The organism is Ideonella sp. (assembly GCF_035254525.1).
Lineage (GTDB): Bacteria > Pseudomonadota > Gammaproteobacteria > Burkholderiales > Burkholderiaceae_C > Ideonella.
This window is the reverse complement of the sequence record NZ_DATFAN010000158.1, coordinates 1-56,103: the sequence shown is the minus strand read 5'-3', so window position 1 is coordinate 56,103 and position 56,103 is coordinate 1. Positions and strand designations below refer to the sequence as shown.

The 56,103-nt window shown below is 70.7% G+C and carries 55 protein-coding genes (1 of these 55 only partly in view); 31 read left to right on the top strand and 24 right to left on the bottom strand.

Going from position 1 to position 56,103, the window contains the following annotated elements:
• From VJ693_RS16185 to VJ693_RS16155, 7 genes are all read left to right on the top strand, one after another.
• On the top strand, positions 1-238 hold the 3' end of the coding sequence (locus VJ693_RS16185) for a metal-dependent hydrolase (RefSeq protein ID WP_324155754.1). Its footprint begins 590 nt before the window's first position; 238 of the gene's 828 nt are visible here — the last part of the coding sequence; its start codon lies beyond the left edge, outside the window; it ends in the stop codon at positions 236-238.
• Positions 239-270: 32 nt separating this feature from the next.
• Positions 271-1,347, top strand: coding sequence for a porin (locus tag VJ693_RS16180; protein WP_324155753.1), 1,077 nt, complete (start codon positions 271-273; stop codon positions 1,345-1,347).
• Positions 1,348-1,448: 101 nt separating this feature from the next.
• Positions 1,449-2,462 carry a tripartite tricarboxylate transporter substrate binding protein gene (locus VJ693_RS16175; RefSeq protein ID WP_324155751.1) on the top strand — a complete coding sequence of 338 codons (1,014 nt, stop codon included), beginning with the start codon at positions 1,449-1,451 and terminating at the stop codon, positions 2,460-2,462.
• Positions 2,463-2,505: 43 nt separating this feature from the next.
• The gene (locus VJ693_RS16170) at positions 2,506-3,135 is read left to right on the top strand and encodes a tripartite tricarboxylate transporter substrate-binding protein (protein ID WP_324155749.1); all 630 of its coding nucleotides are present in this window, start codon (positions 2,506-2,508) and stop codon (positions 3,133-3,135) included.
• Between the two features lie 54 nt (positions 3,136-3,189).
• Positions 3,190-3,780: an RNA polymerase sigma factor gene (locus VJ693_RS16165; protein ID WP_324155747.1), complete on the top strand. Its 591-nt coding sequence runs from the start codon at positions 3,190-3,192 to the stop codon at positions 3,778-3,780.
• Complete coding sequence (locus tag VJ693_RS16160; protein WP_324155746.1) at positions 3,777-4,448, top strand: anti-sigma factor family protein; 672 nt, start codon at positions 3,777-3,779, stop codon at positions 4,446-4,448. The genes VJ693_RS16165 and VJ693_RS16160 overlap by 4 nt, the downstream gene beginning before the upstream one ends.
• Entirely contained in the window at positions 4,445-5,836 is a 1,392-nt protein-coding gene (locus tag VJ693_RS16155; protein ID WP_324155744.1) for a S8 family serine peptidase, read from the top strand. The genes VJ693_RS16160 and VJ693_RS16155 overlap by 4 nt, the downstream gene beginning before the upstream one ends.
• 9 nt (positions 5,837-5,845) lie before the next feature.
• Here the strand turns inward: VJ693_RS16155 and VJ693_RS16150 are convergent, their stop codons facing one another.
• The 10 genes from VJ693_RS16150 to VJ693_RS16105 form a co-directional block, all read right to left on the bottom strand.
• A complete protein-coding gene (locus VJ693_RS16150) occupies positions 5,846-6,217 on the bottom strand; it encodes a hypothetical protein (RefSeq protein ID WP_324155743.1) in 372 nt (123 codons plus the stop codon).
• 91 nt (positions 6,218-6,308) lie between these two features.
• A complete protein-coding gene (locus tag VJ693_RS16145; protein WP_324155741.1) occupies positions 6,309-7,151 on the bottom strand; it encodes an alpha/beta hydrolase in 843 nt (280 codons plus the stop codon).
• Between the two features lie 21 nt (positions 7,152-7,172).
• The gene (locus VJ693_RS16140; protein ID WP_324155740.1) at positions 7,173-9,314 is read right to left on the bottom strand and encodes a D-(-)-3-hydroxybutyrate oligomer hydrolase; all 2,142 of its coding nucleotides are present in this window, start codon (positions 9,312-9,314) and stop codon (positions 7,173-7,175) included.
• 12 nt (positions 9,315-9,326) lie between these two features.
• Positions 9,327-10,424, bottom strand: coding sequence for a branched-chain amino acid ABC transporter permease (locus VJ693_RS16135; protein ID WP_324155738.1), 1,098 nt, complete (start codon positions 10,422-10,424; stop codon positions 9,327-9,329).
• 5 nt (positions 10,425-10,429) lie between these two features.
• Positions 10,430-11,422, bottom strand: coding sequence for a branched-chain amino acid ABC transporter permease (locus VJ693_RS16130; RefSeq protein WP_324155737.1), 993 nt, complete (start codon positions 11,420-11,422; stop codon positions 10,430-10,432).
• A gap of 73 nt (positions 11,423-11,495) precedes the next feature.
• On the bottom strand, positions 11,496-12,242 hold the full coding sequence (locus VJ693_RS16125; RefSeq protein ID WP_324155735.1) for an ABC transporter ATP-binding protein: 747 nt from the start codon (positions 12,240-12,242) through the stop codon (positions 11,496-11,498).
• 70 nt (positions 12,243-12,312) lie between these two features.
• On the bottom strand, positions 12,313-13,071 hold the full coding sequence (locus tag VJ693_RS16120) for an ABC transporter ATP-binding protein (RefSeq protein ID WP_324155733.1): 759 nt from the start codon (positions 13,069-13,071) through the stop codon (positions 12,313-12,315).
• A gap of 5 nt (positions 13,072-13,076) precedes the next feature.
• Complete coding sequence (locus VJ693_RS16115; protein ID WP_324155732.1) at positions 13,077-14,588, bottom strand: PHB depolymerase family esterase; 1,512 nt, start codon at positions 14,586-14,588, stop codon at positions 13,077-13,079.
• Positions 14,589-14,640: 52 nt separating this feature from the next.
• A complete protein-coding gene (locus VJ693_RS16110) occupies positions 14,641-15,843 on the bottom strand; it encodes a substrate-binding domain-containing protein (protein WP_324155730.1) in 1,203 nt (400 codons plus the stop codon).
• Between the two features lie 241 nt (positions 15,844-16,084).
• Positions 16,085-17,593: a sigma-54 interaction domain-containing protein gene (locus VJ693_RS16105; protein WP_324155728.1), complete on the bottom strand. Its 1,509-nt coding sequence runs from the start codon at positions 17,591-17,593 to the stop codon at positions 16,085-16,087.
• Between the two features lie 228 nt (positions 17,594-17,821).
• Here VJ693_RS16105 and lepB point away from each other — a divergent pair, with 228 nt between their 5' ends.
• The 11 genes from lepB to VJ693_RS16050 all read left to right on the top strand — a co-directional run bounded on the left by lepB (position 17,822) and on the right by VJ693_RS16050 (position 29,778).
• A complete protein-coding gene (lepB, locus tag VJ693_RS16100) occupies positions 17,822-18,490 on the top strand; it encodes a signal peptidase I (RefSeq protein WP_324155727.1) in 669 nt (222 codons plus the stop codon).
• 103 nt (positions 18,491-18,593) lie between these two features.
• Complete coding sequence (locus VJ693_RS16095; protein ID WP_324155726.1) at positions 18,594-19,925, top strand: dicarboxylate/amino acid:cation symporter; 1,332 nt, start codon at positions 18,594-18,596, stop codon at positions 19,923-19,925.
• A gap of 207 nt (positions 19,926-20,132) precedes the next feature.
• Positions 20,133-20,750 carry a hypothetical protein gene (locus tag VJ693_RS16090; protein ID WP_324155724.1) on the top strand — a complete coding sequence of 206 codons (618 nt, stop codon included), beginning with the start codon at positions 20,133-20,135 and terminating at the stop codon, positions 20,748-20,750.
• Positions 20,751-20,898: 148 nt separating this feature from the next.
• Positions 20,899-21,585: an aquaporin Z gene (gene aqpZ / locus VJ693_RS16085; RefSeq protein WP_324155722.1), complete on the top strand. Its 687-nt coding sequence runs from the start codon at positions 20,899-20,901 to the stop codon at positions 21,583-21,585.
• Between the two features lie 106 nt (positions 21,586-21,691).
• Entirely contained in the window at positions 21,692-22,411 is a 720-nt protein-coding gene (locus VJ693_RS16080; protein WP_324155720.1) for a GntR family transcriptional regulator, read from the top strand.
• Positions 22,411-23,751, top strand: coding sequence for a malonyl-CoA decarboxylase domain-containing protein (locus tag VJ693_RS16075; RefSeq protein ID WP_324155718.1), 1,341 nt, complete (start codon positions 22,411-22,413; stop codon positions 23,749-23,751). The genes VJ693_RS16080 and VJ693_RS16075 overlap by 1 nt, the downstream gene beginning before the upstream one ends.
• Before the next feature lie 35 nt (positions 23,752-23,786).
• On the top strand, positions 23,787-24,779 hold the full coding sequence (locus VJ693_RS16070) for a tripartite tricarboxylate transporter substrate binding protein (RefSeq protein ID WP_324155716.1): 993 nt from the start codon (positions 23,787-23,789) through the stop codon (positions 24,777-24,779).
• 14 nt (positions 24,780-24,793) lie between these two features.
• On the top strand, positions 24,794-25,618 hold the full coding sequence (locus VJ693_RS16065; RefSeq protein ID WP_324155714.1) for an enoyl-CoA hydratase/isomerase family protein: 825 nt from the start codon (positions 24,794-24,796) through the stop codon (positions 25,616-25,618).
• Positions 25,615-27,147, top strand: coding sequence for a malonyl-CoA synthase (locus VJ693_RS16060; RefSeq protein ID WP_324155712.1), 1,533 nt, complete (start codon positions 25,615-25,617; stop codon positions 27,145-27,147). Before VJ693_RS16065 ends, VJ693_RS16060 begins: the two co-directional genes overlap by 4 nt.
• Positions 27,148-27,277: 130 nt before the next feature.
• On the top strand, positions 27,278-29,056 hold the full coding sequence (locus tag VJ693_RS16055; RefSeq protein WP_324155710.1) for a M14 family metallopeptidase: 1,779 nt from the start codon (positions 27,278-27,280) through the stop codon (positions 29,054-29,056).
• A 32-nt stretch (positions 29,057-29,088) separates the two neighbouring features.
• Positions 29,089-29,778 (top strand): hypothetical protein, encoded by a 690-nt coding sequence (locus tag VJ693_RS16050; RefSeq protein ID WP_324155707.1) that lies wholly within the window; start codon positions 29,089-29,091, stop codon positions 29,776-29,778.
• 6 nt (positions 29,779-29,784) lie between these two features.
• On the opposite strand, the gene VJ693_RS16045 is transcribed toward VJ693_RS16050, so the two are convergent.
• Positions 29,785-30,393, bottom strand: coding sequence for a hypothetical protein (locus VJ693_RS16045; RefSeq protein ID WP_324155705.1), 609 nt, complete (start codon positions 30,391-30,393; stop codon positions 29,785-29,787).
• Positions 30,394-30,454: 61 nt separating this feature from the next.
• Here VJ693_RS16045 and gspG point away from each other — a divergent pair, with 61 nt between their 5' ends.
• From gspG to VJ693_RS15980, 13 genes are all read left to right on the top strand, one after another.
• A complete protein-coding gene (gene gspG / locus VJ693_RS16040) occupies positions 30,455-30,901 on the top strand; it encodes a type II secretion system major pseudopilin GspG (protein ID WP_324155703.1) in 447 nt (148 codons plus the stop codon).
• The gene (locus VJ693_RS16035; RefSeq protein ID WP_324155702.1) at positions 30,892-31,347 is read left to right on the top strand and encodes a prepilin-type N-terminal cleavage/methylation domain-containing protein; all 456 of its coding nucleotides are present in this window, start codon (positions 30,892-30,894) and stop codon (positions 31,345-31,347) included. The genes gspG and VJ693_RS16035 overlap by 10 nt, the downstream gene beginning before the upstream one ends.
• Complete coding sequence (gene gspI / locus VJ693_RS16030; protein ID WP_324155700.1) at positions 31,344-31,706, top strand: type II secretion system minor pseudopilin GspI; 363 nt, start codon at positions 31,344-31,346, stop codon at positions 31,704-31,706. The genes VJ693_RS16035 and gspI overlap by 4 nt, the downstream gene beginning before the upstream one ends.
• The gene (locus tag VJ693_RS16025) at positions 31,706-32,356 is read left to right on the top strand and encodes a prepilin-type N-terminal cleavage/methylation domain-containing protein (protein WP_324155699.1); all 651 of its coding nucleotides are present in this window, start codon (positions 31,706-31,708) and stop codon (positions 32,354-32,356) included. The genes gspI and VJ693_RS16025 overlap by 1 nt, the downstream gene beginning before the upstream one ends.
• A 122-nt stretch (positions 32,357-32,478) precedes the next feature.
• A complete protein-coding gene (gspK, locus tag VJ693_RS16020) occupies positions 32,479-33,411 on the top strand; it encodes a type II secretion system minor pseudopilin GspK (RefSeq protein WP_414652301.1) in 933 nt (310 codons plus the stop codon).
• A gap of 75 nt (positions 33,412-33,486) precedes the next feature.
• The gene (gene gspL, locus VJ693_RS16015; protein ID WP_324155695.1) at positions 33,487-35,022 is read left to right on the top strand and encodes a type II secretion system protein GspL; all 1,536 of its coding nucleotides are present in this window, start codon (positions 33,487-33,489) and stop codon (positions 35,020-35,022) included.
• Positions 35,023-35,032: 10 nt separating this feature from the next.
• Positions 35,033-35,515, top strand: a complete 483-nt coding sequence (gene gspM, locus VJ693_RS16010; RefSeq protein ID WP_324155693.1) for a type II secretion system protein GspM — start codon at positions 35,033-35,035, stop codon at positions 35,513-35,515.
• A 35-nt stretch (positions 35,516-35,550) separates the two neighbouring features.
• Complete coding sequence (gene gspN / locus VJ693_RS16005; protein ID WP_324155691.1) at positions 35,551-36,462, top strand: type II secretion system protein N; 912 nt, start codon at positions 35,551-35,553, stop codon at positions 36,460-36,462.
• A gap of 2 nt (positions 36,463-36,464) precedes the next feature.
• Positions 36,465-38,726, top strand: a complete 2,262-nt coding sequence (gene gspD, locus VJ693_RS16000) for a type II secretion system secretin GspD (RefSeq protein WP_324155689.1) — start codon at positions 36,465-36,467, stop codon at positions 38,724-38,726.
• Between the two features lie 28 nt (positions 38,727-38,754).
• Entirely contained in the window at positions 38,755-40,176 is a 1,422-nt protein-coding gene (gspE, locus tag VJ693_RS15995; protein ID WP_324155687.1) for a type II secretion system ATPase GspE, read from the top strand.
• Positions 40,177-40,180: 4 nt separating this feature from the next.
• A complete protein-coding gene (locus VJ693_RS15990; protein ID WP_324155685.1) occupies positions 40,181-41,170 on the top strand; it encodes a cyanophycinase in 990 nt (329 codons plus the stop codon).
• A gap of 16 nt (positions 41,171-41,186) precedes the next feature.
• A complete protein-coding gene (gspF, locus tag VJ693_RS15985; protein ID WP_324155683.1) occupies positions 41,187-42,416 on the top strand; it encodes a type II secretion system inner membrane protein GspF in 1,230 nt (409 codons plus the stop codon).
• Between the two features lie 163 nt (positions 42,417-42,579).
• On the top strand, positions 42,580-43,368 hold the full coding sequence (locus tag VJ693_RS15980; protein WP_324155681.1) for a DUF2007 domain-containing protein: 789 nt from the start codon (positions 42,580-42,582) through the stop codon (positions 43,366-43,368).
• A 150-nt stretch (positions 43,369-43,518) separates the two neighbouring features.
• Here the strand turns inward: VJ693_RS15980 and VJ693_RS15975 are convergent, their stop codons facing one another.
• The 13 genes from VJ693_RS15975 to VJ693_RS15915 all read right to left on the bottom strand — a co-directional run bounded on the left by VJ693_RS15975 (position 43,519) and on the right by VJ693_RS15915 (position 56,003).
• Positions 43,519-44,610 carry a TonB family protein gene (locus VJ693_RS15975; protein ID WP_324155679.1) on the bottom strand — a complete coding sequence of 364 codons (1,092 nt, stop codon included), beginning with the start codon at positions 44,608-44,610 and terminating at the stop codon, positions 43,519-43,521.
• Between the two features lie 37 nt (positions 44,611-44,647).
• A complete protein-coding gene (locus tag VJ693_RS15970) occupies positions 44,648-45,142 on the bottom strand; it encodes a biopolymer transporter ExbD (RefSeq protein ID WP_324155677.1) in 495 nt (164 codons plus the stop codon).
• A 13-nt stretch (positions 45,143-45,155) separates the two neighbouring features.
• Entirely contained in the window at positions 45,156-45,653 is a 498-nt protein-coding gene (locus VJ693_RS15965; protein ID WP_324155676.1) for a biopolymer transporter ExbD, read from the bottom strand.
• 11 nt (positions 45,654-45,664) lie between these two features.
• On the bottom strand, positions 45,665-46,318 hold the full coding sequence (locus VJ693_RS15960) for a MotA/TolQ/ExbB proton channel family protein (RefSeq protein ID WP_324155674.1): 654 nt from the start codon (positions 46,316-46,318) through the stop codon (positions 45,665-45,667).
• Positions 46,319-46,351: 33 nt separating this feature from the next.
• Entirely contained in the window at positions 46,352-46,651 is a 300-nt protein-coding gene (locus VJ693_RS15955) for a hypothetical protein (protein WP_324155672.1), read from the bottom strand.
• Positions 46,648-49,902: a tetratricopeptide repeat protein gene (locus tag VJ693_RS15950; protein WP_324155671.1), complete on the bottom strand. Its 3,255-nt coding sequence runs from the start codon at positions 49,900-49,902 to the stop codon at positions 46,648-46,650. Before VJ693_RS15950 ends, VJ693_RS15955 begins: the two co-directional genes overlap by 4 nt.
• Entirely contained in the window at positions 49,889-51,877 is a 1,989-nt protein-coding gene (locus VJ693_RS15945) for a hypothetical protein (RefSeq protein ID WP_324155670.1), read from the bottom strand. The genes VJ693_RS15950 and VJ693_RS15945 overlap by 14 nt, the downstream gene beginning before the upstream one ends.
• Positions 51,878-52,002: 125 nt before the next feature.
• Positions 52,003-52,605, bottom strand: coding sequence for an AraC family transcriptional regulator (locus VJ693_RS15940; protein WP_324155669.1), 603 nt, complete (start codon positions 52,603-52,605; stop codon positions 52,003-52,005).
• 11 nt (positions 52,606-52,616) lie between these two features.
• Entirely contained in the window at positions 52,617-53,705 is a 1,089-nt protein-coding gene (locus tag VJ693_RS15935; RefSeq protein ID WP_324155667.1) for a DUF3570 domain-containing protein, read from the bottom strand.
• A gap of 43 nt (positions 53,706-53,748) precedes the next feature.
• Complete coding sequence (locus VJ693_RS15930; protein ID WP_324155666.1) at positions 53,749-53,985, bottom strand: DUF4266 domain-containing protein; 237 nt, start codon at positions 53,983-53,985, stop codon at positions 53,749-53,751.
• A 5-nt stretch (positions 53,986-53,990) separates the two neighbouring features.
• Positions 53,991-54,521, bottom strand: a complete 531-nt coding sequence (locus VJ693_RS15925) for a TlpA disulfide reductase family protein (RefSeq protein WP_324155664.1) — start codon at positions 54,519-54,521, stop codon at positions 53,991-53,993.
• A 4-nt stretch (positions 54,522-54,525) separates the two neighbouring features.
• The gene (locus tag VJ693_RS15920) at positions 54,526-55,158 is read right to left on the bottom strand and encodes an outer membrane beta-barrel domain-containing protein (protein WP_324155663.1); all 633 of its coding nucleotides are present in this window, start codon (positions 55,156-55,158) and stop codon (positions 54,526-54,528) included.
• A 20-nt stretch (positions 55,159-55,178) separates the two neighbouring features.
• A complete protein-coding gene (locus VJ693_RS15915) occupies positions 55,179-56,003 on the bottom strand; it encodes an SH3 domain-containing protein (protein ID WP_324155661.1) in 825 nt (274 codons plus the stop codon).
• Positions 56,004-56,103: the final 100 nt, after the last annotated feature.

Below are 56,103 nucleotides of genomic sequence, written 5' to 3'. Positions count from 1 at the left end.
GATCGGCGAACGCTTCAAGCCCGACCTCGCGCTCGTGCCGATTGGCGGCCACTTCACGATGGACCCGGCCGAGGCGGCCTGGGCCGTCAAGGAGTTGATCCGCCCGAAAGCGGTGATTCCGATGCACTACGGCGCCAACCCGCTCGCGCGCGGCACCGCGCAGCAGTTCATCGACGCCATGGGCACCGGCGCGATAAAGGTCATCGTCGCGGTGCCCGGCCAGTCGATCTCGTTCTGATTCCCTTCGCCACGACCAGCACGGAGACTCCCATGCAGTCCATCCACCCGGCGGTTCCCGCCATCGCCGCGGTCGCGCTCGGCGCGGCATCCGCCGCCCAGGCCCAGGCGAATGCGCTCGCCGCAACGCCATCCGACGTCGTCATCTACGGGCTCATCGACTCCGCGGCGCGCCACGCCAGCAACGTCGGCGCCGCCGGGGAAGGCGCCTGGTCGATGGACGACGGCCTGATCACCGGCAGCCGCCTCGGCCTGCGCGGCAGCGAGGATCTCGGCGGCGGCCTGCGCGCGGTCTTCTCGCTGGAATCCGGCTTCGAGCCGGGCAGCGGCGCGTCGCAGCAGGGCACGACCACGGCAGACTACGGGCAGGAGGCGGCCTCGCCGCGCTTCTGGGGCCGCGAGGTCTACGTGGGCTTGCGCAACGGCTGGGGCGGCGTCTCGCTCGGGCGGCAGTACACGACCGCGCACCAGATCGCCGCGCGCTTCCAGCCCCTGGGCAACCCGAACAACACCGCGCTGTCGGTGTTCAGCAGCCACCACATCGCGCGCCAGGACAACATGCTGCGCCTGGATGGCAAGCTCGGCGGTGTCGAGTTGCAGGCCACCCGCACCTTCGGCGAGCAAGCCGGCTCGTCGAGCGCGAACGGCGCGTGGGCGATCGGTGCCGGGTACACGAATGGTGCGCTGTCGCTGGGCGCCTACGTGCAGCAGATGGACAACCGCGCCGGCACCGAGACGCGCAGAATCGTCGGCCTGGGCGGCAACTACCGGTTCAATCCGGTCTTCGCTTTGTTCGCCGGCTACATGCAGCGTTCGGCCGAGGTCAGCGCCCAGAAAAACAAGGTCTTCGCGATCGGCGCCAACGTCGAGCTCGGCAGCGCGACGACGCTGAGCGTCGAGGTCTTCGACGACCAGCAGTCCGGCAGTGCCGCGCTCGAGGGCTCGCGCAAGGTCGCCTGGGTCAGCGCGAGCTACCGCTTCTCGCGCCGCACCGATGTCTACGCGGCGGTCGACCACAACCGCGTCGCCGGCGGCTACACCAAACCCTCCTTCATGGGCACGCCGGGCGATCAGACCGCGTTCAGCCTGGGGTTGAGGCACCGCTTCTGAGCGGGAGCCTCAGATACTGCGCCTGCCATGAACGCCGCCCGGCCGCTCCGAAGGCGTTCGCTCCCCCTCGGGGGGACGGCCCGCAGGGCCAAAGGGGTCGCATGAAATCACTTCGCACACTGTCATCGCCGCGGCGTCGCCGCACGCTGGCCTGGCTCGCCGCCGGCGCCGCCCTGCCCGCCCTTCCCGCCCTGGCGCCCGCACAGGGGCCGCAGGGCCGCTACCCCGAGCGGCCGATCCAGATCCTCGTCCCCTTCGCGCCCGGCGGCATCGCCGACATCACCGCCCGCGCGGTCGCCGAGGTGATGGGCCAGCGGCTCGGCCAGGCGGTCGTTGTCGACAACCGCCCGAGCGCGGGCAGCATCGTCGCCAGCCAGGCGGCCGCGGCGGCGAAGCCCGATGGCTACACGCTGCTGCTGATGAGCAACGCCAACGCCGTCAGCGTGGGCCTGTTCAAGAAACTGCCTTACGACACGCAAAAGGACTTTGCCGGCATCAGCACGCTCGGCTACTTCGACCTCGGCGTATTCGTGCCCTCCGGCTCCCGCTTCGGGTCCCTGAAGGACGTGGTCGCCTTCGCGAAGGCGAACCGCGGCAAGCTCAACGTCGGCACGATCGCGGTCGGCAGCACCCAGCACCTGGCAGCCAAGCTGTTCGAGACGGTCGCCGGGCTCGACGTCCTGCTCGTGCCCTACAAGGGCAGCCCCGCCGTGTTGACGGCCTTGCGCAGCGGCGAGACCGACATCGCCTTCGAGATGGTCGGGCCGATGCTGCCGCAGGTGCGTGCGGGTGTCGTGAAGGCACTCGCCGTGTCGTCGGACCGCCGCAACCCGGCGCTGCCCGACGTGCCGACGGCGATCGAGTCCGGCGTCGGCGGCTACAACGTCGCATCGTGGAACGCGCTGGCCGCGCCGGCCGGCACGCCGCCCGAGGTGATCGCGCTGCTGAACCGCACCGTGCGCGAGGCGGTCGCGTCGCCCGCGGTGAAAGACAAGCTCGGCCAGCTCGGCATGCGCGTGGCCGCGAGCACACCGGCCGAGCTCGAGCGGCTGCTCGCCGGCGAGATCAAGCGTTGGGGCGAGGTGATCCGCGCGGCGAATCTCGAACCCGAGTGAGGACGACCACCATGACACTGATCACCCGCCGCTGGTCGGCCGCGTGCCGGTGGTGATCGCGGCGAACGCACAGGTGCCGTTCGATTCGATCGCCAAGCTGATCACCGCGTCGAAGGTGGCCCCGCGCTCGATCGCCTACGGCAGCCCCTGCAACGGCTCGACGCCACACTTGGCCTGCGAGCTGTTCCAGCGCGCCGCCGGCATCCAGCTGAACCACGTGCCGTACAAGGGGGGCGCGCCGGCGCTCAACGACGTGATCGCCGGCCACGTGCCGGCCGTCGCGGTCAACGCACTCGAGGCCCTGCCGCACGTGCGCGCCGGCAGGCTGCGCGTGCTCGCGGTGTTGAGCCCGGCGCGCAGCCCCATCCTCCCGGAGGTGCCGACGATCGCCGAATCCGGCTTCCCGGGCTTCGAGGCCTCGGTCTGGTACGGCGTCGTCGGCCCGGCAGGGTTGGCGCCGGCCATCGTCGCGCGCGTGCATGCACAGGTGCAGCAGGCGCTCGCCGCGCCCGGCGCGGTCGATCGTTTCGCGAGCCTGCTCGCGAGCGAGCGCGCGCTACGACAAGCTGATCCACGAGGCGGGCATCCGGCCGGACTGAGGGCCCCCTACGCCGCCTTCGGCGTCGCCCCCCGAGAGGGATCAGTCGCCTTGGAGCGGCCCGGCGGCGACTGAGTGCATCTGCGCCGGCCTCGCAACCTTTGGCGCCCCGCGCGACACTCACCGGCGATGACCCACGCCTCCTACGAAGACGACCCCGCCGAGCGGGCGCTGCTGCGGCGCATGGCCAGCGGCGACCGCGAGGCCCTGGCCGCCCTGTACCGGCCCTATCGGCGCCGGCTCGGCCGATTCCTGTCTCGCATGACGCGGCGCGCCGACGTGGCCGACGAGGTCATCAACGACTGCTTCTGGATCGTCTGGCAGAAGGCCGGCAGCTTCCGCGGCGACTCGCGCGTGTCGACCTGGATCATGGGCATCGCCTACCGCTGCGCGCTGAAGGCACTGCGCCAGCATGGCGAGGACGATGCGATCGACAGCGCCGACTGGCTCGAGCGGCACGACCCGGCGGTCGACCCGCAGGCCGACCACGAGCTGCGCGACTGGCTCGCCAAGGCGATGCGCCGGCTGCCGACCGAGCAGCGCGTGGTGCTGGAGCTGGCCTACGGCAACGGCCACTCGCTGGAGGAGATCGCGGCGATCATGCAGTGCCCGCTGGGCACGGTGAAGGCCCGCATGTTCCACGCCCGCGTCAAGCTGCGCAACCTGCTGCCCGACCTGGCCGCCAGCCACGCGCCGCGCAGCGCCGGAGAGTCATCGTGAGCATCGACCCCCGCGCCGAACACCTGCGCGCCTGGGAGACACTGCCGTGGGTGGCCAATGGCCGCGCCACGCCCGAACAGGCCCGCATCGTCGCCGAGCACCTGGCCCACTGCGAAGACTGCCGCGCCGAGTTGGCATGGCAGCAGCGCCTGCACGCCGCGCTGGCCGAGAGCGCCGCACCGCCGCAGGCCGGCCCCGGCACCACGGCCACCGACGACCCCGACACCGAAGCCGGCCTGCGGCGCCTGCTGGCCCGGCTCGACGATGCGCCCGAGCAGATGCCGCCGGCGCCGGGCGGGCGCGGCTCGCGCCTGACCTGGGCCCTGGCCGCCGCGGTGGTGCTGCAGGCGGCGGGCCTGGGCGTGATGAGCCTGCACCTCGGCTCGGGGCCCGGAACCGACGGTGATTTCCGCACCTTGAGCGATCTGGCCCCCGCCGCGACGGCCGCCACACTGCGCGTGCTGCCCGATGCCGGCATGCGGCTGGCCGACTGGCAGGCGCTGCTCGAGGCCCAGCGGCTGCAGGTGGTCGCGGGGCCGAACGCGGCCGGCGCCTACGCGCTGGGGCCCCTGCCCGGCGCCGCGGCGCTGCCGCCCGCGCAGGTGTTGGCGCGCCTGCGCGGCGCGCCGGGCATTCGCCTGGCCGAACCGATCACCGCGACACCATGAAGCGTCCGACCGCTCCCGAGTTCCTCGGGCGCGCCGCCCGTCATGCCGCGCTGGCGCTGCTGGCGCTGGCCGGTGCCGGCTGCGTCAGCCCCGGTGGCGGCGCGAGCACCGAAGCGAGCGCGACCGCGGCCCAGGCGATGCGCAACGACAGCAGCCGCTACATCGTGCTGGCGGTCGACAACCCGCTGGAGAACCCGGCCGGCCGCGCCGGCAGCAGCCTGGGCAGCTACGCGCCGCCCACGCGCTACGTGCTGGGCAGCCGCGCGGCCGCCGCGCTCGCGTCCCTCGCGCACGAGCATGGCCTGCGCGAGGCCGCGGGCTGGCCCATCGCGGCCCTGGGCTGGCACTGCGTCGTCTACGAACTGCCGGCCGGCCGCTCGCGCGACGCGTTGCTCGCCACGCTGGCCCACGACCCGCGCGTGCGCCTGGTTCAGCCGCTGCAGGATTTCGACACCCGCGGCAGCACCAGCGCACCCGAGCCGGGCCCGTCGAGGAACGAAGGCCCGCTCCCGGGTTCGGCGATCCCCCTCTACTACAACGATCCCTACGTGGACCTGCAGCGCGGCTTCGTCGACACCGGCGCCGCGCAGGCGCACCGGCTCAGCACCGGCGCCGGGGTGCGCATCGCGGTGGTCGACACCGGCGCCGCGCTCGACCACCCGGATCTGCTGGGGCGCGTCGCAGCCCAGCACGACCTGGTCGGCGACAGCGCCGGCCCCGCCGGGCGGACTGCCGATGCCGACCGTCACGGCACCGCGGTGGCGGGCGTGATCGCCGCCGTCGGCAACAACGGCGAAGGCATCGTCGGCATCGCGCCCCAGGCCCAACTCGAGATCTTCTGCGCCTGTTGGCCGCGCGGTGCCGCGGGCGGCCCGGCCAACACCGGCGGCGCGCGCTGCAACTCGTTCACCCTGGCCAAGGCGCTGGCCGCAGTGCTGGCGACGCAGGCGCGCATCGTCAACCTGAGCCTGGGCGGCCCGCGCGATCCGCTGCTGGACCGGCTGCTGGCGGAACTGCTGCGCCAGGGCCGGATCGTCGTCGGCGCGCTGCCGCCCGACGGCCGGCGCGGCGGCTTTCCGACCGGCACCCCGGGCGTGATCGCCGCCGGCGTGGCCGGCGAGATCGACCCGGCCGCAGCGGACGTGCTGGCCGCGCCGGGACGCGACGTGTTGACGCTGCAGCCGGGCGGGCGGTACGACTACGCCTCGGGTTCGTCGATCGCCGCGGCGCACGTCACCGGCGTCGCGGCCCTGCTGCTGGCCGCCGACCCGCGGCTGGACCGCGCCACCCTCGGCGCGGCGTTGCTCGAGCACGGCAGCGGGCCGGCGCGGCTGAACGCCAGCGCCGCGCTGGCGTCGATCGAGACCCGCCGCGCCGCGCGCCGCTGAACACGCCCGTCAGGCGCAGCTCGCGGTCACCGTGTGGTTGTGCCCGCTGGTGGTGGTCGAGGTCACCGTCACGCTCTGCTTGCCCTTCAGCATCGCCAGCTGGTCCGGCGTGAAGGTCACGGTGTGGTCGTGGCCCGCCGAGCCCATGATGCTGTAGGTCTTGTTGGTGGTCGAGTCGAGGTCTGCCTCGTTGATCGTCAGCGAATGGCCATGGTTGGCCGAGATGTTGGCGCTGCCGGCGCCGCAGCTCAGGCCACCGCCACCACCGCCACCCATGCCACCGCCGTCGCTGCCGCCGCCACCCCCGCAGGCCTGCAGCCACAACACCACCGTGCCGCCGCCCAGCGCGCCCAGAAACTGCTTGCGCGTCATGCTCTTCATTCGGTTGCTCCTTGTCGATGCGAGGCTGCCCGAACCGTTCGGGCAGCTGTCGTCGGTAGGTGCAGCCGGGGCGGCGAAAGGTTGTCGCGATTCAGCCGGCCGCGAAACAGCGCTCGGCCAGCGCGTAGTGCGCGGGGACGTTCAGCGCCGGCGCATGGCCGCAGCCGGCCACCTCGACCACCTCGGCCTTCGGGCCGCGCTCCCGCATCGCCTGGGCCACGTCGGGCTCCAGCAGGTCGCTGGCCTCGCCGCGCAGGCACATGACCGGGATGGCCAGCGAATCCCAGGCCTCCCACTGGTCGTAGTCGGCCGGGTGGTCGATGAACTGGCGCACCATCGCCGGGTCGTAGTGCGGCGTCACGCGGCCGTCGGGCAGGCGGCGCACCGAGGTTTCGGTCAGGCGCCGCCACTGCGCCTCGGTGAGGAAGCCGTAGGGCGCGTAGACGGTGCGGAAGTAGCGCTCCAGCTCGCCCACCGTCGCGAAGGCCGGCGGGTTGCCGGCGTAGGTGCGGATGCGCTCGACCGCCGGTGGCGCGAGCCGCGGGCCGATGTCGTTGAGCAGCAGCGTGCGGATGCGACCGCGCAGGGTGGTGGCCGCGGCGCGCAGCCCGATCGCCCCGCCCATCGAGGTGCCGAGCCAGTGGAAGCGCCCGAGCCCGAGCTGATCGGCCAGCGAGGTGGCGAGCGCCACGTAGAAGCGCAGGCAGTACTCCTGCGCAGGCTGCGGGCTCCACTGCGACAGGCCGCGGCCGATCGTGTCCGGGCAGATCACCCGGTAGCGGCCGGCGAGGTGGGCCGCGATGTCGTCCATGTCGCGCCCGGTACGCGCCAGGCCGTGCCAGGCGATGACCACCTCGTCGTGCTGCGCGCCCCACTCGGTGAAGTGGATCTCGCGGCCCTCGCAGACCAGGTAGCGTGAAACGAAGTCGGTCATCGCCGGCACTCCCGGTTCGGCTCAATCAGGAATGGACAAGGTGCTGTCGCTGAACGTGATCAGGTCGCCTGGCGCGGGCGTGGCCTGGATCGGGGGCACGTTGGCCGCTGTCAGCGGCGGCGCCGCACCGGTGACGCCGCCGCGCGGCACGGTGCGCACCACCTGGCTGGGCGGCAGCGGCGCGCCGCTGGTCAGGTGCGCCCACATCGCGTCCATCGCGCGGTTGAAGTACACATGCAGCGGGATGAAGCGGGTGTCGTAGCCGAGGAACAGCCCGAGCGCGATGAAGGTATCGAAGTGCTGCGCGTTGGTGACCTCGATGTAGCGTGTGTTGCCTGCCTTGTCGCTGCCGGAGCCGCCGGCCTGGTTCTTCGCGAAGTAGGCGCGCGAGGCATGGTTGATCGGCACCAGCGCGTCGCTGCGGCCGGCGACGATCAGCGTGGGCTTGCCGTGCAGGTGGCCGGTCAGCTGCACCTCGCCGATGCCGGCGCGCACGCGGTCGGACTTGGCCTTCATGTCACCGCTGAGCTTGGCGCCGGTCACCGCATCACGCCCGGTGGTGAGCGAGCGCTGGCACAGCGCGCCGTCGAGTGCGAAATCGGCCGTGCCCGTGCTCGGCGAGGTGGCGAGGAAGTCGAGCTTCGCGCCGCCGACCGAATCGTTGTAGACGAGGTTGACACCGGTGGTCGGCGGCACGCCGTTGCCGGTCGAGAAGATGCCTGCCTGCGCCGCCGGCACCTGCGCGATCACGTTGCCGCTCGCGTCGGTGTTGGCCATGCTGAAGCCGCACAGGTTGTCCAGCACGCTGAAGCGGCCGTGCGTGTTGGTGTAGGTCACCGCGATCGCGTTGGTCGCGAAGCGGAAATGCGACTGCTGCAGGAAGTTGCTGTCCGGCTGCCAGCCGTACGCCAGCATCCTGGCCAGCGCGTCGTCGGCCTGCTCGGCCACGGTCGCGCCGCTGACCAGGCCCTTGGCGGCGAGCGCGGCGCAGCGGTTCTCGGCCGACGCGGTGTACGCCGGCGGCCAGAACGCGACATGCAGCGACAGCCCGGCCTGCGACGACAGCAGCGCGCAAGGCTGGTAGACGTTGGCGAAGGTGAAGTAGTCGGTCAGCGGCCGGCCGATGGTCGGGATCGTCGTCGTGCCCTGGCGGATCGTCAGCTTCTTGGTGTGGCGCGGCTGGGCGTTCGGCTCGGTAACCGCCACGCCGTCGATCAGGCCCTCGGTGTCTTGTTCGGCCGCCGCCAGTGCCGCGCCGCCGCCGTTGGAGACGCTGCTGGCGATCACCAGCGTGTTCTTCGTGTTCAGCGTCGCGCGGCGCACGCCCTGGCCGTCGAGCGGGCCGTAACGCTCGTTGAGCACGTAGAAGGCAAAGCGCACGGCATCGAGCGTGTTGCGGCCCCAGTCCTTCTCGGGGTTCTGCTGCGAGTGGGCGTGCTTGTAGGCCACGCGGTTCGGCGTGGCAGCGTTGAAGGCGGCGCGGTCGGCGTCGCTGACGGCCGCGGTGAACTGCGATTCGATGCCCAGCGTGGTGGCATCGCCCAGGGTGCCGTCGCGCGCCGTCACCGCGTTCGTCATCAGGTCATGCAGGCCGTTGCCCGAGCCCTTGTCGGCATAGGCCACCGCGCAGCCGTGCTTCAGGCCCCAGTCGCCGGCAGAGCCGACCGCGCCGTAGATGCCGCGCGAGCCGGACGAAGTGGCGGTGACGATGCACGCCGCGTCGGGGCTGAAGCTGTCGGGCACCTGCACCATCAGCGTCACGTTCTGCGCGCCGCTGCCATCGTCGGCCCAGACGAGGTACTCGCGCCCCGCGACCTTGCCTTCGCCCAGCGTGTCGTTGCCGTTCACGTCAATGTTGGGCCCGTAGAACACGGTGAAGCCGCCGGCGACGGTGTAGTCGACCAATGCGCGGTAGTTGGTGTGGATCGCATTGCGGCGCAGCTCGGCGGGCGTCGGGTGCAGCGGGTCGACGAAGGCCGGCGCAGCGCCGAGCAGGCCGGTCTTGCCGAGGCCACCGGTCAGCAGGTCGTCGGTGACGCCGTCGTAGGCGGTCTCGGCGATCGGCCCGCGCAAGACAGGCGGGCGCTGGTTCGGCGGCGCGGCGTGGGCGACCCCGCAAGCCAGGGTGGCGGCCGCGGCCAGCGCGGTGACGGTACGGTTCATGGGATCCACTCCTCAGGCCGATTCGTTGGAAGCAACCCGAGCGCGCAGGCGGCCCACCACGCCGCTCGGGAAGTAATACACACACAGCACGAAGCCGACGCCCAGCCACAGCAGCCAGCGGTCGGGCGAGACGAGCGGGCCGAGCAATGGCACGCCGGCGACGAGACCGCCCTCGCCGCCGAACCACTTCAACGCGTCCTGCAGGTAGTTCTGCGCGAAGACGAACAGCACCGTGCCGATGACGGCGCCATACATCGTCCCCATGCCGCCGATCACGACGATCAGCAGCACGTCGAGCATCACCTCGAAGCCCAGCGTCGTTTCCGGCCCCGTGTAGCGCAGCCACAGCGCCAGCAGCGCGCCGGCCAGCGTGGCGAACAGCGCCGCCAGCACGTTCGAGAGCGTGCGGTAGACCACCGTGCGGTAGCCGATCGCCTCGGCCCGGAAGTCGTTCTCGCGGATCGCCTGCAGCACGCGGCCGAAGGGCGAGTTGACGATGCGCAGCAGGGCGAGAAAGGCCAGCACGACGGCGACGAACAGGCCGTAGTAGGCGATGACCTTGCCGTCGATCAGCAGGCCGAAGACCGGCTCGTCGAAAGGCTCGAACGAGGGCGAGAGCCACGCGGGCGTCTTGAAGCTCAGGCCATCCTCGCCGCCGGTCAGCTCCGACAGCTGCGAGGCCAGCGTCTGGAACGCCGCGGCGACGGCCAGCGTGATCATCGCGTAGAAGATCGCCTTCACGCGCAGGCTGAACAGGCCGATGACGAGGCTCAAGGCCAGCGACAGCACCAGCGCGACCGCCAGCCCGGCGAGCACCGCGCCCCAGGCCACGCCCTCGTCGCCTGCGGCGCGTGAACAGGCGATCGCCACGCCGTAGGCGCCGATGCCGAAGAACATCGTGTGGGCGAAGCTGACGATGCCGGTATAGCCCAGCAGCAGGTCGTAGCTCGCGACCAGCAGCACGAAGACGAGCATCTTCGCCGCCACGTTCAGCGCCTTGGCGCCGGGGAAGAGGAAGGGCTCGATCGCCAGCAGCGCGACGACGAGCACGAGGGCCACCGCGAGCGCGCGGCTGCGCGGCAGGTCGTGGGAAAGGATGCGATCGAGCATGGCGCCTACCTGTTCGTGACCGGATACAGCCCACGCGGCCGCCACAGCAGCACGGCGACCATCAGCCCGATGTTCGAGAACAGCGCCACCTTGGGTGCCAGGAAGCCGGTGTAGTTGGCCATCAGGCCCACCAGCAGCGCACCGACGAAGCAGCCCAGCGTCGAGCCCAGCCCGCCGATGATGATGACGATGAACAGCAGCGTGTTGACCTGCGCGCCGATCTGCGGCACCACGCTTTGCTGGTACAGGCCCCACATCACGCCGCCCAGGCCGGCCAGGCCTGAGCCGGCGACGAAGACGCCGACGAACAGCCGCTTGATGCGGTAGCCCAGCGACTCGACCATCTCGCGGTCCTGCACGCCGGCGCGCACCAGCAGGCCGAGCTTGGTGCGGTTGAGCACCCACAGCATCGAGATGAAGACCACCAGGCCGAGCGCGACCGCGAGCAGGCGGTAGCGCTCGACCGCCGCATCACCCAGCAGCACGGCGCCGCGCAGCGTCTCGGGCAGCGGCAGCGGGATCTGTGCCGGGCCCCAGATGACCTTGATCAGCTCCTCGCCGACGATCATGCCGCCCATCGTGATGAGGATCTGCTTCAGGTGCTGGCCGTAGACCGGGCGCACGATGACCCGCTCGAAGGCCCAGCCGAGCGCGCCGGCCACGGCCATCGCGGCCAGCATCGCGGCAAACACGGCGCCGAGGTTCTGCCAGACCGAGGCGCTGCCGGTCCAGTCGGCCATGCCACCCATCACGCTGGTGGCGACGAAGGCGCCGAAGGCGATGAACACGCCGTGGCCGAAGTTCAGCACGTCCATCAGGCCGAAGACCAGCGTCAGGCCCGAGGCGATGATGAAGACGATCAGGCCCATCGCGAGGCCGGCGATCGTCAGCGTGAGCCAGGTGGCGCCGGAGCCGATCGCCGGCAGCGCCGCCAGCGCCAGCACGGCCAGCAGCGCGAGCGGCTTCCAGTCGAAGGCGGCCTTGGGGATGCTCTTCATAGGCGCCCCCTACGGCGCTGCGCGCCGGTCCCCCCGAGGGGGAGCGAACGCCTTGGGAGCGGCCCGGCGGCGTTCATTGGTGCGCCCCCAGCGACAGCCCCAGCAGCTTGTGCTGCAGCGCCTCGTCCTCGGCCAGTTCGGCCATGGGGCCGGCGTGCACGACGCGGCCGTCGTCCATCACCGCGACGCGGTCACCCAGCGCCTTGGCCATCATGAAGTTCTGCTCGACGAGCAGGATGGTCGTGCGCTGGCGCTTGAGCTCGCTGAACGCCGCGACGAGGTTGTTGATGATGGCCGGCGCGAGCCCCTTGCTCGGCTCGTCGATCAGCAGCAGCGCGCGCGGCTCGATGATGGCGCGCGCCACGGCCAGCATCTGCTTCTGGCCGCCGCTGAGCTTGCCCGCTGGGTAGAGCCAGAACTTGTGCAGCGCGGGGAACAGGCCGAACAGCCAATCGAGCCGTGCCTTGTCGAGGTCTTCCTCGCGGCGCGCCGCGCGGGCCGCGAGCAGCAGGTTCTCCTTGACCGTCAGGTCCGCGAAGATGCCCATGCTCTCGGGCACGTAGGCGATGCCGCGCTGCGCGATGTCGGGCGTGGCGAGCTGCCCGCCCGGCCCGCCGATCTGCCGCCCCTGGAAGCGCAGGCTTCCCTGGCTGGCCGCCCACAGGCCCATGATCGTGCGCAGCGTGGTCGTCTTGCCGGCGCCGTTGCGGCCCAGCAGCATCGTCACCTGGCCCTCGGGCACGGCGAGCTCGACGCCGTGCAGGATGTGGTACGCCCCGATGTGGGTATGGACGCCTTGCAGCACGAGCAGGTCCGTCATGCAGCCCCCTTGGCGCTGCGCGCCGTCCCCCCGAGGGGGAGCGAGCTGCTTCGGAGCGGCCGGGCGCAGCTCATGCCGCCTCCTCGACCGGCGCGGTGCCGAGGTAAGCCTGCTGGACGACGTCGGAAGCGATCACCGTGGCCGGGTCGCCGTCGGCCACCAGTGCGCCGTTGTGCAGCACGATGATGCGGTCGGCCAGCTCGCGCACCACGTCCATCTTGTGCTCGACGAGCAGGATGGTGGCGTCCTTGCGGCCTTTGAGCACACGGATCAGGTCCAGCACGACCGGCACCTCGTCGACGCTCATGCCCGCGGTCGGCTCGTCGAACAAGTAGACGCGCGGCTCGAGCGCCATCAGCAGCGCCACCTCGAGCTTGCGCTGGTCGCCGTGCGGCAGGCTGGCGGCGGCGGCATCGCGCCGGTCCAGCAGGCGCACGGTGGCGAGGATCTCGCGCGCCTCCTCGATCCAGTCCTTGCGATCCAGCCAGACCTGCCAGAGGTTCAGCCCGCCACCCTGCCGCGCCTGCACGGCGAGCCGCACGTTCTCGAGCACGCTCAGGTGGGGAAAGAGCTGCGTGAGCTGGAAGGCCCGGCCCAGGCCGCGGCGCGTGCGCAGCGGCGCCGGCAGGCCGGTGATGTCCATGCCGTCGAGCAGCACCTGGCCCTCGCTGGCGGGCAGCTGGCCCGAGATCAGGTTGAAGTAGGTCGTCTTGCCGGCGCCATTGGGGCCGACGATGGCGGTCAGCGTGCCCGGCGCGAAGGCGCAGGACACATGGTCCACCGCCACGTGGCCGCCGAAGCGGATGGTCAGGTTTCTGGTCTCGAGCATTCGGTTCAGGAGCAGGTGCCAATCACGTAGTAGTTCGGCCCGGTTTGCTTCAGCGTCGTCGTGACGAACACGTTCCACAGGCCCATGTTCTGGTTCGAGCCGTTGGCCAGCGCGTAGCCGCCGCTTTGATGGGCGCGGCCCGCCGTCGTGTGGGCGTAGTTGCTGGCCGTGTAGCAGACGGGCGCAGCGCCGGTGGTCGTGCCGCTGGCCGCGCTGGACACGGCACCTTGCGCGCCGGCGGAATCGACGGCCGCGACGGTCCACGAATAGGTGGTGGCTGGCGACAGGCCCGAGTCGACGTAGCTCGTGCCGCCGACCAGCGAGGCGTTGACCTGGGCACCGCCACGGAACACGTTGTAGCCCGCCGCGCCGCTGACCGCGCCCCACGCGATCGTCATCGTCGTGTCGGTCGCATTCGACGTGGCCACGCCGGTCGGCGCGGGCAGCGAGCCGCCGCCACCGCCCGAGCCGGACGAGACCTGGTCGACCATGGCCTTGAGCGCCGCCATCTGCGTGCCGGCCTTTTGCGCGAAGTTGCTGCCGTACCAGCCGATCCAGTCCCAGCAGCCGTTGGGGTTGGCCAGCGAGCCGCTGGCCGAGGTCTGCCGGCTGGTGTTGTCGACCTTGGTCTGCGGGAACAGCACGACGATGTTGTTGGTGTCGGCCCAGCGGCTGTAGCCGGTGTTCTTGACGAACTTGTCGCCGATCGTCGCGGCGTTCTGCTGGCAGCCGTGCAGCGCCACGTGCAGCCGGCAGCTCGCGCCGCCGGCGCAGTTGGACGGCACGTAGGCCCAGCCGCTGGCCGCCATGCCGGGGTTGCCGGCGGTGAACGGCGTCTGGTCGAACTCGATGTAGTTGGCCGCGGCCGGCGCGTTGTTGCGGGCGTTCAGCGTGCCGTAGAACTTGGTCAGCGCCGCCTTGGCACCGTCGTAGCCGCAGTTGCTGATGTAGGGCGAGGTGCTCGACGAGCAGGCGTTGTTGCCGGTCGCATCGAAATCGGTCGGGAAGACGTGTGCGGTGCCGCTGCGCTGCACGTAGCTCAGGTTCGCCGCGCTGACGCCGTTGTTCGTGTACTGCGTCTGCACCGCATTCATCGGAATCGGGCCGACGGTGTAGTCGCTCGTGCCGACGAACATGAAGACCTTCTGGCTCGCGACGTTGGCCAGCGCGTCGTTGGCCGTGCCGCTCCAGTTGTTCAGGTCGGCCTGCATCGTATTAAGCATGGCGCTCGTGATGCTGGCGTTGTACATGCAGGCCGTGTAGTTGCTGTGGCCGGCGCACATGTACGGGCCGCCCGCGAACACGCCGACGCCCTTGAAGGTGGACGCGTAGGCATAGCCGAGCTGATTGGCCATGAAGCCGCCGGAGGACAGGCCCGAGACCGTGACCTGGCTCTTGTCGATGTTCAGTGCCGGCAGGGCGACGACGGCGGCCAGGACGGTGGGAGTGGCGAAGGTGGCGAACGCGGCGACGAATAACGCCGCGACCCCACCCGCCTTGACGGCGGGAGTCTTCATGGCTTGTCTCCTTGGAGTGTGGGCGCGGGACGGCTCGGTTCCCGCTGTTGCGTCAGCGCTTGTTGCGAATCGGCACAGACATCTCGTCCGGCTTGATCTCGCGCACCAGCTCGGGCACGCCCCAGGCGAAGGCCGGGTCCACCTTGATCTTGAAGTGGTACATGCTCTGCATCGCCTGGTGGTCTTCCTTGCGGAAGCTCATCTTGCCCTTGGGCGATTCGAAGCTCATGCCCTCCATCGTGGCGATCAGTTTGTTGGTCGCCGTGTCGCCGCCGGTCTTCTTCAGCGCCTCGACGACCGCGATCGCCGCGCTCATGCCGCCGGCGGTGAAGAAATCCGGCGGGTTCTTGAACTGCTTGTAGTGGTTGGCCACCAGCCACTCGTTGACCGGGTTCTTCGGGATGCCGAAGTAGTAGTAGGTCGCGCCTTCCATGCCGGGGAAGGCCTTGTAGGCGGCCATCGCCGGCAGGATGTTGCCGCCCGAGGACACCTCGATGCCATAGCGCTTGGCCAGCTCCTGCGCGGCCAGCGCGTTGTACGGCGGCGTGCCGCCGGCCCAGATCACCTCGACGATCTTGCGCCCCGGCTTGTCCTTCAGCGCGTCGACCACGCGCTGGATGCCGGCGGTGAAATCGGTCGTCGTCTGCGGCAGGTACTCCTCATGGACGATCTTCGCGTTCTTCAGCGCGTCCTTGAAGGCCTTCACGCCATCGCGGCCGAAGGCGTAGTCCTGCGCCAGCGTCGCGATGAGGGTGCCGGCCTTGTCCATCGCGACGGCGTTGCTGATTGCGTCCTGGCTCGAGTTGCGGCCGGTGCGGAAGATGTACTTGTTCCACTTGTCGCCGGTGATCGAGTCGGCCACCGCCGGCTCGACCAGCAGGATCTTCTTGTACTCCTCGGCCACCGGCAGCATCGCCAGCGCGACGCCCGACGAGGTCGGCCCGACGGCGATGTCGGCCTTGTCGTCGCCATAGGCCGCCGCCAGCAGGCTCTTGCCCTGGTCCGGCTTGCCCTGGTCGTCCTTCTCGATCACGACGAGCTTCTTGCCGGCCACGGTCATCGTGCCGCCAGTCGCGTAATCCAGCCCCATCTGGAAGCCGACCGCCGTCTGCTTGCCATAGGCCTCAAGAGGGCCGGTCTTGCTGTAGATGTGGGCGATGCGGATCTCGTTGCCCGCCGCGTGGGCCGGCAAGCCCGACAACAAGGCCAGCGCGGTGACGGAAAGCGAGGTGGCAAGCAGGGCTCGGCGGGTCATGCAGGGGTATCCGGTGTTCGTTGTGGGCGCATCGATGAACCCAGCTTGGTGCAACGCCTGTGCCGGAATGCGACCGCCCGGGGTAAACACCGAGCGCTCCCTCTGGTGGCCTGCCGGGCTCACTGGCAAGGCGCCACAGCGATGCTGGCCGGATTCCGGACAGCAAGGCCGGACATGCCCGTTCACCGGACAGTCTCGCTCGGCACTGTCCGGCATTCGGACAATGCCCGGGCGCCCCCGATCAGCCGATGTGGCCCAGCTTCTCGTACAGCGTGGCCCGCGCGATACCGAGCATGCGCGCCGCGGCCAGCTTGTTGCCCTTGGTCGCATCGAGCGCCGCGCGAATCGCCCGGGCTTCCAGCTCGGCGACGGCCACGGGCAGCGGCTTGATGGCGCCCGGTTCGGCCAACGGGGCAGCAGGCGGCCCGGCGGGCGGCCGCATGGGGGCTTCGGCCGCCGCTTCTTCCGTGCCGGGCGTCACCGGCGCCACGAGCAGCCCGGCGAGGGGGCCCGCCGTCAGGACCAGCTCGTCGCTCAACAGGCACGCCTGCTCCAGCACATTGCGCAGCTCGCGGATGTTGCCCGGCCAGCGCTGCGCCGCGAGCAACTCCAGCGCATCGGCCGCCAGGCTCTTCGGTGCCGCCAGACCGGCGCGGCAGGCAATGTCTTCCAGCAGGTGATCGGCCAGTGCATCCAGGTCGCCCAGCCGCTCGCGCAGCGGCGGCAGGCGGATCGGCAGCACGTTGAGCCGATAGTACAGATCGGCGCGGAACGCGCCCTCGGCCACCATCGCCGCCAGGTCGCGGCTGGTCGCCGCGATGATGCGCACGTCCACCCGCTCCACGCGGTTGCTGCCCAGCGGCTCGACCTCCTGCTCCTGCAGCACGCGCAGCAGCTTGGCCTGCAGCCCGAGCGGCATGTCGCCGATCTCGTCGAGGAACAGCGTGCCGCCGTCGGCGAGCTTGAACTTGCCGTGGCGGCCCTTGCGGTCGGCCCCCGTGTAGGCGCCGGGGGCGACGCCGAAGAACTCGGCTTCGAGCAGGGTCTCGGGCACGGCGGCGATGTTGACGCCGACGAAGGGTGCGGCCGCGCGGTGGCCGCCGGCATGGATGCCCTGCGCCATCAGCTCCTTGCCGGTGCCGGTTTCGCCCAGCAGCAGCACGGTCGAATCGGTGCCGGCCACCCGGCGCGCCTGGCGCTTGACCTCCATCACCGCGGGGCTCGCACCGATGAAGCTGGCGATCGTGTACTTGGGCCGGCGCTGCGCAGCGAGCTCGCGCCGCGCGTCGTCGAGCTCCTTCTGCATCCGGCTGAACTTGGCCATCAGCGGCTGCATCGTGCTCTGCGTGTGGTCAGGCGACTCGTTGAGCCACACCATGCCGACGGCGCCCAGCACCTGGCCGGATTCGTCGCGCAGCGGCAGCCGGCTGACCAGGAAGGTGCCGGCCTTGTTGGTCAGCAGGTCCAGCACGATCGGTCGGCCCGAGTCGATGACCCGGTTCATCAGCGTGTTGGGCACGACCTGCTCGACCGGCTTGCCGACGAAATCTTCCTCGCGCTCGAAGCCGAGGGCGGGCAGGAAGTGCTTGTAGCCCTCGCTGATCCAGACGATGCGGTGCGAGCGATCGACCACCATCATGCCCAGCGCCGTCTGGGCGAAGACGTCGAACATCGACTGCGCGGCCAGGCGCAGGACTTCGCCGGCGTCCTGCGGCAGTGCGGCGGGGGCGGAAACGTTGGGTGCAGGCATGCGCAGTCTCCCGGGCGGAAGACGAATGTAGCGCCGGGCCTGGGCATCGGGCAGCGCACTATCCCGATGCCGGTATCCGGCTCGCGCCGCGGCGAGCGCAGCTGGTTCATCGCGCGCTGCGGCAACTCACCTATGGCCCGACGTCGTTTCGTCGCCTGGCCAGCCCCGGCCGCCCCGACTGCGCACAATTCGCCTGTCGCGGCCAAGACAGGCCGATGTGAGGAACAAATGAGACAGTGGCTGAAGGACAACCGTGGTTTCGTGGTGTTCCTGCTGTGCTTCGGCTTTCTTCGCACCGCGGTGGCCGACTGGAACCCCATCCCCAGCGGCTCGATGCGCCCGACGCTGCTCGAAGGCGACGTGGTGTTCGTCAATCGCCTGGCTTTCGACGCCAAGATCCCGCTGACCGACATCTCGGTCGCGCGGCTGGCCGATCCGGTGCGTGGCGATGTGGTGACCTTCAGCTCGCCGAAAGACGGCACGCGCCTGATCAAGCGCATCGTCGCGGTGCCCGGCGACGTGGTCGAAATGCGCGACGAGGTGCTGCTCGTCAACGGCGAGGCCGCCCAGTACACCGATCTGGCGCCGGCCACCGAGGCGATGGGCGATGGCGTCGAGCTGCCGGCGATCCGCGCCACCGAGCGAATCGCCGGCAGCCGCCGCACGGTGCAATTCCTGCCGCCGACCGCCGCGCGGCGCAGCTTCGGCCCGCTCAGGCTCGGCGCCGACGAGTACTTCATGCTCGGCGACAACCGCGACAACAGCGAGGATTCGCGTTTCATCGGCCCCGTGCGGCGCAAGCTGTTGATCGGCCGCGCGCACCACATCCTCGTGTCGGCCGACATCCTGGGCGGTTGGGCCCCGCGCTTCGAGCGCGTGGCGGCGCCGATCCAGTGAGCATCGGATCGACCGGCTAAGGGTTATTGCGGGTATTGCGGACGCGCCGGCGCCGCGCGGCGAGCAGACTCGCGCTTCTTTCCAGAAGCCCCGCGAGGCCACCATGGCGCACAAGCCGATCTACAAGTCCCTCTACGCCCAGGTCATCACCGCCATTGTCATCGGCGTGATCCTGGGGCACTTCTACCCCTCGATCGGCGAGTCGATGAAGCCGCTCGGCGACGGCTTCATCAAGCTGATCAAGATGATCATCGCGCCGATCATCTTCTGCACGGTGGTGGTCGGCATCGCCGGCATGGAGGACATGAAGAAGGTCGGCAAGACCGGTGGCCTGGCGCTGCTGTATTTCGAGGTGGTCAGCTCGGTCGCGCTGATCGTGGGCCTGGTCATCGTGAACCTGGTGCAGCCCGGCGCCGGCATGAACGTGGACCCCGCCACGCTCGACACCAAGGGCATCGCCGCCTATACCGCCCCCGGCAAGATGCAGGGCACGGTCGATTTCCTGCTGGCCATCATCCCGAGCACGGTGGTCGACGCCTTCGCCAAGGGCGAGATCCTGCAGGTGCTGCTGTTCTCGGTGCTGTTCGGCTTCGCGCTGCACAAGTTCGGCGGCCGCGGCACCCTCGTGTTCGACGGCATCGAGAAGACCTCGCACGTGCTGTTCGGCATCGTCGGCATCATCATGAAGCTGGCCCCGATCGGCGCCTTCGGCGCGATGGCCTTCACGATCGGCAAGTACGGCGTGGGCTCGCTCGTCTCGCTGGGCAAGCTGATGGGCACCTTCTACCTGACCTGCCTGATCTTCATCTTCGGCGTGCTCGGCCTGGTGGCCCGGCTGCACGGCTTCTCGGTCTGGAAGTTCATCAAGTACATCAAGGAAGAGCTGCTGATCGTGCTGGGCACCTCGTCGAGCGAGTCGGTGCTGCCTCGCATGATGGCCAAGCTCGAGAACCTGGGGGCGCGCAAGTCGGTGGTCGGCCTGGTGATCCCGACCGGCTACTCGTTCAACCTGGACGGCACCTCGATCTACCTGACCATGGCCGCCGTCTTCATCGCCCAGGCCACCAACACGCCGATGACGCTGACGCAGCAGCTCACGCTGCTGGCCGTGCTGCTGCTGACCTCCAAGGGCGCCGCGGGCATCACCGGCAGCGGCTTCATCGTGCTGGCGGCCACGCTGTCAGCGGTGGGCGGCGTGCCGGTGGCCGGGCTGGCACTGATCCTCGGCATCGACCGCTTCATGTCCGAGGCGCGGGCGCTGACCAACCTGATCGGCAACGGCGTCGCCACGGTGGTGGTGGCGAAGTGGACCGGCGACCTGGACACCGGCCGCCTGCGGCGCCAGCTCGACAACGAGACCGACACGGCGGCCGAAGCCCCGGAGGCCGTGCTGGACGCGGTCGAGCAGCACATGCCTGCGGCCGCACGACGCTGAGCGCGCCGGCGGCACGCCATTTGCTGCTTGACGTTGCCAGGGCGCCCTCGGGCCCTGGTGCGTGAGGTTTTTGGCAGAAACCAGCGCCGCGCGCTGATCATTCTTGGGGTTGCGCCACTCCGCCCGGGCCGCTTCTAATCCCCCCTGCCAAGGCCCAGGCGGTCGGATGTCCTGGCCCAGCACACAACGGGGAGACCCTGGATGGTCATGAAGCAAGTCGTTCGGGCGGCAGTGGCGGCAACAGCCCTGCTGGTGGGTGTGTCGGCCCAGGCCGCACTGGTCAAGTACCGCATGACCGGCCTGGTCACGCAAAGCGGCATCTTCGATGACGGCAGCACCGTGCCCGAGGGCACGCCCGTCACTGTGACCTACAGCTACGAGACCAAGACGGCCTCGTTCGTGATGGATCGCCACGACGACGGCTCGGGCTCGGCTGGCTACGCGTTTGGCGCGCCCTACCACTTCAAGCTGCGCGCCGGTGCGCACCGGGCGCAGGCCGATCAGTTCCAGGTCGCGCTGAACAACGACCTGAACCAGCCCTTCGGCGACACCTACGACGTGGCCACCAGCATCGGCGTCGCCATCGACGGGGTCTGGCAGGACGGAGCCCGCTTGGGCATCTCGCTGATGAGCCAGGCCGGCCACCTCGATGCGCTGCACTCGCTCTCGCTGCCCAAGCACCTGAAGGCCTGGGCCTTCGACGCCTTCCGCGTCGGCCAGCTGGTGACCACGGGCGATCGCACCTTGCTGATGTTCCGGATCGACACCATCAAGTCCACGGTCTGCACCGAGACCGTGCCGGGCACGGACGACTGCGCCCAGTAGGGCGCCCCCTCCTTTCCGCCGTTCTTCCTCCACCCTGCCCGCGGCCTGGCCGCCGGCAGGGTTCGTCGCGCTTGCGCCTGTCATCGACGGCCGTCCAGAATCGCGACGGCCACGAGCCACCCCTCAACTCGCAAGGAAGGTGATCCCGATGAAAGCAACTGGCGCCGAATTCTTCGGCACGTTCTGGCTGGTGCTTGGCGGCTGCGGCAGCGCGGTGCTGGCGGCCGCGTTCCCGGGCGTGGGCATCGGGCTGCACGGCGTCTCGCTGGCCTTCGGCCTGACGGTGCTGACGATGGCCTTCGCGATCGGCCACATCTCGGGCTGCCACCTGAACCCGGCCGTCAGCATCGGGCTGTGGGCCGGCGGGCGCTTCCCGGCGGCCAAGCTGCTGCCCTATATCGTGGCCCAGGTGCTGGGGGCCGTGGCGGCCGGCGGCGTGCTGTACCTCATCGCCAGCGGCAAGGCCGGCTTCGACGCCAGCGCCGGCTTCGCCTCCAACGGCTATGGCGAGCATTCGCCGGGGCAGTACAGCCTGGCGGCCGCCGCGGTCTGCGAGGTGGTCATGACCGCCTTCTTCCTGATCATCATCATGGGCGCGACCGACTCGCGCGCCCCTGCGGGCTTCGCGCCGATCGCGATCGGCCTGGGCCTGACGCTGATCCACCTGATCAGCATCCCGGTCACCAACACCTCGGTGAACCCGGCACGCTCGACCGGCGTCGCGCTGTTCGCCGGCGGCTGGGCGATCGGGCAGTTGTGGCTGTTCTGGGCCGCGCCGATCGTCGGCGCCGTGATCGGAGCCAAGGTCTACGCCTGGCTCGCCAGCGGCGACTGAGCGGGGGCTCGACGGCGGCCGCGAGCGCAAGCCCGGCGCGCGGCCGCCGACAACTCGGCCGTGAGGGTCTTGTGATTTCGTAATTACGCGATTACGATCAGCGCCCATGAACCCGCCCGCCGCCAGCGCCCTGCACGCCCCGGTCCGCGGTACCTCGCTGCACGACGAGGTCGCCGCCCGGCTGCGGGCGATGGTATTCGAGCGCGAGCTGGCGCCGGGCGAGTGGATCGACGAGAAGGCACTGGCCGCGCGTTGGCAGATCAGCCGCACGCCGCTGCGCGAGGCGCTGAAGGTGCTGGCCGCGGAGGGCCTGGTCGAGCTGGTGCCGCAGCGCGGCTGCCGCGTCGTCGAGCTGAGCGACGACGATGCCGATCAGCTCTTTCCGGTCATGGCCCTGCTCGAGGGGCGCTGCGCCTACGAGGCCACGCGCAACGCGACGGCCGCCGACCGCGCACTGCTGCGCCACTGGCACGACGAGCTCGAGCGGCACGCCGCCGCGCAGGACCGCGACGCCTACTACCGCGCCAACCACGAGTTCCACACCCTCGTGCAGCGCCTGGCGCGCAACCGCTGGCTGGATCGCTCCACCGGCGACCTGCGCCAGTTCCTGCGCCTGATGCGCGGGCGCCAGCTCAAGCTGCCCGGCCGCATCGACACCTCGATCCGCGAACACCGGGTGCTGATCGAGGCGATGCTGGCCGGCGACGCCAGCCGCGCGGAGCGCACGATGCACGACCACCTGATGGCCCAACTGGCCGCGCTGAAGGCGGTGCGCGCGCTGGAGGGCCAGTCCCCCACCCACGAACGGAAGGAAGGGCGCACGTGATGCTGGTCGACCACTTTCGCGCGGCCGCGCGCCGCATGGGCGATGCGCAGGATCTGCGGGCCCTCTCGGCCGATTGCGCGCGCCTGCTGTCGCAGCGCGGCGAAGCCAGCAGCACGCAGATCGCGCGCCAGATCGTCGAGCGGCTGCAGGAGCTGCTGGCCGAGTCGGGCCGCAAGGACGGCGCGCGGCCGAGCGCGCTGGAGCGCTTCTTCGACCACCTGGCCGAGGACTACAGCCCCGAGCCGGCCTCGGTGCTGGCCAGCGCCCAGGCCTACGCGGCGCAGCCGGATGCCGCCCACCTGATCGCCTTGATCGAGCGCGCCGAGCCGCCGCGACAGGAGCTGTTCCGCCGCATCAACCGCGCACCGGGCGGCACGGCGGCGCTGATCCGGCTGCGCCGCGCGCTGCTCGATCGCCTGCCCAAGCGGCCCGAGTGGCGCGCGCTCGAGGCCGACCTGCTGCACTTGCTGTCGAGCTGGTTCAACCCGGGCTTCCTGGAGATGCGCCAGGTCAGCTGGCGCTCGCCGGCACAGCTGCTCGAGCAGATCATCCACCACGAGGCCGTGCACGAGATCGACGGCTGGGACGACCTGCGGCGCCGCCTGCTGCCCGACCGGCGCTGCTTCGCCTTCTTCCACCCGCAATTGCCGGAAGAGCCGCTGATCTTCGTCGAGGTCGCGCTGCTGCCCGAGATGGCGGCGGCAATCCCACCGTTGATCGACAAGAAGTCGCCGCCGCTGTCGCCGGAGGCCTTCAAGGTCGCCGTGTTCTACAGCATCAGCAACTGCCAGCCGGGGCTCAAGGGGGTGTCGCTCGGCAACTTCCTGATCAAGCGCGTGGCCGAGGAGCTGAAGGCCGAATTGCCGCAGCTGAAGACCTTCTGCACGCTGTCGCCCATCCCCGGCTTCATGGCCTGGCTGCTGGCCACCCCGGACGCGGCCGCGGTCCCGGGCGTCAAGCCGGCGTTGGCCGAGCGCATGGCCGCCGCCCGCGAGGCCCTGGTGGCGGCCTGCGGCGGCGAGCTGTCGAGCCTGGCCCAGGCCGCCACCCACGCGGCCCTGCCGAAGCCGGCGCAGCAGGCGCTGCTGCAGTGGGCGGCGCTCTACCTGGTGCACCAGTCGCCCACCGCCGGCGGCGACCCGGTCGCGCGCTTCCACCTCGACAACGGCGCACGCCTGGAGCGCCTCAACCTGCAGGGCAACCCATCGCCCAAGGGCCTGAAGCAAGCCGCCGGGCTGATGGTCAACTACCTGTACGACCTGGCGCACATCGACGCCTGCCATGATCGTTTCGTGCACGGCGAGGTCGCGCATTCGCGCGCGATCGGCCGCCTGCTGTGACAACCCGCCCCCAACGACAAACCCGGAGACGCCCGATGAACCATCTGCCCACCCGCCGCCTGGCGCTGCTCACGCTGGCCACCGCAAGCGCGCTCGGCGCCGCGCCCTTGGCCTGGGGCCAGGCCGCCGGCTGGCCTGCCAAGCCGGTGACCATCGTCGTGCCCTTCCCGGCCGGCGGCGGCACCGACGCCTTCGCCCGCCCACTGACCGCCATGCTGACCAAACAGACCGGCAAGCAGTTCATCATCGACAACAGGGGCGGCGCCGGTGGCACCGTGGGCGCCACCCTGGCCGCCAAGGCCGCGCCAGACGGCTACACCTTCTTCATGGGAGCGGTGCACCACGCGATCGCGCCGTCGATGTACCCGAAGCTCGACTACCACCTCGAGACCGATTTCGTGCCGGTCGGCCTGATCTCGAGCGTGCCGCAGGTCATCGTCGTCAACCCGCAGCGGGTGCCGGTCAACGACCTGAAGGGCCTGCTCGAATACGCGCGCAGCCACCCCGGCCAGCTCAACTACGGCTCGGCCGGCAACGGCACCTCGCACCACCTGGCCGGCGAGCTGTTCAAGCTGCAGACCAAGACCTTCATCACCCACATTCCGTACCGCGGTGCCGGCCCGGCGCTGCAAGACCTGGTCGCCGGCCAGGTCGACCTGATGTTCGATGGTCTCGGCTCGTCGGCCACGCACATCAAGAGCGGGCGCATCAAGGCGCTGGCGGTGGCGTCCACCCAGCGCGCACCGGGCTTCCCGGATGTGCCCACCACCGTCGAAGCCGGCGTGCCGACCTACCAGGTCTCGACCTGGTACGGCCTGTGGGCGCCCAAGGGCACGCCGAAGGAGATCATCACGGCGATGCAGAGCGAGATGAAGAAGGCCTTCGCCGGCGACGAGATCAAGTCGGCGTGGACAGGCCTGGGCGCCAGCGTGCCGGCCATGTGGGGCGACGATTTCGGCAAGTTCGTCACGAGCGAAACGAAGCGCTGGGCCGAGGTGGTGAAGTCCTCCGGAGCGAAGCTTGATTAGCCCCAAGACCTGACATGACCGGCCACGTCCATCTTCATCCGGCCGATGAGCACGGCATCGCCCAGCTGCGCTTCTCGAACCCCGGCAAGCTCAACGCGCTGTCGGTGCAGATGTGGCGCGATCTGCGCGCGCTGGTCGAGGGGCTCAACGCACTGCACCCCGATGCGGGGCCGCGGGTCATCGTCGTGCAGGGCGAGGGCGGCAGCTTCGTCGCCGGCGCTGACATCGAGGAGTTCCCGGACTTCCGCTTCGATGCCGACACCCTCGCGCACTACCACGAGGAGGTCGTCGCGCCGGCGCTGAATGCGTTGCTCGACTGCGAGCGGCCGCTGGTCGCGCAGATCGAGGGTGCCTGCGTCGGTGGCGGGCTCGAGATCGCGGCCTGTTGCGACATCCGGCTGTGCGGCGATTCCAGCCGCTTCGGCGTACCGATCGCCAAGCTCGGCTTCCCGATGGCGCCGCTCGAGGTCGAGATCGTCGCGCGGGTGATCGGCGAGACCACCCTGCGCGAGCTGCTGCTCGAAGCCCGCGTGCTGGGTGCCGCCGAAGCGCGCGAGCGCGGGCTGGCCACGCGCGTCGTGCCCGACGGCGAGGTCGCCGCCGAGGCGCGCCGCAGCGCCGAGGCCATCGCCGCGTTGTCGCCGCAGGCGCTGCGGCTGAACAAGCGGGCGCTGCGCCAGTTCGGGCGTTCGCATGGCAGCAGCGCCGAAGAGCGCCGCCCCCACTACGACTACGCCCCCTCGGCCGAGCACCGCGAGGGCCTGGCCGCCTTCAACGAAAAACGCCCGGCGCGCTTCGCCGCCGCGGCCCGCCCTTCCGACGACAAGCCCACGCCATGAACCTCTTCGTCGCCCTGCGCCAGGCCTTTCCGGCCGATCTCGACACCTGCGCGATCGAACCGGCCGACGGCCCCGACACTCGCCGCTTCTACACCTGGCGCGACCTCGACCACGCCAGCGCGCGCATCGCCAACCTGCTGGATTCGCTCGCACTGCCGCCGGCCAGCCGCATCGCGGTGCAGGTCGAGAAAAGCGTCGAGGCGCTGCTGCTGTACCTCGGCGTGCTGCGCGCCGGGCACGTCTTCCTGCCGCTGAACACCGCCTACCAGGCCGCCGAGATCGAGTACTTCATCGGCAACGCCGAGCCGGCGGTGGTCGTCTGCTCGGGCCGGAACTTCAGCTGGGTCAGCCGGCTCGCCTTCCAGGCCGGCACGACCCACGTCTTCACGCTGAACGACGACCGCACCGGCACGCTGCTCGACCGCGCGGCGTTCCATGCCGACACGCACACGCCCGCCGAGAAGAGCGCCGGCGACCTCGCCGCGATCCTCTACACCAGCGGCACCACCGGCCGCAGCAAGGGCGCGATGCTGTCGCACGGCAACCTGCTGTCGAACGCGCAGACCTTGAAGGACTACTGGGGCTGGCAGGCTGGCGACGTACTGATCCACGCGCTGCCGATCTTCCACGTGCATGGCCTGTTCGTCGCCTCGCACGGCGCGCTGCTGAACGGCAGCAAGATGATCTGGTTCACCCGGTTCGACCCCAAGGCCGTGCTGGCCCGCCTGCCCGAGGCCACCGTCTTCATGGGGGTGCCGACGCTGTACGTGCGCCTGCTCGGCGAAGCCGGGCTGACGAAACAGGCGTGCCGGAACATGCGGCTGTTCGTCAGCGGCTCGGCTCCGCTGCTGATCGAGACCTTCAATGACTGGCGCGAGCGAACCGGCCACACGATCCTCGAGCGCTACGGCATGAGCGAGACCATCATGCTGACCTCGAACCCCTACCGCACCGAAGACGGCGAGCGCCGCGGCGGCACCGTCGGCTTCCCGCTGCCGGGCGTGGGCCTGCGCGTGCGCGACGAGCAGGGCGGCGCGCTGCACGTCGGCGAGATCGGCGGCATCGAGGTGCGCGGCCCGAACGTCTTCTCGGGCTACTGGCGCATGCCCGAGAAGACCCGGGAGGAGTTCACCGCCGACGGCTGGTTCAAGACCGGCGACGTCGGCAAGATCGACGCCGGCGGCTACGTGACCATCGTCGGCCGCAGCAAGGACCTGATCATCAGCGGCGGCTACAACGTCTACCCCGCCGAGGTCGAGGGTTACCTGAACGAGCTGCCCGGCGTGGCCGAGAGCGCGGTGATCGGCGCCCCGCACCCGGACTTCGGCGAGGGCGTGCTCGCGGTCGTCGTGCCGCGCGCCGGTGCGGCGCTCGACGGCGCTCGACTGATCGCCGCGCTGAAGACGAAGATCGCCGGCTTCAAGGTGCCCAAGCAGGTCTTCATCACGAATGAGCTGCCGCGCAACACGATGGGCAAGGTGCAGAAGAACCTGCTGCGCGAGCAGCACCAGGGCTACTTCTCGGCGTGACGATGCTTGATCGTCCGACCCCCTAGAACCGCAGGGGGACGGTAGCGGCGCGCGGGGGCGCCCCACACAATCGTTCGCTCGGCCTGCACCCACCGGTGGCCGGCCACCACGATTGCCACAGGAGACCCCCGTGAAGCATGCACCCCTCGCCGCTGCCTTGTCAGCGGCCTTCGCGACCCTGGCGCTGGCCACCGCCTCGCCCTGGGCGATCGCCCAACCAACCGCTGCCGGCGTCCACGACACCGAGATGGACGGACTGCTGCAGCAAGCGCAGCAGTCCGACAACTTCTACCGCGCCCACTTCCCCGACGCCGCCACCGGCCGCAAGGCCGCGGTGACCTTCCACGACGCGCTGCTCGAGTCGAACTGGAAGGCCGGCTACCTCGTGCTGCAACTCGACGACGCCGACGTCGCCCGGCTGAAGACCTTCAAGTTCCGCGTCGTCAAGGACGAGGCTTTCGCCGCGCGCTACCACGCGATGCTCGCCCAGCTGCGCGCGATGGGCTCGCCCAACCTGTTCGGCGCTTCGGGCGCGAAGCTGGCCCAGCAGGCGCTGGAAACCGGCGAGTCGATCCCGAACTTCCCGTGCTACGAGACGGTCGAGGAGACCTTTGCCGCCGCGCAGGGCTTCACCACCACCTACCCGACGCTCGCCACCTGGACGCCCGTCGGCCAGAGCTGGGAGAAGTCGCAGGGCCTCGGCGGCTACGACATGGCCGTGCTGAAGCTGACCAACCAGAACACGGCGGGGCCCAATGGCGAGCCCAAGCCCAAGCTGTTCGTCAACTCGGCGATCCATGCGCGCGAGTACGTGACCGCACCGCTGATGCTGGCCTTCGCGACCCAGCTGCTGCAGGGCTATGGCAAGAACGCCGACGCGACCTGGATCCTCGATCACCACGAGGTCCACCTGCTGCTGCACACCAACCCCGACGGGCGCAAGAAGGCCGAGAGCGGCCTGCTCTGGCGCAAGAACACCGACAAGAACTACTGCGGCGCCAACAGCAACGACCGTGGCGCCGACCTGAACCGCAACTTCACCTACAGCTGGAACATCACGCACGGCGGCGGCTCCAGCGGCAACGCGTGCGACGAGACCTACCGCGGCCCGTCAGCGGCGTCGGAGCCGGAGACGCAGTCCGTCGAATCCTATGTGCGCAGCATCTGGCCCGACCGCCGCGGCCCGAACCAGAACGATGCCGCGCCGGCCGACACCAGCGGCATCCACCTCGACATCCACAGCTTCAGCCAGCTCGTGCTGTGGCCCTGGGGCTTCACCAGCAACCAGGCGCCCAACAGCACCGCGCTGCAGACGCTGGGCCGCAAGTTCGCCTTCTTCAACGGCTACCTGCCCGAGCAGTCGATCGGCCTGTACCCGACCGACGGCACCTCCGACAGCGTCAGCTACGGCGAACTCGGCGTCGCGGCCTACACCTTCGAGCTGGGCACCAGCTTCTTCCAGAGCTGCACGACCTACGAGAACACCATCAAGCCGGCCAACCTGAACGCGCTGTGGTACGCCGCCAAGGTGGTTCGCACACCCTACCTCACGCCGGCGGGGCCCGACGTCACGGCCGTCAAGCTCAGTGTCAACGGCATTCCGTCCGGCACCCCGGTCGGGCTGACGGCCACGGTCAACGACACCCGCTACAGCACCCGCAACGGCACCGAGCCGACGCAGAACATCGCGGGCGCCGAGGCCTACATCGACCTGCCGCCCTGGATGCCCGGCGCGACGCCGCTGGTGCTGGCCGCCAAGGACGGCGGCTACGACGAGAAGACCGAGAAGGCGACCACCACCTTGTCGACCACCGGCCTGGCCAAGGGCAAGCACATCGTGTTCGTGCGCGGCCGCGATGCGGCGGGCAACTGGGGGCCGGTGAGCGCGACCTTTCTGAAGATCAAATAGCGGCCGCATGGCCTGCATGACAATGCAGGCCCATGCATGTGCCCCCTAACCTGCCGCTTCGTGCCGACGGCCGGGCGCACGCCTGGGCCGCCTCGCTCGTGTTGGCGCTGGCGTCGGCGAGCTCCCCGGCGGTCTCGCCCGACGCTGTCCAGCGCTGCGGCGCCGAGCCGGCCTGCCTGGCCCGGCTCGAGGCCACGGCGCTTCGCGATAGCGCCGGGACGGCCCGTCGCGATGGGCGGCAGCTCGTGCTGCAGTTCGGCCTGCACCCGCCGTCAAGCTTCGTCGACCAGCCTCCCGTCACCCACCTGTATCTCGGCCGGCTCGATGGCGTGCTGCTGCATGTGGTGCGCGCCGCCCAGACCGGGCAGCCGAGCCGCTGGTGGCTGGTCGGTGAGAGCGGCCAGGCGCCACTGGTGGTCGATGCGCTGCCGGTGGCGGCCCCGGGCGGGCGACAGTTCGTCGTCACCAGCGGCAACAGCCTGTCGCTGTACCAGCGCTCCGGGCCGCGCTGGTCGCTGCAGTACCGCTTCGATGCCGCGCCCGGCCTGGTCTGGGGCGTGAAGGGCTGGCGCGCCGATGCGGCGGCGGTCAGGCTGGAGTGGCTCTGGCCGGAAGCGCCTGCGGCGTGCGCCGGCCAGGCCGCGCAGGGCCAGCTGCAGTTGCGTGACGGCCCCTATGGCTGGGACCTTGTGCCCGAGGCGCCGCGGCGCTGCGCACCCTGAGCGTCATCACTCGTCTTCGCTGTCGTCTTCCTGCTGCGCCGGCTGACCCGCGCGCTGCACCGGCTGCGCCGCCGGCGCGGTGGGCGGGTGAACGCCGGGGCCCTGGTTCGGCGCGATGCCGGACGGCATCATCGGCACCGGGCGCTGGATCTGGTTCATCGCGGCGCGTGGCGGCACGGGAATCGGTGTCGGCTCCGGCAGGCTCAACTCGGCGGTGGCCGGCCCGCCGCGCGGGCCCAACTGCACCGAACGCTGGTTGACCGCCAGCAGCACCGTGTCGCCCTCGACCACGCTGCCGGTGCGGTACGCCTTGGGCGGCTCGTCGCTGACGGCGATCAGCGCCACGCCCTGTGGCGAATGGCCGGCGCCGCGCGGCGCAACCACGCCCAGCAGGTGGAAGCGGTCGCTCGCGTCCGCGACCTCGTTGTCGTCCCCCTGCGGCTTCTCGGAGGTGCCGAGCAGCCTGCGCAACTCGCCGCCCATGGCCAGCGCGCGCGCCGGCATCTGGGCCTGCGCCGGCACGCCGGTGCGCGAGGCGAAGACCTTCATGCCCCAGAAGACCGCACTGGCGAGGACCACGGCCCACACGGCCAGCGTTAACAATCGCGATGCCATCCGACGATTATGATTCAAGCCACTTTTCGCACGCCTTGGCCTCGCGGCCGGCATTGACAACATGACCGCCTCGAAACGCTTCGCAACCCTCCGCCGCAGGGCCCAGGCCGGCTTCACGCTGATCGAAATCATGGTCGTGGTCGTGATCATCGGCGTGCTGGCGGCGCTGATCGTGCCGGGCGTGCTCGACCGCGCCGACGATGCGCGCGTGACCGCAGCGCGCGCCGACGTGGGCAACCTGATGCAGGCCCTGAAGCTCTACAAGCTCGACAACAACCGCTTCCCGACCGCCGAGCAGGGCCTGGACGCGCTGGCCCACCGGCCCACGGTCGGCCAGATCCCGCCGAACTGGCGGGTCTATGTCGAGAAGCTGCCCAACGACCCCTGGGGCCACCCCTACCAGTACGCCAACCCCGGGGTGAAGGGCGAGATCGACGTGTTCAGCTTCGGCGCCGATGGCCAGCCGGGCGGCGAGGGCCGGGACGCCGACATCGGATCGTGGCAGTAGGTCAACGACCATGGGTCCAGCGCGGCTTCACGCTGCTGGAGCTGATGGTCGTCACGGCGTTGATCGCGGTGACGGTGGGCATGGCGACGCTGGCCTTGCGTGATGCCGATGCGAACCGGCTGGAAGAGGAAGGCGCACGTCTGGCGGCGCTGTTCGAAGGGGCCCGCGCCCGCGCCCGCGCGGAAGGCAGCGAGGTGCTGTGGCAGCCCAACCGCGAAACCGGCGAGGGCTTTGTCTTCACCGGCCTGCCGCCCGATGCCGGCCTGCCGAGCAAATTCCTCGACGAGCGCACCCGCGCCGAGATCATCGGTGCGCCGGTGCTGCGCCTGGGCCCCGAGCCGGTGATCGGGGCGCAGCGCGTCGTGCTGCGCATCGAGCAGCGCCAGCTCGTGCTGGCCACCGACGGGCTCGGCCCGTTCGTCGTGATCTTCCCGGAGCCCTCGTGAGACGGCGCGCGCGCGGCTTCACGCTGGTCGAGGTGCTGGTTGCGGTGGCAATCGTCGCGATCGCGCTGGCCGCCGGCAGCCGCGCCGCCGGCACGCTGCTGGACAACTCGCAGCGTCTGTCCGACGTGACGTTCGCCCAGTGGTGCGCCGACAACCGGCTGGTCGACATGAAGCTGGCCAAGCAGTTTCCCGACATCGGCGAGAACAGCTTCGATTGCGAAGAGATGGGGCAGGTCTACAAGGTCACGATGACCGTGCGCGCCTCGTTCAACCCGAACTTCCGCGTCGTCGACACCGGCGTGCAGGACAGCCGCGGCCAGCCGCTGTTGCACCTGTCGGTCATCCTGCCCCGGTACTGATGAAGCCCTCTCGCCCCGCTCGCGGCTTCACCCTCGTCGAGGTGATGGTGGCGCTCGTCATCATGGCGGTGCTGGCGACGATGGCGTGGCAGGGGGTCGACGGCCTGGTGCGCGCACGCGAGGGCGCCGAGCGCAGCGGCGAGGCCGCGCTGCGGCTGGGCACGGTGATCGCCCAGTGGGAGCAGGATCTGTCGCAGATCCAGCAGAGTTCGGCGGCGCCGGGCCTGAAGTTCGACGGCGCGACGCTGCGCCTGACGCGCCGCGCGCCGGGCGGGATCCAGCTCGTCGCCTGGACGCTGCAGGGCCGCAGCTGGTACCGCTGGGCCGGCCCGCCGGTCACGCGCATCCAGGAGCTGCAGGACTGGTGGATCCGCAGCCAGAGCTGGAGCGCGATCCAGGCCGACGCGCTGAAGATGCTCGACGACGTCGACAGCCAGCAGGTCTACTTCTACCGCGGCAACAGCTGGAGCAATGCGCAGTCGACCGGCGACTTCGAAGCCACGCCCCAACCACCGCAGCCGCCGGCCTCGGGCGCCTCGGCGCCCCCCGTCGGCGGCGAGAACGAGGTCCTGCCCACCGGCGTGCGCCTCGTGCTCGCGCTGCCCAGCGGGCCGCTCAGCCGCGACCTGATGGTGAGGCCCTCGCAATGACCCACCGCGCCCAACGGGGGGCCGCACCCGGCCGAGCGCCGGGCCGCTCCCAAGCCGGCCGGCACCCCCTCGGGGGGTCGCGGGCCGCACCCGGCCAGCGGGGGGCCGCACTGCTGCTGGCGATGCTGATCGTCACGCTGGTCGCGACCCTGTCCGCCGGCATGGTCTGGCAGCAATGGAAGGGGATCGAGGTCGAGACCGCCGAGCGCGCGCGCGCCCAGGCCGCGTGGCTGATCGAGGGCGCCACCGACTGGGCCCGGCTGATCCTGCGCACCGACGCGCAGGACAAGGAGCACCCCAACGTCGACACCCTGAACGAGCCCTGGAACACGCCGCTGAAGGACGTGAAGCTGTCGGACTTCCTCGCCGCCGACAAGAACAACACCGCCGATACCGGCCTCGAGGCCTTCCTGTCCGGCCAGATCACCGATGCCCAGTCGCGCTACAACCTGCGCAACCTGATCAACGACGAGGAGGTCGAGGCGGCCAAGGAGCTGGCGACGCTGCGCCGGCTGTGCGAGGCGCTGGGCATTCCGCCCGAGGCGGCCAACCGCATCGCCGACGGCATGAAGGGCGCCGACCTGGCCGAGGACCAGCTCGGCGACGAAGAGGCCGTGTCGCCCGGCGCGCCGCTGCCGCCGCAGCGCGTGCAGCAGCTGACCTGGTTCGGGGTCGACAACGATGCGGTGCGCCGCCTCGCGCCCTACGTGATCATCCTGCCGACGCCCACCCCGGTGAACCTGATGACCGCGCCGCCCGAGGTGCTCAGCGCCGTGCTCGACGGGCTGGACCGCGGCAGCGCCGAGCGGTTCGCGCAAAAGCGACTCGCCCTGGACGTGCGCTCGACCAGCGACCTGCGCCCGCTGCTGCCCGAGAAGGTCCACGCCCAGCTCGAGGACACCAACCGCGTCGGCGTCGCCTCGAACCACTTCGAAATCATCGGCGAGCTGCGCTACGAGAACTTCCAGCTGCGTGAGCTGACGCTGGTCGCGCGGCGCGGGCTCGAGGTGGTCGTGCTGCGCCGCGAACGGCTGCCCCACGAAGGGCCCCTATGAATGACAATCGCGGCCCCGAAGGGCGCCTCGCGCGCCACGCCACAATAGCGCTCGCCTTGTGCTGACTCCACCTCCATGTCGACACTGATCGTTGCCCTGCCCGTGCCGCCCCGCCTGTCGTCCCAGGGGGCGGCGGGCGCGACGCTGGCGCCGTCGGAATACGACTATGTGGTCAGCGCCGACGGCGGGCCGCGGCTGATGGCCGGCCGGGCCGCGCCGGCGCTGCTGCCCAAGACCCAGTCGGTGGTTGCGGTGGTGCCGCCGCACGGCATCGGCTGGCACCGCGTGACGCTGCCCAAGGCGCCCCCGGCCAAGCTGCGTGCCGCCCTGGCCAGCGTGATGGAAGACGTGCTGCTCGAGGACGACGCCGAGTTGCACCTGGCCCTCGCGCCGCACGCCAAGTCCGGCGACTCGACCTGGGTGGCCGCGCTCAGCAAGCCCTGGCTCAAGGCCCAGCTCGACGCGCTCGAGGCCGATGGGCTGACAGTCGACCGCGTCGTGCCCGCCTGGCCGCCGGACGATGCACCCGCCGGCCACTTCTTCCGCGCCGAGCCGCTGCCCGATGGCACCGACCCCGGCCCGCAGCTGGCTTGGCGCGACAGCGCCGGCCCGCTGTGCCTGCCCGCCGCGAGTGAAGCCGCGCGCACGCTGCTGGCCCGCGTGGGCGGCGAAGTGCCGGTGCGCTGGACGGCCGAGCCCGAATGCGCCGCCGACGCCGTGCGCCTGGCCGGCGGCAACGTGGCCGCGCTGTCGGTCGGCGAATTCCAGCTCGCCGCCGCCCGCAGCGACTGGAACCTGCGCCAGTTCGACCTGACCCCGCAGCGCCGCGGCAGCCGCGCCGCGAAGGAACTGCTGCAACACCTGTGGAGCTCGCCCGCCTGGCGCCCGGCGCGCTACGGTGTTGCGGTGCTGCTGCTGCTGAACCTCGTCGGCGCCAACGTCTGGGCCTGGCAGCAGCGGCAGGCCCTGACGCGGCAGAAGGCCGCCATGACCGCGCTGCTGCAGACCACCTTCCCGCAGGTTCGGGCGATCGTCGATGCGCCGGCCCAGATGCAGAAGGAGCTCGATCTGCTGCGCGCCTCGGCCGGCAAGCCCGGCGAAAACGACCTCGAGCCGATGATGTACGCCGCCGAGGCTGCCTGGCCGCCGGGCCGGGCGCCGGCAGACGGGTTGAAGTACGAGCCCGGGCGGCTGATGATCACCAGTGCCGGCTGGAGCCCGCAAGAGGTGGAGGCCTTCCGCGGGCGGCTGCGCCCGCTGGGCTACGACGCCGAGTCGGTGCCGGGCCGCTTGACGCTGACCCGGGCCAAGCAGGCGGAGCTTGCGATGGACGTTCCTGCCGCGCCGCCACGGCCCGGCGCCGCGCCCACCAACCCTCCGGCCACACCGCCAGCCGGGCCCGCCGCCGCCGCGCCGAACGCGCCGCGCCCCGTGCCGGAACTGGCCTCGCCCCCGCCGCCGCAGATGGGCAATCGCCCGCTGCCCGGCGCCCGGCCGGTGCCGGGGCTGCCGCAAGGCTCAGCGCCCATGCCGCGCCCGGCCGGCGCCGAGCAGCCTCACCGCATGCCGACCCAATCGCCCACCGGTGTGAACAACGCCGCCGAGATGTGAGGCCCGCCACATGAAGCCCACCCAGGAACTGCGTCAACGCTGGGCCCGGCTCGCGCCGCGCGAACGGGCGCTCGTGGCCGTCGGCGCCGGTGCCCTGGCCCTGCTGCTGCTGTGGTACGTCGGGCTGCAATCGGCCTGGACGACCTGGAAGACCGCCCCGGCCCAGGCGCGCACCCAGGAGCTGGCCTGGATGCAGATGCAGGGTCTGGCCAGCGAGGCGCGCGAGCTGAAGGCGCAGCCGCCGGTCAGCGCGGCGCAGGCGGCCGAGGCCTTGAAGTCGGCCACCGATCGGCTGGGCGCCCACGGCAAGCTGAGCCAGCTCGGCGACCGGGCGACGTTGAACGTCAACGGCGCGTCACCCGAGCAGCTGCGCACCTGGCTGACCGAGGTGCGCAGCGGCGCGCGGGCGCGGCCGGTCGACATGCAGATCAACCGCGCCGAGGGCGGGCTCTCGGGCCAGATCGTCGTCAGCCTGGCCGCCGGCGCGTCCTGACATCCCCGGCGACAAGGCGCCCCCACCGACCCACCATGGCCAAGCGAATTTCCCCTGCCGGCTGGAGCCTGTCGAGCTTCGACGACAGCATCCTGCTGGGCATGCGCCGCGCAGTGCGCGGCGGCGTGCTGCCGCGCCCCGCACCGGCGCGCCTGGGCCGCTGGGCGGTGGCGGGGGCGCTGCTGGGTGGCGCGGTCGCATTGATCGCCTTTGCGCCGGCTTCCTGGCTGGCCGACGCGGTGGCCCGCGCCTCGAACGGCCGGCTGCTGCTGGCCGAGGCCGAAGGCAGCCTGTGGCGCGGCAGTGCCCTGCCGGTGCTGACCGGCGGGCCCGGCAGCCGGGATGCCGCCGTCCTGCCCTCGCGGCTGGACTGGTCGCTCTCGCCGTTCTTCGGCGGGCTGCGCCTGCGGCTGGCACAACCCTGCTGCATCGAACCCGGTCTCGAGCTCGAGTGGCGCCCGGGCTGGAACACGACCTCGCTCGTGGTCAGGCCCGGGCCCGCCGGCGTCGGCCACTGGCCCGCGGCCTGGCTCGAGGGCCTGGGCGCGCCCTGGAACACGCTGCGCCCCGGCGGGCAGCTGCGCCTGGCCACCCAGGGCCTGACGCTCGAATCGCGTGGCGGCGTCTGGCAGGTGCAAGGCCGCGCCGACCTCGACTGGCTGCAGGCCTCGTCGCGCCTGTCCACGCTCGACGCGCTGGGCAGCTACCGCATCGGCCTGACCGGCGCGCCGGCCGGCGGCGCGGGCAGCGCCGCGGCCCGGCCCGCCATCACCTTGCGCACGCTGGACGGCGCGCTGCAACTCAACGGCAGCGGCCAGTGGGGCGAGCGTGGCCTGAAGTTCACCGGCGAGGCGCGCGCCGCCCCCGGCTTCGAGCCGGCGCTGAACAACTTGCTGAACATCATCGGGCGGCGCACCGGCGCGTCGTCCGTCATTTCGATCGGCTGATCATGACCTTGCACCACCGCTCCCGCCTTGCCCCGCTGGCCCTGGCCGCCCTGCTCGCCACCGCGCCGCTCGCCCAAAGCCAGGTCAGCGAGCCACCGATGCCGGCGACCAAGTCCAAGGCGCCCGTGACGCTGAACTTCGTCAACGCCGAGATCGAGGCGGTGTCCCGCGCGATCGGCGCGATGCTCGATCGCCAGATCGTCGTCGACCCACGCGTCAAGGGCCAGATCACCGTGACCAGCGAGAAGGCCCAGCCGCCACAGGAGGCCTGGCGCAGCTACCTGGCCGCGCTGCGCGGCATGGGCTTCACGGTCGTCGAGAACGCCGGCCTGCTGAAGGTCGTGCCCGAGGCCGAGGCCAAGCTGCAGGCCGGCACCGTGTCGATCGGTGCGCCGACGCTGCGCGGCGACCAGATCCTGACGCAGATCTTCCGCCTCAACCACGAGAACCCGAACAACCTGGTCGCCGTGCTGCGGCCGCTGATCAGCGCCAACAACACGATCAACGCGAACCCGGCCAACGGCACGCTGATCATCACCGACTACGCCGACAACCTGCAGCGCCTGGCCAAGATCATCGCCGCGCTGGACCAGCCGGCGGCCTCCGAGGTCGAGGTGATCCCGGTGCAGCACGCACTGGCATCCGACCTGGCACCGCTGCTGCAGCGGCTCACCGAAGGCGCCGGGGCGACCAACGTGCCGGGCGCGGCGGCCACCCAGGCCGCGGCCACCTCGATCGTCGTCGAGCCGCGCAGCAACTCGCTGATCGTGCGCACCGCCAATCCGGTGCGCATGAACGCGGTCAAGTCGCTGATCGAGAAGCTCGACAAGCCGATCCCGGGCGGCGGCCCGGCCGGCAACATCTGGGTCGTCTACCTGAAGAACGCCGACGCGGTGAAGCTGGCCGAGGTGCTGCGCGCCGCCATCTCCAGCGGCACCGCGGCGACCAGCGGCGCCGCCGGCACCGGCACCAGCGGCTTCAGCGCAGGCACCGGCGGTGTCTCGCGCCCCAGCCCCGGCGTGGCGGGCACCGGCGCGACCCCGATCAGCACCGGCGGCACCCAATCCGGCATGAGCGCGGCCGCGACCACGCCGGTGGCCGCGTCGGCCAGCCCCTCCACCGGCGGCCAGATCCAGGCCGACCCGGCGACCAACTCGTTGATCATCTCGGCACCCGAGCCCGTGTACCGCCAGATGCGCCAGGTGATCGATCAGCTCGACACGCGCCGTGCGCAGGTCTATGTCGAAACGCTGATCGTCAAGGTCGACGCGACCAAGGCCGCCGAGTTCGGCTTCCAGTGGCAAAGCCTGCTGGGCAACTCCAACACCGACAGCAAGGTGGTCGGCGTGGCCGGCACCAACTTCGGCGGCACCGGCAATATCATCGACCTGTCGTTGTCGGGCTCGGCGTCAACCTCGACCGGTACCGCGACAGCGTCGGCGAGCAGCCAGATCGGCAACGGCCTGAACATCGGCGTGTTCCGCAAGATCGCCGGCTTCTACACGCTCGGTGCGCTGGCCCGCTTCCTCGAGACGAACACCGGCGCGAACATCCTGTCCACGCCCAACCTCGTCGCGCTCGACAACGAGGAAGCCAAGATCGTGATCGGCTCGAACGTGCCCTTCACCACCGGCTCGTTCACCAACACCGGCACCGGCAACGGCGCGGTCAACCCGTTCCAGACCATCGAGCGCAAGGACGTCGGCATCACGCTGCGCATCAAGAGCCAGATCGGCGAAGGCGGCACCGTGCGCATGACGGTGTTCCAGGAAAGCAGCTCGCTGCGCAGCGACAACTCGCAGATCACCGACAAGAGCTCGATCGAGACCACGGTCGTCGTCGACGACGGCAGCATGATGGTGCTGGGCGGCCTGCTGAAGGACGAATACGGCGACAGCGAGGGCAAGATCCCCGGCCTGGGCAGCATCCCCATCCTCGGCAACCTGTTCCGCAACGAAGGGCGCACCCGCGTCAAGAGCAACCTGATGCTGTTCCTGCGGCCGGTGGTGCTGCGCACCCCGCAAGCGGCCGAGCAGATGATGGTCGATCGCTACGACGCAATCCGCAGCGTGCAGTCGGCGAGCCAGAAGGAGGCCACCACCTTGCTGCCGGTCGAGGGCTCGGTGGTCTTGCCCGAGCGCCAGCCCGGCAAGCTGCCGACCCAGCAGGTCGTCGTGCCGACCGAGCCGGCGGCCTCGGCGCCCACCGCCGTGCCGGCCCCCGCACCGGCACTCACGCCCGAAGCTCCGGCCCCGGGCCGCTGAACCCCACCCGCGCCACGCGCACACCGCCATGGGCCAACGCCACCCCCTGCCCTACGCCTTCGCCAAGGCCAACACGCTGCTGCTGGAAGACGACGGCCGCCAACTCGTGCTGCGCCTGGCCGACACCACGCCGCGCAGCGCGCTGACCGAGGTGCTGCGCCGGTACAACGTCGACCGCTTCGAGCCCGAGGCCGCCGACACGCTGGACAAGCGCCTGGCCGAGGCCTATGCCGGCGGCGAAGCGAGCGCCGCAGCGGTGGTCGGCGAGGTCGAGAGCGCGGTGGATCTCTCGCGCATGATGCAGGAGCTGCCAGCGGTCGAGGACCTGCTCGAGGCCGCCAACGACGCGCCGATCATCCGCATGCTCAACGCGCTGCTGACGCAGGCCGCGAAGGATGGCGCGAGCGACATCCACATCGAGCCCTACGAGCGCAGCTCGAGCGTGCGCTTCCGCGTCGACGGCACGCTGCGCCAGGTGGTGCAGCCGAACAAGGCGCTGCACGCGGCGCTGATCTCGCGCCTGAAGATCATGGCCGAGCTCGACATCGCCGAGAAGCGCCTGCCGCAGGACGGCCGCATCTCGCTGCGCATCGGCGGCCGCGCGATCGACGTGCGCGTCTCGACGCTGCCTTCGGCGCACGGCGAGCGCGCGGTGCTGCGCCTGCTGGACAAAACCGAAGCCAAGTTCAGCCTGGAAGGCTTGGGGATGCGCGGCGACGTGCTGGCCGCCTTCCTGAAGCTGGTGCAGCAGCCGCACGGCATCGTGCTGGTCACCGGTCCGACCGGCTCGGGCAAGACGACCACGCTGTATGCGTCGATGTCGCGCCTGGACACCTCGACCACCAACGTGCTGACGGTCGAGAACCCGGTCGAATACGAGCTGCCCGGCATCGGCCAGACCCAGGTCAACGCGGCGATCGACCTGACCTTCGCGACCGCCCTGCGCGCCATCCTGCGCCAGGACCCGGACGTGATCATGATCGGCGAGATCCGCGATTTCGAGACCGCGCAGATCGCGATCCAGGCCTCGCTGACAGGCCACCTGGTGCTCGCCACCCTGCACACCAACGACGCCTTGAGCGCCGTGACCCGCCTGACCGACATGGGCGTCGAACCCTTCCTGCTGAGCTCCAGCCTGCTCGGCGTGCTGGCGCAGCGCCTGGTGCGCAAGCTGTGCCCGGTGTGCAAGAAGCAGGACGAGCGCGGCCGCTGGCACCCCGTCGGCTGCCCCGAGTGTGCCAACACCGGCTACAAGGGCCGCACGGGCGTCTACGAGCTGATGGTGGTCGACGACAAGATCCGCGCGCTGATCCACAACCGTGCCGCCGAGAGCCAGCTCTACGTCGCCGCCGAGGCCGCCGGCTTCCGCACGATGCGCGAGGATGGCCAGCGGCTCATCGACGCCGGCATCACCTCGCAAGAGGAAGTGCTGCGCGTGACGCGGGAGTAGCGAGATGTTCAAGACCCTGTTGCTGGCCCTTGCACTCGCCGTCGGCGCTGCGCCCGCGCTGGCCGCCAGGAAGCCACCCTACGACTACTACCTGACCGGCAATGCGGCGGACGTCGTCCTGCCGACGCCGGCCGCACCGACGACACTGATGATGGGCGGCGGCCCCGATGTCGACGCCGCGTTCCAGTGGATGATCGCCAAGGCCGGCGGCGGCGATTTCGTCGTGATCCGCGCGACCGGCGCCGACGGCTACAACCCCTACATCTACGCGATGGGCGGCGTCGACTCGGTCGAGACGCTGGTGATCCCGTCGCGCGAGGCCGCCAACGACCCCTTCGTGATCGGCCGCATCGCCAAGGCCGAGGCCTTGTTCATCGCCGGTGGCGACCAGAGCGACTACATCCAGCAATGGAAGGGCACCGGCGTCGACACGGCGCTGCAGGGCCTGATCACCCGCCATGTGCCGATCGGCGGCACCAGTGCCGGCCTGGCCGTGCTCGGGGAGGTCGACTTCGCCGCCCTGAATGGCAGCGTCACCTCGGATTCCGCGCTCGGCAACCCGTACGGCCGGCGCGTGACGCTGGACCGCGGCTTCCTGACCGCCCCCGCGCTGGACGCAGTGATCGGCGATGCCCACCTCGACACGCGCGACCGCATGGGGCGCCTGGTGACCTTCATGGCCCGCATGGCGCAGGATGGCTGGGTCGCCGCGCCGCGCGGCATCGGCGTCGGTGTCGAGACGGCGCTGGCGATCGAGAACGGCGTCGGCACCCGGCTGGGTGTCGGCTCCGTCTACTTCCTGCAGGGCGGCATGCCGCAGGTCTGCCAGAAGCGGCTGCCGCTGACCTACCGCGACGTGCAGGTGCAACGCCTGTCGGGCGCCGGGCAGTTCGATCTCGTCCAGTGGCAAGGCGACGGCTCGACCACCGACTACAGCCTGACCGCGGAGAGCGGCGTGCTGAGCTCGACCCAGCCCGGCGGCGGCATCTACTGAAGTACCACGCCCGACCATGCCTGCCTTCAAGTTCGAAGCCCTCGACGCCGCCGGCAAGGCGGCGACCGGCCTGGTCGAGGCCGACAACGCCAAGGCGGCGCGCGCGCAGGTTCGCGCCAAGGACCTGGTGCCGCTGAGCGTGACCCCCGTCGGCGGTGCCACCGACCCGGGGCGGGCCGGCGTCGGCAGCGGTCTGCGGCTGGGGCGCAAGGCCTTCACCACCAGCGGGCTCACCGTCTGGACGCGTCAGCTCGCCGGCCTGGTCGGCTCCGGCCTGCCGCTGGAGCGCGCGCTGACGGCGCTCGCCGACGAGGCCGAGGAGCCGCGCCAGCGCGAGCTCATCGCCCACCTGAAGAGCGAGGTCAACGCCGGCAGTTCGTTCGCCCGCGCGCTCGCCTCCAGCCCGCGTGAGTTCGACGACGTGTTCCGCGCGGTCGTGGCCGCCGGCGAGCAGAGCGGCGCACTCGGCGGCGTGCTCGAGAAGCTGGCCGACGACCTCGAGGACCGCCAGGCGCTGAAAGCCAAGCTGCTGGGCGCCATGCTCTACCCGGCGATCGTCTCGCTGATCGCGATCGTCATCGTGACCTTCCTCATCACCTACGTCGTGCCGCAGGTCGCCTCGGTGTTCACCAGCAGCAAGCGCGCGCTGCCCGGCCTGACGGTCGCGATGCTGGCCATCAGCGCCTTCGTGCGCAGCTATGGCCTGATCGTGCTCGCGCTGCTGGTCGGCGGCGGCGTGATGCTCAGTTTCTCGCTGCGCAACGAGGCCTTCCGCGAGCGCTTCGACGCGGCCTTCCTGCGCCTGCCGCTGTTCGGCCGGCTGGCGCGCGGCTACAACGCAGCGCGTTTCGCCGGCACGCTGGCGATGCTCGCCGGCGCTGGGGTGCCGATACTCAAGGCCTTGCAGGCGGCGGCCGAGACCTTGGGCAACCGCGCCATGCGGGCCGACGCGATGGCGGCGCTGGTGCAGGTGCGCGAAGGTGCGCCGCTGGCGTCGGCGATGGCGGCGAAGAAGCGCTTCCCCGGCCTGCTCGCGATGTTCGCGCGGCTGGGCGAACAGACCGGCAAGCTGCCGGTGATGCTGGACCGCGCCGCGCGCCAGCTCGGCAGCGAGGTGCAACGCCGCGCGCTCGCGGTGGCCACGGTGCTCGAGCCCCTGCTGATCGTCGCGATGGGCGTGATGGTGATGCTGATCGTGCTGTCGGTGCTGCTGCCGATCATCCAGCTCAACACCTGGGTCAAGTAGGCCCCCACGCCCCCTCCGGGGGCTGCCCCCCGAGGGGGCTTCGGCAGCGGACCGGCAAAGCCGGACCCGCGCCGACGACTTGGGGGGCGGCGCCTGCGGCGGCCGCCGGTTTTCAGGCCTCGTGGTTCGGCTCTTCGCGCCAGGTATCGGTCATCATGCGGGCATGAAGTCGGTCTTTGAAGCCTCCAACACGGTGGAGGCGCACATGATGCTGCACCTGCTGCGCCAGCATGGCCTGGCGGGCCGGGTCGAGGGCGAGTACCTCACCGGGGCGATGGGCGACCTGCCGGTGACGGGCCTGGTGCGGGTCGTCGTCGAGGAGCCGGACTACGAAGCTGCACGCGCCGTCGTGGCCGCCTTCGAGGCGGAGCAGCCGTCTGACACGGCCCACCCCCCGCCGCCACGCGGCTCGGGGCGTCTGGCCTGGGCTGGCATGGGCCTGGCGCTCGGCATCGTCGTCACGGCCGCGGCGCTGCGCGTACCGGCCGTCGACGACGGCATCGACCACGACCGCGACGGCGTTTCCGATGAGCGCGCGTTCTACAGCGCCACTGGTCAGCTGCTGCGGATGGAGATCGACCGCAACCTGGACCACCGCATCGACGCTGTCGTGCACTACGAGCGCGGCATGCCGGCCCGCGAGGAAGACGACGACGACTTCGACGGCCGCTTCGAGACGCGAATGTCCTACCGTCACGGCAGCCTCGAGCGCAGCGAGGTCGATGCCGACGGCGACGGCCTGGCCGAGTGGCGGGCCACCTACCGCAACGGCGTGCTCGACACCGCCACGATCATCGAGCCCTCCACCGGCCTGCCGCTGCGCGTCGAGCACTACCGCCTCGGGCGCCTGGTCGAGGCCGAGCAAGACGACGACCACGACGGCCGGCTGGACACGCGCCTGCGCTACGGCCCGCTCGGCGAGGTGACCGCACGCGCGCCGCTAGCCCAATGAAACCAGCCCGCTGCAGTTCCATCTGACCCCTGCCACGACCACGGGCGCGCGCAGCGCCGCCCCCTCCAAGTGGCGTGCGCGGATCCGGCTCCGCCGGTCCGCTGCGCGAGCCCCCCTGGGGGGCAGCCCCCGGAAGGGGGCGTGGGGGCCTCAAGACGGCAGGAAGTCCATCGGATAGGTGACGACCATCTGGTCGACGTCCTTGGCGCCGAAGTCGAACTGCTGGATGCGCGCGAGCAGCTTCTGCTCCAGCTCGGGCGCCTTCAGCTCGCTGGACACCAGCCGGCACGACACAACGTTGCCGGCCGGCGCGATCTTCAGCTCGAGCACCACCTTGCCCTGCAGCGAGGGATCCTCGCGCAGCGCCCGGTTGTAGATCGCGTAGATCGCGCCCTTGTTGCGCTCGAAGACGAGGCGGATCTCCTCGATCGAGCGCGAGGCCTTGCCGCTGCCACCCTTCTGCAGCGTGCCGCCCACCGGCGAGCCGCCGGCGCCGGTGCCCTTGCCGCCGGTGCCGTAGCCGCCCCCGCCACCCGGGCCGCCGCCACCGCCGCCACCGGCCGTGCCTTCGACGAGCGTGGTTGAGCGGCCGGCCAGGCCGCCGCCGCCGGTGTTGCGGCTGTAGCCCGAGGTGTTGATGCCGCCCGAGCCGCCGGTGGCGTTGGAGGTGATCATCGAGCGCACCGGCAAGCCGGCCTCGTTGCCGGCGCCGACACCCGGCCCGCTGCCGGTGCCGACGCCCAGGCCCGGCTTGATCGCTTCCTTGTTCAGCTGCACCGCGACCGGCGCGCCATGCAACTCGGCGAGCTGTTCCTTCATGGCCAGCAGGCCGACGCCGGTCGCCTTGCGGCGCGCGGCATCGAGCGCTTCGCCCGGCGGCTTGCCGGGGACGGGATTGCGCGCCTCGGGCACCGGGGCCTGCTTCTTGTCGCGCTCGGGCTTGGGCGCGGGCTCGTCCTTGGCCTTGGCGTCGGGCGGCGGCTTGGTGGCCTCGACCGGCGCCGCGGGCTTGGGCAGCTCCAGCGGCTTCTTCTCGTCGAGCAGCAGCTTGGCCAGCGGTGGCGGTAGCGCCTGCACTTCGTCGCGCACGACTTCAGGGTGCGGCAGCCAGAACAAGGCGATCGCGAACAGCACGCACAACAGCAGCACGCGCTGCACGATGTGGCGGAAGCGCCGCTCGTCCTCCTCGGGCACGGCCCACGCCAGCACCGGCGTGCGGAACGACACCGCGAGCGCGCTCATCGCACCCTCCTGGCGCCGTTGAGACGGCTCTGCGCGCTCATGCGTCACTCCTTCGACGCACCGCGAACGACACGTCACTGAAGTTGGCGCGGGCGCAGGTCACCATCACCTTGCGCAGCAGCTGGTAGGGGATGTCCTTGTCGCCCATGATGGTGATGGCGCTCATCTTGGCCTGGTTCTCCTGCTTGACGACCTGGCGCGTGGCCAGCAGGTCGAGCTCGGCCTTCAGCGGTGCAATCAGGTCGTCGGGCGACTTCAGCACCTCGGCCACGTCGGCGATGCGGCGGCCCTCGACGACGATGTCGGTGCCGCTGACCACGACGACCAGCGTCTCGTGCGGGCTTTGCTGCGCGGTCGATTCGGGCAGCTTGACGGCCTTGCTCGCCGGCAGCGTCTCGACCTCGGTCGAGTTCGACAGCAGGAAGAAGATCAGGATCGTGAACACGTCGATCAGCGAGACGAGGTTCAGGTCCAGCTGCTGCTGGTTGCGCGCCTTGTGCACCGCGCGCTTCTGCAATGGGGTCAGCTTCATCGTGGCCCCTCGGTCACTGCTTGCGCACCGGCGCGTCGCCGATCGCGATGTCGGGGAACAGCTCGGTGCGGACGATCTCGCGGCCCTGCACGGCTTGCGTGCCGCGCACCGCGTCCATCACCTGCACGAGCTTGTCGTAGACGGTGTCGGGCTCGGCCAGCACGCTGGCGTCGCGCTGCTCGGGGAACTTCAGCTTGATCTGCTGGACCAGCGTGTTCAGCGCCGCCACGTCGGCCAGCCCCTTGTCGGTGTTGGGGATGCGCTGGATCAGGCCGCCGATGCGATCACCGACCTCGATGGCCTCGGGCCGGATCACGACCTCGAGCTGCAGGTGGTCGACCTTGAGCTGCTCGGCCGCACCCGAGGACTGCGCCGGCAGCGACATGTCCAGTACCGCGAGCCGCGTGAACACCGCGGTCGAGAGCAGGAACGGCACCAGCACGACGATCAGGTTCAGGAAGGCCGAGATCTCCAGCGCCGCTGGATGTTTTCGTAGGCGTCGAACGCGCATGACGCGGGCCTTTAGCGGTTCGTGGAGTGCTCGGGCGCGATGCGCTGCATCAGGTTCAGGAAGCTGATCTTGGCGGCTTCGAGGCCGTCGACGATCTCGCTGGTGCGCGCCTGCAGGAAGGCATGGATCAGCAGGAAGGGGATCGCGACCATCAGCGCGAAGGCGGTGTTGTTCATCGCGATCGAGATCGAGGCCGACAGCATCTCGGCCTTCTCGGCCGGGTTGACCTGGGCCACCGCGGTGAACGCCTTGATCAGGCCGATGATGGTGCCCAGCAGGCCCACCAGCGTGATCACGTTGGCGAAGGTGGCCAGGTAGTGCGTGCGGCGCTCCAGGCGCGGCACGATCTCCATCATGCCTTCTTCCATCGCCGCGTCGAGATCCTCGCGGCGGCGCGAGCTCTGCAGGCGCGTCAGGCCGTGGGTGACGATGTTGGCGATCGCCGAGTCGGATTTCGACGCGTGGCCCAGCACCTCCTTCAGCTGGCCGCCCTGCAACTGCGGCAGCATCTGCGACCACTCACGCTTGTTCTGGCTGCGCGCGCGGCGCAGGAAGACCCAGCGTTCGATCGCGATCGACACCCCCAGCGCCATGATCAGCAGGCTGGGGTAGATGAACAAGCCGCAGTCCTGGAAGAACTTCACGACCGTTTGGAAGGCATTCATCAATCTTCTCCGGGAACTTGAAAACGAGAGGGGTCAGGGCTTGGGGGCAGGGGCGGCCGCGGCGGCCGGGGGAGAACGCGTGGCGCTGTCGTACTGGACCTGGCGGCGGAAGACATCGCGGTCGACCGGCGCCAGCACCTCGTCGAGCACGCTGACGGTCGGCCGGCCGGTCAGGTCACCCGGCAAGGGCTTCTTCCAGGGCACGATGTAGAGGACCTTGGGCAGCTCGCGGTTGCCGATGATCTGCGTGCGCTCGAGGTCTGCCCGGTCTTCGGCACGCACCGCGCCGGCTGCAGCGAGCACGATTGCGAGCAAGGGTAAGGCTCGTCTCATGGCTTGTCCTTCGCGGTCGGGGCGGAGGCCGCGGCGGCCGAAGCCGATGCGGCCGCCGCGGTGGCGGGCGCCGCCTCGGGCGGCGGCGCCGGCACGCGGCGCTTGACGTCGGCCACCCACTTGGCCACGCTGGCATCGCCGGCCGGCGTCAGCGCCAGGTAGCGGTTGTACAGCTCCAGCGCCTGGGCCGGGTGGCCCAGGTACAGGTCGTGCAGCACGCCCAGGTTCAGGCTGGCCGGGGCGTAGCCGGCATCGGCGGCGAGCGCCGCCTCGTAGGTCTGGCGCGCCTTGTCGAGCTGGCCCTGCTGGCGCAGCGCGATGGCCTGCTGGTTCAGCGTCGCGGCGGGCGAGGCGCTGTTGTCGCTGCGCTCCTGCTTGCCCCAGCGCCCGGGGCGCAACTCGCGCAGCGCGGCGAAGCTCTTCTGGACCCATTCGTCGTACAGGCCGTCGGCTGAGCGCAGCGCATTGACCTCGTGCAGCTCGATCGCCTTTTCCTCGAACGGGAAGGCCTGCTCCTCGAGCATCACGTTGTACTGCTCGAGCTCGAGCTTGCTGAGCTTCTTCGGCCGCTGCGAGCCGAGCAGCGCCTTGCCGAAGTCCTGGTAGACCGCGCCGATCTGGTAGGTCGACGCGGTGACGACTTCGGCCACGCCGTAGTCGGCCGCCACCGAGTAGGCCTTCAGCGCCTCCTCGAACTTCGCCTTCTTCAGCTTCAGCTGCTTCTGCAGCGGCTCGACGAGCTGGACCTGCTGGTAGCTTGCGCGCACCGGCTCGGCCAGCGCCAGCGCGGCCATCGCGCCGAGCGTCTTGGTGCGGCCGGTGCGGGCGCCGCCGCCGGCCTGGTCGGCCTGGAAGATCTCCTTCTGCAGCGCCAGCGCGCGGGCCGCGTTGCCATCGGCCTCGGCCAGCTTCACCAGCCGGAAGCGGGCTTCCACCGCCTGCTCCAGCGGCGCCGGGTACTGGCGCAAGTAGCGCTCGTAGGCCCTGGCCGAAGCGGTGCGCGCGGAGCCCGCGCCACCTTGCGCGGCCTTCTCGTACAGCTCCGCGGCCTGCCACTGCGCCGAGCGGGCGAGCTCGGGGTCCTTCTGCACGAGCGCGAGGCGCTCGTATTCCGCCGCGGCGGCCGGCCACTGCTTCTGTTCGGTGTAGGCCAGCGCCAGCTTGGCGGTGACCTCGTCGGCAAGCGCGTGCTTCGGGAATCGCTGGCGGAAATCCTCCAGCGTGCGGGCCGCGCCGGCCCAGTCCTTCAGCGCGATCTGCGCCGCCGCGGCGTCGTACTGGGCGGCGACCCGCACCGTCGACTCCGGCGCCGCGGTGGCCACGCGCGCGAAGTGGCCGGCGGCTGCCTGGTTCTCGCCGGCGGCGCGCGCGGCTTCGCCCTGCTTGTAGATCGCGGCGGCCAGGCGTTCGGTCAACTCGGGACGCGTCGCGTCCTTGTCGGGTGTCAGCGCCAGCACTTCGGCATAGGCCTTCTCGGCGCGGTCGAAAGCCTGGGCCTCGAAGGCCGTGTGGGCGACCACCGTCCAGGCCACGCGGCGCAGGTTCGGCGCCGGCGGCGGTTGCAGGGCCAGCACCTGCTGCGCGACCGTCGCGGCCCGTTCGGCATCGCCGAGGGCGTACAGCCGGTCGGCGGCGTTGGTCAGCACCGGCGCGGCGCGCGCGTCGGTCGGGTTGGCCGCGGCGAAACGCAGCCCGCTGTCGACCGCCGCGCGCTGCAGCGCCGGCAGATCGGCCGTGCGGCCCTCGGCGCGGGCGCGCTTGTCCTGCTCGGCATAGGCCAGCAGCGCGGCGTAGCCCGCATCGGCGCTGTTCGCATGCTGCGGGAAGTTGTAGGCCGAGATCTCGTACTCGGCGGCCGCGGGCGCGAACTGCTTGTCTTCGTACAGCAGCTCGGCCAGCAGGAAGTGGTTGCGGGGCGCAGCGGCGTCGTCCGGGAACGCATCGATCAGCGCGCGGTACCAGCGCACCGCCTCCTGCACGTCGGCGCTGGCGTGGCTCTTCTGTGCGCTCGCGTGGTAGCGCGTGGCGAGCTCGGTCAGGTGGGTCTTGACCAGCGGCTGCGCGCGCTCCCAGCCGGCCGGGTTGGCGCGGCGGAATTCGCTCGCCGCGCCGTAGCGGTCGACGTATTCCTTCTTCGCACCGACGGCCAGCGTGTCGAAGCCGGACTTCTCGTGGATCTCGATCACCCGCGCCTGCATCTGCGGCGCTTGCGCGTGCAGCGGCCGCAGGCGCGCGAAGGCCGTCAGTGCGTCGGCCGCGTCCTTGGGCCGGTCCTGCTTCAGGTACAGCGCAGCCAGCTGCTGGTAGACGCGGAACTCGTAGCCGCGGCGCACGTCGCTGTCGACATAGGCCGGGATCGACTCGGCCCCCTTCAGGTTCTCGAGCGACAGGCTGGTGACGCGGAAAGTGTCTTCGACCAGCTCGCGGTCGGCCCGGGTCAGGCCCTCGACCGACTCCAGTTCGGCGTCGCTGTCGAGCGCGCCGAGCTTCAGGTCCAGCACGCCGAAGAAGGAGGTCAACGCCTCTTCGAGCCGGCCCTGCTTGAAGACCGACCAGCCGTGCATGTACAGCGCGCGGTCGCGGTACAGGCTGTCCTTCTGTTCCTGCGACGGGCCGCCCCGAGCAGGAACGCTCCCCTCGGGGGACGGGCGCCCTGAGGGCGACCCAGGGGCACGATTCAGGACGATGGCGTAGGCCTGCTCGGCGGCGGGGTAGTTGCGCGCCGTGAACAGCAGCTCGCCGCGACGAAACTGCGCCTCGTCGAGGTAGCGCGTCGCCGGGTAGTCCTTGACCAGCTGGTCCAGCGTCTTCAGCGCCACCTCGAGCTGGCCACCTTGCTCGTAGGCGCGCGCGAGCTGGTAGTGGACGCGGTCGTTGTCCGGGTCCTTGGGATACGCCTTCAGGTAATCCTGGTAGCGCTGGATCGCGGCCTTGTAGTCGGGGTCGGCGGCACCGGCCGCGTTGGCGGCGAAGCGCGCGTCGGCCGATTCCATCGCCAGGTCACCCAGGCGGCGCATGGCCTGCGGGCGCTGCGGCGCGTTCGGGGCGGCGTCGAGGAAACGCTTGTAGGCATCGATGGCCTGGTCTTCGTTGCCGGCGACACCGGCGTCGGCCGTGACCGGGTAGTCACGACCGGCCAGGGTCTTCAGCGTCGGCGCATCGTCGCCGGGCAGGTGGTCGGGTTTGCTCGCGCAGCCAGCCAAGCCGACGGCCAGTGCGATCACCGACAGGCGCAAATCAGGGGCTCGCACGGTCGCCCTCCTTGCGCTGGGTGGCCCGGTCGTACAACTGGGCCACGGCATAACGTGCCTGGTTGGTGTAGCCGACCAGGCGCTCCTGCTGCTGCTTGAGCGCCGCCACGGCGGCGTCCTGCAGCGCCTGCTGCTGTTCGGCGCTCAGCGCGGCCACGCGCGGCTGCAGCGCCTTGATGCGTGCATCGAGCTCGGCCAGGCGCTGCGCGAAGTGGCCGAACCGGGCCGGCTCGTCCTTCTCGGCGGCGGCGAGCGAGGCGTCGTGCTGGCGCGCTTCCAGCAGCCGGGCATCGGTGTCGCGCAGGCCCTTCTCGGCCTCCCAGCGGCGCGCGGGCAGGTCTTGCGCAAGCTGCCAGGTCAGCGCGCCCGACAGGCGGCGCAGGCGCTCGTCGACCTCGGCCAGATCGACCTCGCCCTTCACGGCCTCGCCGCCTTGCGCGAGCAGCGCGCGGGCGGCGTCGAGCTTGGCTTGCTGCACACGCTGCTCGGCATTCGCGAAAGCCAGGCCGTCGGCGGCGGCCTCGGCCGCCTGGAACTCGGCGGCCAGGGCATCCCGCTGGCGTTGCAGGCCATCGACCCGCAGCTCCGATGCCCGCGACCGCGTCTGCGGCAGGCGCTCGGTGAAGGCCTTGCGGCGGTGGTCCAGCATGTCGCCGTAGATGCTCAAGCGGTCTTGCCACCCGGTCAGGTTGTTCCCAAGGAAGATCAGGTCGCGGTAGTTCTTGAAGGCCTCCTGGAACTCGTGCTGCGCGATCAGCGGCGCCAGGTGGCCGGGGTGCGGCATCTCGGGCAGTTCATCCAGGGGCAGGAACCAGCCCATGTCCTCGGCCGGATTGCGCGCGAGCAGCCCTTCGACCAGCTTGCCGGCGCGAATGGCGGCGATCGACTCGTCCAGCGCCTTGCCCTCCTGGTCGTAGGCGCCGATCGCCTCCTGGTAGCGCGCCAGCGCCTGGCCATAGGCGCCGGCCTCGGCCAGCGCGTAGGGCACGGCAATGCGCGCTTCGAGCACCGCCGCATCGCTCGGGTCTCGGCTGGCCAGCTCCATCCACGGCACCAGGGCCTGGGTGGGCTTCTTCTGCGCCGCGGCGGCCCAGCCGAAGCCGAGCAGCGCCTTGTTGGAGTAGTTGCCCTGCAGGCGCACGCGCTCGAGCACTTTCGCCGCGCCCTCCGGGTCGTCCTGCGTCAGCGCGGCGAAGCCGAGCGCGACGTTGGCCTGGTCGCGCAGCGCGCGTAGCTCCTCATTGTGCATCGGGCTGCGGCCGATCTCGTCGAGCAGCTTCTTGCCGCCTTCGACATCGCCGCTGCGGATCAGCGCGACGCCGAGATTGAAACGCGCATAGGCCGGCGCGGTGCTGACCGGCAGCTCGGGCTCGCGGCCCCAGTTGAACGTGACCGCGTCGAGCAGCCAGCCGCCGAGGCGGCTGAAGATCGAGCGGCGGGGCGGTTCGGCCGGCGTGGCCGCCACCGCCCCCTTCGGGGCCTTGGGTGTCTCGGCGGCCGGTGGCCGCGCCAGCAGCGCGCGCAGCACCTCGGCGGCGCTCGCCGGGTCGCCGAGCGCGAGGCGGACCTGGCCATCGAGCAGCGAGCGCTCGTCTTCGAGCACGCCGGGCAGCGGGTGCTCGATGCGCGAGAGGGCGTCGGCCGCCTCGGCCAGGCTGCCGCGCTGGTAGCGGATCTTCGCGAGGTAGTACCAGGCGCGGTCACGCACCGCCGGCTCGGCGCCGCGCTCGATCAGGCGGGCGAAGATCTCGCCGGCCTCGCGGTGCAGGCCATAGCCCAGCAGCAGCCCGCCGCGCAGCACCTCGGCCTCGTCCTCGTGCTGCGGCAGGCGGCCGAAATGCTGCGAGACCATCAGCGCGGTCAGCGCCGGGAAGGGCCGATCCTGGAAGAAGTAGAACAGCGCGTCGCCATAGTGCGGCGCCTTGATCGTGTGGTCGGGCGCGGGCGCATCGGCCGCGTGCGCGAACACGGCCACCAAGGCCAGCGAAACGCCTGCGACACAGCGCCCCAAACCCAGGGCGTGCGCGGATCCGGCTACGCCGGTCCGCTGCGCGAGCCCCCCTGGGGGGCAGCGACCGGAGGGAGCGTGGGGGTCGACGGTCACCATATTTTCACGTCGAACTCAGGCTGCAGCTTGACCAGCTTGTCCTTGATGCGCAGCTCGATGTACTTGGGCTCGGTGCCCTTGTCGAACTTCAGCGTCGTCGCGCGCTTGTAGTCGCGGCTGTGCGGGCCCTGGCCGGTGAAGAAGGCGGTGATCTCGTGCGTGCCCGACTTCAGGTTGCCGACGTAGACCCGCTGCACGCCGCCACGGTGCAGCGCCGCCACTTCGGACGGCGTGTACAGGTAGTCGGCGACGATCTTGTCGTCGAGCTTGATCTGCACCGAATCAAGCGAGAACAGCTTGCCCACGTCCATCGAGACGAACAGCGCCACCTGGGTGCTGGCCGGGAACAGCAGTTCCTCTTCCAGCACCAGCAGGTCGCGGTTCAGGCGGATCACGTCGGCCTTCAGGTCCTGCACTCGGCTGTCCAGGCCCGTGTCGGCGGCGCTCGCGGCGGGTGCGCTCGCAGCAGGCGCCGTTGCAGAGACCGCCGCCGGCGCGGCGACCGCAGCCGGGGCGTCCGCCGCGTGGGCGGGCATCACGAAAGCCTGCCAGGCCAGGGCGGCGACGGCAGCGGCGGTGCGCAAGTGGTTCAGCATGGGTGTCGGGTTCAGAAATTGGCCGTCAGGTACAGCTGCAGCAGCGCACCGTTGAAGGCGTAGGGCTTGCCGGTGCGGATGTCGGTGAAGTCCTGGTAGTCGAAGCGCACCAGCTCGAGCGAGCCGGCCAGCTTGACTTCGTAACGGCCCGGCACCTTGGCGTAGGTGTAGGTGGCGCGACCGCCCAGGCTCCAGCTGTTGAAGGTGCCGAGCTGGCGGTTGCGGGTGATGTAGAGCGACTCGGCCTGCGCGTTGTCGCTGTAGAACAGCGCCGCGCTCTGGCGGTTGAAGCGCAGCCAGGTGTCGGCCAGCCAGGCCTCGCCGAAGTAGCGGCTGTAGCCGCCTTCGACGGTGTGGGCCTTGATGCCCCAGTTGTCCCAGTAGTAGCGGTAGTCGACATGCACCGCATGGCGCTGGCCGGCGCCCCAGCCGGTGAACCAGTCGCTCACGTCGCCGATGGCGCGCAGCTTCAACGCGCGGCCCGAGCGCGTGCGCGGCACGCGCTCGGGCACAGCGGCACCGAACACGCGGGCCACCCGGTACGGGCTGCCGAGGAAGCCTTCGTCGGCCAGCGCCTCGACGTTGGCGCTGGCCAGCCAGCGCGGTGTCAGCACCTGCGTCGCCCCGAGCCGGTACTGCCAGTGGTTGGCGTGGTCGAAGTAGTCCGGCAGGCCCTTCTGGCCGACGTGGTCGTGGCCTTCGGTGAAACCGAGGCTGACGTTGGTCATGCCGTTGAACACCTCCTGCGAGACGTCCAGGCCCACCGTCTGGGCTTCGTAATCGGGCTCGGTGCTCTGGCTGCCCGCCAGGTGGATCAGCGTGTCGCGCACCGCGTAGTCGAGCCCGAGGTCGAGCTGCTGGCGCGTCTCGCTGTACTTGCTGGCCGTGGTGACAACGTCGATCGACGCATTGCTGACCGCATCGACGTAGTAGCCGGCCGACAGCGAGACCTTCTCGAACAGGCTCTTGCGCACCAGCAACGCCGGCCCCGCGGCCTGCACGCCGCCGCCATCGTAGAGATGGAACATCGCCTCGGCGTGGTCGGGCGGCAGGTCCACCGCATGGGCCGCGCCGACCAGGCTGCCGCCGATGCCCAGCAAGCGACCCAGCCCGCCGAGTACCCGGCGGACGATTGAAGACTTGTCAGTTACAACCACAGCCGCCTCCCTGGACCCCTGTGGCGCCACGTGCACCTTCGCGCACCGTGAAGACGTGGTCGCGGTGGCGTTCGGCCAAGGTGTCGCGCGACAACTGCATGATCGGGTCGGCCAGGCGCTCGCGCTCGTACGGCTTGACCCAGGGCTCGATCGGCGCGCAGCCCTGCAGCGCGCCGGCCAGGCCGACGAACGCAAGGGCGCCCCAGGAGGTGAATCGGCTCACGGCGCTCATTCCTTCAGCAGCGCGCGGATCTGTTGGTCGTAGGTGCCCTCGGTGCCGCTGCGGTAGCCGCGATGCAGGAACCGGACCCGGCCGTCGCGGTCGATCAGCACGGTCGACGGCATCGCGGACAGGTCGTAGAGCTTGGCCACACGCTTGTCGCTGTCCAGCAGCACCGGGAACTTGACGCCCATCTGCCCGGCGATGCCGGCGGCGTTGCGGCTGTCCTCGTCGACGTTGACACCCAGCAGCGTGAAGCCCGACGGGCGGTACTTCTCGTACAGCTTGTTCAGCTGCGGCATCTCTTCGCGGCAGGGGCCGCACCAGGTGGCCCAGAAGTTCAGCAGCACGACCTTGCCACGCTGCTCCTGCAGGCGCAGGTTGGGGCCTTCCAGGCTCTTGAGCGTGAAGTCGGGCGCCGGCGCGGCGGGCGCGATGTTCGCGCGCGCCGCAGGCAGGCCCAGCGCCAGTGCGGCACCGGCAGCGCCCAGGGCGAGCGCCTGCCGGCGCGAGGGATCGGGAAAGCGTTGACTGGGCATGGTGTCAGAACAGGTAGGACAGGCCGGCGTTGAGCTCGACGTTGTGGGTGCTGTCGCGTTTGCCCAGCAGGTCCAGCGTGTAGATGTTGTCGCGCATGTCGACGCGCACCGCGAACCAGTCGGCCACGTAGACCTTGACGCCGACGCCGAGGTCGAAGGTCTGCATGCGCTGACCGTTGAAGCGCGTGGTGCCGCCGCCGGCGAGCACGAAGACCTGCGAGGGCATCGCGCGGTTGGTGCCGAAGAAGACCTCGCCCGGCAGCACGTTCATGCCCACATTCAAGTTCGAATAGATCAGCGTCTCGGTGTTGCCGGTGAAGATGCCGCCCGGCAGGATGCGCCGGAAGGCTTCGTCACTGACCTTGGTGCGACCGGCGCTGCCTTCGACGAAGAAATCCTCGTTGATGTGGTAGGCCAGGCGCAGGCCGCCGGCGACGCTGGAGCCGAAGTTCTGGGTCGAGTAGACACCGCCGAACAGCCCGACCTCGAAGTCGTTGGACGGGAACTTGGGCAGCTTGATGTCGCGCCGATCCACCTGCGGCACGACGACCGCGTTGTCCGGGTCGGCGGCCCGGGCCGACGGCGCGGCGGCCAGCGCGGCCAGGGCCGCGGTCAGGGTCAACAGGGTGGTTCGCATGGGCGTGGCGGGCTGGTGGCTCAGAAGTGGATCGACAGGCCGATGGTGCCGGCCTGGTAGTTCCGGTAGTCGGTGTCGGAGACGAAGACGGCGTAGCGCGAGTAGTCGACGCGCAACGCGGTGCGGCCGCTGAGGAAGTAGCGCACACCGAGCGTGAGCACGCCCATGTTGCCGTCCTGGGTCTCGCTGTTGACCAGGCTCTTGTTCGGCTCGTGGTGGAAGCGGCCGACGCCAACGCCGATGAAGGGTGAGATGCGCTGGTCGGACCAGGGCTCGGCGAGGATGCTCGCGGTCCAGAGGCCGGTGGTGGCGCTGCGCTGCTGCACGTCGGCGATGTTCAGGTCCAGGCTCAGCGTGTCGGACATGCGCCAGCCGGCCCAGACCCGGGTGATCGAGGTCTTCTTCGACGCGCCGTAGCCGACGCCGAAGTCGAAGCGGCGATTCAGGAAGTCATTCAGCGTCGGGTCGGCCAGCTCGAAGGGCACGCCGTCCTCGGTGACGGTCTGCTTCATCTGCTCGCGCGACACCCAGCCGACCGGGCCGCGCGCGGTGCGCACCTTGAACCAGTCGGTGTGGCGCAGCTCGATCACGACCCATTCGTCCTTCTCGGCCGCGTAGAAGACGGGGTAGCCGCGGCCCGGACCGCTGCGCATGTCGAGGTACGGCCCGGTCACGCGCACGCGCGCCTGCCGCGCCTCGCCCGGCTGGTTGCCCGGTGCGGCGTTGGCGGTGGTGGATGGCGGCTCGGCGGGCACCGTGGGCTCTTCGGCCCAGGCCCGCAGGGGCAGCATGATGGCGGTCAGCCCGGCCAGCCCGGCCAGCCCGATGGATAGGCGATGGCTCAACGTCATCAATCGGTCTTGCAGGCGCCGGTGTTCGGGTCGGGCGGGTTGAACATGCCGTAGGTCGCCGGACTGAACTCGTCCTGGTCGCGCGGCGCGGGGT

Coding starts and splice junctions, on each gene's coding strand:
- VJ693_RS16180 (WP_324155753.1), top strand. CDS start 271: ATGCAGTCCATCCACCCGGCGGTTCCCGCCATCGCCGCGGTCGCGCTC.
- VJ693_RS16175 (WP_324155751.1), top strand. CDS start 1,449: ATGAAATCACTTCGCACACTGTCATCGCCGCGGCGTCGCCGCACGCTG.
- VJ693_RS16165 (WP_324155747.1), top strand. CDS start 3,190: ATGACCCACGCCTCCTACGAAGACGACCCCGCCGAGCGGGCGCTGCTG.
- VJ693_RS16155 (WP_324155744.1), top strand. CDS start 4,445: ATGAAGCGTCCGACCGCTCCCGAGTTCCTCGGGCGCGCCGCCCGTCAT.
- VJ693_RS16150 (WP_324155743.1), bottom strand. CDS start 6,217: ATGAAGAGCATGACGCGCAAGCAGTTTCTGGGCGCGCTGGGCGGCGGC.
- VJ693_RS16145 (WP_324155741.1), bottom strand. CDS start 7,151: ATGACCGACTTCGTTTCACGCTACCTGGTCTGCGAGGGCCGCGAGATC.
- VJ693_RS16140 (WP_324155740.1), bottom strand. CDS start 9,314: ATGAACCGTACCGTCACCGCGCTGGCCGCGGCCGCCACCCTGGCTTGC.
- VJ693_RS16135 (WP_324155738.1), bottom strand. CDS start 10,424: ATGCTCGATCGCATCCTTTCCCACGACCTGCCGCGCAGCCGCGCGCTC.
- VJ693_RS16130 (WP_324155737.1), bottom strand. CDS start 11,422: ATGAAGAGCATCCCCAAGGCCGCCTTCGACTGGAAGCCGCTCGCGCTG.
- VJ693_RS16125 (WP_324155735.1), bottom strand. CDS start 12,242: ATGACGGACCTGCTCGTGCTGCAAGGCGTCCATACCCACATCGGGGCG.
- VJ693_RS16120 (WP_324155733.1), bottom strand. CDS start 13,071: ATGCTCGAGACCAGAAACCTGACCATCCGCTTCGGCGGCCACGTGGCG.
- VJ693_RS16115 (WP_324155732.1), bottom strand. CDS start 14,588: ATGAAGACTCCCGCCGTCAAGGCGGGTGGGGTCGCGGCGTTATTCGTC.
- VJ693_RS16110 (WP_324155730.1), bottom strand. CDS start 15,843: ATGACCCGCCGAGCCCTGCTTGCCACCTCGCTTTCCGTCACCGCGCTG.
- VJ693_RS16105 (WP_324155728.1), bottom strand. CDS start 17,593: ATGCCTGCACCCAACGTTTCCGCCCCCGCCGCACTGCCGCAGGACGCC.
- lepB (WP_324155727.1), top strand. CDS start 17,822: ATGAGACAGTGGCTGAAGGACAACCGTGGTTTCGTGGTGTTCCTGCTG.
- VJ693_RS16095 (WP_324155726.1), top strand. CDS start 18,594: ATGGCGCACAAGCCGATCTACAAGTCCCTCTACGCCCAGGTCATCACC.
- VJ693_RS16090 (WP_324155724.1), top strand. CDS start 20,133: ATGAAGCAAGTCGTTCGGGCGGCAGTGGCGGCAACAGCCCTGCTGGTG.
- aqpZ (WP_324155722.1), top strand. CDS start 20,899: ATGAAAGCAACTGGCGCCGAATTCTTCGGCACGTTCTGGCTGGTGCTT.
- VJ693_RS16080 (WP_324155720.1), top strand. CDS start 21,692: ATGAACCCGCCCGCCGCCAGCGCCCTGCACGCCCCGGTCCGCGGTACC.
- VJ693_RS16075 (WP_324155718.1), top strand. CDS start 22,411: ATGCTGGTCGACCACTTTCGCGCGGCCGCGCGCCGCATGGGCGATGCG.
- VJ693_RS16070 (WP_324155716.1), top strand. CDS start 23,787: ATGAACCATCTGCCCACCCGCCGCCTGGCGCTGCTCACGCTGGCCACC.
- VJ693_RS16065 (WP_324155714.1), top strand. CDS start 24,794: ATGACCGGCCACGTCCATCTTCATCCGGCCGATGAGCACGGCATCGCC.
- VJ693_RS16060 (WP_324155712.1), top strand. CDS start 25,615: ATGAACCTCTTCGTCGCCCTGCGCCAGGCCTTTCCGGCCGATCTCGAC.
- VJ693_RS16050 (WP_324155707.1), top strand. CDS start 29,089: ATGCATGTGCCCCCTAACCTGCCGCTTCGTGCCGACGGCCGGGCGCAC.
- VJ693_RS16045 (WP_324155705.1), bottom strand. CDS start 30,393: ATGGCATCGCGATTGTTAACGCTGGCCGTGTGGGCCGTGGTCCTCGCC.
- gspG (WP_324155703.1), top strand. CDS start 30,455: ATGACCGCCTCGAAACGCTTCGCAACCCTCCGCCGCAGGGCCCAGGCC.
- VJ693_RS16025 (WP_324155699.1), top strand. CDS start 31,706: ATGAAGCCCTCTCGCCCCGCTCGCGGCTTCACCCTCGTCGAGGTGATG.
- gspK (WP_414652301.1), top strand. CDS start 32,479: ATGCTGATCGTCACGCTGGTCGCGACCCTGTCCGCCGGCATGGTCTGG.
- gspL (WP_324155695.1), top strand. CDS start 33,487: ATGTCGACACTGATCGTTGCCCTGCCCGTGCCGCCCCGCCTGTCGTCC.
- gspM (WP_324155693.1), top strand. CDS start 35,033: ATGAAGCCCACCCAGGAACTGCGTCAACGCTGGGCCCGGCTCGCGCCG.
- gspN (WP_324155691.1), top strand. CDS start 35,551: ATGGCCAAGCGAATTTCCCCTGCCGGCTGGAGCCTGTCGAGCTTCGAC.
- gspD (WP_324155689.1), top strand. CDS start 36,465: ATGACCTTGCACCACCGCTCCCGCCTTGCCCCGCTGGCCCTGGCCGCC.
- gspE (WP_324155687.1), top strand. CDS start 38,755: ATGGGCCAACGCCACCCCCTGCCCTACGCCTTCGCCAAGGCCAACACG.
- VJ693_RS15990 (WP_324155685.1), top strand. CDS start 40,181: ATGTTCAAGACCCTGTTGCTGGCCCTTGCACTCGCCGTCGGCGCTGCG.
- gspF (WP_324155683.1), top strand. CDS start 41,187: ATGCCTGCCTTCAAGTTCGAAGCCCTCGACGCCGCCGGCAAGGCGGCG.
- VJ693_RS15980 (WP_324155681.1), top strand. CDS start 42,580: ATGAAGTCGGTCTTTGAAGCCTCCAACACGGTGGAGGCGCACATGATG.
- VJ693_RS15975 (WP_324155679.1), bottom strand. CDS start 44,610: ATGAGCGCGCTCGCGGTGTCGTTCCGCACGCCGGTGCTGGCGTGGGCC.
- VJ693_RS15970 (WP_324155677.1), bottom strand. CDS start 45,142: ATGAAGCTGACCCCATTGCAGAAGCGCGCGGTGCACAAGGCGCGCAAC.
- VJ693_RS15965 (WP_324155676.1), bottom strand. CDS start 45,653: ATGCGCGTTCGACGCCTACGAAAACATCCAGCGGCGCTGGAGATCTCG.
- VJ693_RS15960 (WP_324155674.1), bottom strand. CDS start 46,318: ATGAATGCCTTCCAAACGGTCGTGAAGTTCTTCCAGGACTGCGGCTTG.
- VJ693_RS15955 (WP_324155672.1), bottom strand. CDS start 46,651: ATGAGACGAGCCTTACCCTTGCTCGCAATCGTGCTCGCTGCAGCCGGC.
- VJ693_RS15940 (WP_324155669.1), bottom strand. CDS start 52,605: ATGCTGAACCACTTGCGCACCGCCGCTGCCGTCGCCGCCCTGGCCTGG.
- VJ693_RS15925 (WP_324155664.1), bottom strand. CDS start 54,521: ATGCCCAGTCAACGCTTTCCCGATCCCTCGCGCCGGCAGGCGCTCGCC.
- VJ693_RS15920 (WP_324155663.1), bottom strand. CDS start 55,158: ATGCGAACCACCCTGTTGACCCTGACCGCGGCCCTGGCCGCGCTGGCC.